This is a genomic window from Actinoplanes regularis, assembly GCF_900188005.1.
Lineage (GTDB): Bacteria > Actinomycetota > Actinomycetes > Mycobacteriales > Micromonosporaceae > Actinoplanes > Actinoplanes regularis.
The window spans coordinates 1-55,316 of the sequence record NZ_FZNR01000011.1; the positions used below are offsets into that span (position 1 = coordinate 1).

A 55,316-nucleotide genomic window follows, 5' to 3' on the forward strand; every position below is an offset into this window, starting at 1 on the left:
GGTTACATTCCGAACCCGGTAGCTAAGCCCTCCAGCGCCGATGGTACTGCACTCGGGAGGGTGTGGGAGAGTAGGACGCCGCCGGACTTAACTTGGAGAAACGCCCACCCCTCGCGGGGTGGGCGTTTCTTTTTTATGCCCGAAAACAAGCCGGATGCCTCTGCAGTAGTTGGCAAAAAAGAACACCCCGCCCCGGGACGAACTCGGGGACGGGGTGTTCTGCGTTTGTGGGCCTTTACGTCGTACGGGGAAAGCGGAATTAGATCTTTGCGAGGTGGAGGCTGCGCCAGTCGATGAACTTGAAGTTGGTGCTGGTGCGGCCGTCGCCAGGGGTGTTCTCGCCGTCGTGGAGGACCAGGAGGCCCTTCGGGTAGCCGGGGAGAGCCACCGAGGTCGCCGCGGCGCCGTCGGAGTGCTGGACGCCGTCGGTCTTGGGGCCGTCGGTGACGGTGAAGAGGGTGATCGGGCGGTTGGTGCGGCGGTCGTAGACGTAGAACCTGCTGTCGCCCTGGCTGGAAACGATCAGGTAGCCGTCCCGTTTGCCGGTCGAGTAGATCGAGGCGCCCTCGACGTCCGCGGCGATGCGGCCGCCGAAGCCCGGGTCCTTCGCGGAGTCCGGGAGGCACTCCTCGGTGTCGGGGTCCCAGGAGGCCGGTACGCCGTACTCCTGAACCTTCTCGACGATCCGCGGGATGCTGCTGAACGTGCCGCCGGCCAGGTTGATCCGCCAGAGGGCGACGTCCTCCTGCGCGGCGTAGAGGACGCCCGCCTCGGCGTCGACGACCATGCCCTCGATCTGCGGGCCCTCGCCCGGCTCCTCGCACGGCGACCAGGTGCCGCCGTTCGGCAGACGGAACGAGCTGGGCAGGTCGAGAGTGTCCGAGGCGCGGTAGGTGACCCTGCCGTGCTTCTCCACCAGCCGGAAGATCCCCAGGCGGGTGGTGTGCCGCCGGCTGACGACCGCGTACCGGTCATACGTCGCCAGGCCGTAGCCGGTGGCCTGTTCCTGGGCCTCGGCCTCGTCCTTGGAGAAGAGCAGCGGGACGTCGGCCGCGGTGATGTCGGTCAGGCCGGCGGGGCTGATCCGGTAGATGCGGAGCTTGTCCAGGCCCCGGTCGGTGACAACGGCCAGGTCGACCCGCTGGCTGCCGAGCTTGAAGCCGGAGATGAGGTCGACATTGTTGAAGCGGCCGCCCTCGGGGGTCGCGATCGACTGCACCTCGCGACCGGTCAGGTCGTACACCCGCAGGCCGCCGTTCTTGGCGGTGCCGATCACCAGGCTGCGGGCCTTGTTCGCCTGGTTGACCCAGATCGCGGGATCGTCGGCGTCGGCGTCACCGCCGGCCTCGTCGTCGTACAGGGCCGGGGTCTCGACCTTCGCGGTTATCTCGCGAGCCGGCCGCTCGGAGGCGTGCGCGGGCACGCCGGCGGCCAGGGTGGTCAGCGCCACGAGCGCGGCGATTCCGGAAGTACGTTGCATGGATCATGAGGATTCCCGATTCAGCTGTCCATCGGATGGACGGAGACTGAACAAGGCACCGATCCGTTATTCAGCCGTTACAAGATCTCGCGAACGGATGCCGTGAACCCGACATCACATGTAATGACAGCGACACGAGGAACAGGAAGCAAGAGACAGGCGATGCGACGATCGGTACGGCTTCTCGGCTCGGCGATCGGACTGGCGATCCTTTCAGGGTGTGGTCCGTCGCCGCGGCATATCGGGGGAGAAGCCGTACCGGTCGGCGCGGTGAGTCCGTCCACTGTGACTCCAGCGCCTCCCAGCTCATCGCCTCCCAGCTCATCGCCCCCCAGCTCATCGCCCGCCGGATCCTCGTCGGACCGGATGGTGCTGGGCCCGGACGGCCTCGGTCCGCTCAAGTTGCGAATGCCCCTGGACGAGGCGCTGGCCACCGGGATGCTGCATCACGAACAGGTCAGGGAGGCGTCCCGGGAATGCAGTGAGTCCCGGAAATACCGGACCTACTGGATGCGCGGCCAGAAAGAGGGATTGGTCTGGCTCACGCCGGAACTCGGCGTCGTGGGGATCTGGGCCTACGGCGATATCGCGACTCCGGAAGGCATTCGGCTCGGCAGCTCGAGGGAGATGGTCGAGCGGGCCTACCCGGACGCCTTCGACCTGGTAGGAGAGATCAACTACGGGCGGTCGAGCGCCAAGGTGCCCGGCAACGGTGATCGGGCCACCTACCGGTTCTCCACCAGGTTCGACGAGGTCAGCGCGCTGTCCATCGAAGTCACCGGGCAGCGCTGCATCTACTGATCAAGCGCTGGGGACACGGAGGGTGCGCAGCACCTCGTCGGTCCGGTCCACCTCGTCGGACTGCCGTAACTGCAGATAGACGCTGGAGGACCCGGCCAGGAGCACCTCGCTGTAGGAGGAGCCGGTGCCGCCGCAGCCCGTCCAGCGTTGCACCCGCCCGCTCAGCCCGCCGACGGCGACTCGCCGACCTGGCTGTGCCACGCAGGTGGGATGGATCGGCAGCGTCGCGCCGGCCGGGGGTGGGATCGACCCGCTGATGCCGGCCAGAACCATCGGCGACGTGTCATCCGGTCCGGTCGAGCCGGTCCCGACCAGGTCGGCGCCCACCTGCAGACCGGGTGAGATTCCGCCGGGCAGGCCGATCGATGCCGGGTTCCAGCCGTCGTTCCGCAGGTCACGGGCCCACGAGGCGGGCACGGCGACGGAGATTGTGCCAGTGGCGTCGCTGACCCGGATCCAACCGGGTGGGGTGCCGTCCGGGACCGTCGCGCCGCCGGTCGTGGCCAGGGCGGCCACGGCGACCGTCGTACCGGCGAAACGGGTCAGTCGGCGCAGCGGCCGATGCCGCCCGGACAGGTCCAGGGCGGCGGCGAAGGCCGCCGCTGATTCCCAGCGCCGCCGCCGATCCCGGTGCAGCGCGCGGAGTACCGCCCGATCGATCTGCCGCGGAATGCCGGGACGCAGCCGCGACGGTGCCACCACCCGGGCCCGGTCGTAGTGCGGGGCCTGCCCGGTCAGCATCTGATAGGTCATCGCGCCGATCGCGTGGACATCGGCGCGCACGTCCAGGCCCCCGCCCGGAAGGCTCTGCTCCGGAGCCATGTAACCGGGCGTGCCGACCACGACGGTGAAGCCGGACGCCTGCGCGATCGCCTTCGCCAGACCCAGATCGGCGACCAGCACCCGCTCGGCGCCACGGACCGTGTCGAACAGCACGTTGGAGGGCTTGAGGTCGCGGTGCAGCACGCCGGACTCGTGCAGCACGGTCACCGCCTCGGTGATGGCGGTGGCGGTCCGCAGCGCGGCACCCATCGGCATCGGGCCGTTCGCCAGCCGGTCGGACAGGGTGCCGCCGCTCGCGTACGTCATCACCTGGTAGGGCCGCCCGTCCGGCAGTTCGCCGTAATCGTGCACCCGGACCAGGCGCTCCGAGTCGGCCCGCCGCAGCACCTGCGCCTCCTGCTCGAAGCGGGCGCGCACATCGGGGTGATGCGCCCAGTTCTCGGCCAGCACCTTGATCGCGACCTGAGACTCCAGGACGTCGTCGGCGGCGAGCCAGACCGTGGCGAACGCGCCCGAACCCAGCCGCCGGATGACGCGGAATCTGCCGATCATTGAAGGTGCGGGCACGGCGGATATTATGTCCTCCGTTTTGCGGAGGAACGGGGCGTACGTGCGTGACGACGAGCACGAGACACTGGCGCTTCGGGCCGCCACCGGTGATCAGGATGCTTTGCACGAGCTGCTCGGCCTGATCCGGCCCGGGGTCCTGCGCCGGTGCGCCCGCTTCCTGCCGTGCTTCCAGGACGCCGAGGAAGCCTGCCAGGACGTGCTGCTCCAGGTCGCCCGGGGCATCACCGGATTCGAGGGCCGGTCCCGGTTCAGCACCTGGCTGCATGTGATCATCGCGAACAGCTCGCGGCAGACGTACCGCGCGCTGAAGCGCCGCGCCGTCGAGCAGGCACACTCCGAGCCTCCGATCGAGGTACCCGACCCCCGGACGACCAGCGTCATCGCCGGCTCGCGGCTGGACCTGCTGGACGCGCTCGAGCGCCTGGAGAGCCGCCGCGCCGAACTGGTCGCGCCGGTCGTGCTGCGCGACATCTGCCAGTTGGAGTACCGGGAGATCGCGGAGCACCTGGGCATTCCCGAGGGCACCGTGAAGTCCCGCATCCACCAGGCTCGAGGTGAGGTCCGGGAGTATCTGGCCGCCGGGCACTGACCGTTTAAATCGAAGGCGGGTCCCCGCACGGCGGGTGCATGATTGCGGAACGGATCCGGGTCGGTACGCTGGCATCCGCGGGCCGCTAGCTCAATGGCAGAGCTGAGGACTTTTAATCCTTAGGTTCAGGGTTCGAGTCCCTGGCGGCCCACCATCACAGCAGGTCAGCACCGGTTTCCCGGCGCTGACCTGATTGCTTTCCGAAGTCGTACAGCAGCAAAGTACAGCAGCGAGCTTTTGGGAGGCGTTGTGACCGAGCCCGTGATCGCTGATCGGCTCATGCTGGCCAGTCGAGTCGACTGCTGCTTTCGCCTCCATGAGCCCACCTTCATTGCCCCCGGAGAGGCGTACTGGATCGACCGCGAGAACGGTGAGTTCTGCGTTGATCGCGGCGCCGGTCGGGTGACCCGGCACGCGGGCAGTAGGCGTTAGCTCTGGTGCTCAAGTGACTCGCCGAGCTTCTTGAGCGCTGCGCGCGTCGCCGCAGAAGAGACGACCGTGTAGATCTCCATCGTGATCGAGAACTGAGCGTGCCGAAGTATCTGCATGGCCACTCGGGGGTGCACGTCGAGATCTGCCAGCAGGGAAGCACAGGTTCGCCGAGCATCGCGGATGGTGATGCGGCGGACGCCGGCCAGGTCGCAGCGACGGTCCCAATAGCGGTTGAAGTTACGGGGCTCGATCGGCGTGCCGAAACGGGTGGTGAACACGAGGTCAGTTCGCTGCCAAGCGGAGCCGGCCTGCTCTTGAGCCGTCTTCTGTGCGGCGCCGCGCTCCTGCAGGGCGACCGTGCAGATCTCCGGCATGGGCAGCGTGTCATCCGAAGTCGGAGTCTTCGTCTCGCGGTGCAGCAGCTGGTTGCCGACTCGTTGGAGCTGCATGTCCACGGTCACCTCGCCCGCGTCCAGGTCGATATTGGGCCAGGTGACGCCAAGCATCTCGCCTTTGCGGAGGCCGAGCACGAGGACCAGGACGTACGCGGCGTAGTAAGGGTCTCGGTCAGCCCGCGCTGATTCGAGGAACTGCCGAGCTTCGTCGCTGCTCCAAGCACGCCGCTTCTTCGCCCGTGCCGGAGGGACTTTGACGTTCTTCGCCGGGTTCGCCGTGATGTGCCCCTCGGTGATCGCTTGAGTCAAGAGGGTTCGCAGCACCCGCCGGATATTGCCGATCGTGCTTGCCGAAGGGAATTCGTGACAGCACTTGCCGAGAGCACAGCATCGTTGCCGGGCGGGCTTCCGACGTTTGTCTTTGCCCTGGGCGCAGCACTGACATTCGCGACGTACGGCGTTGAGCCAGGTTTGTGTATCGCTGATCTGGAGTTTGTCGAGACGGCGTTTTCCCAGACCCGGCACGATGTAGAGCCGCGAGGTCACCTCGTAGGTGACGTAGGTACCCGGCGCGAGGTTCGGCTGGACGATCTCCCGCAGCCAGTACGCCGCGAAGTTGCCGAGCGTCAGTGACTTGGTGACCACCGGGCCGGCCTTGGCCTTCTGGTGCAGCGTGAGCCACTTGTCGTGGGTCTCCTCGCGGGTCTTGCCGTAGACGTACTTGCGGGTGCGCTTGCCGTCTGGCTTGGTGACCCAGACGTACGCGGCGAAGCTGCCGTTGCGGTACGGGAAGATCGAGCCTTCCCCGTTGGCGCGGGAGCGTGTCGCCATCAGGCTGCCTCCTCGCTTCGGGTGACCTGGTCGCGGATGTACTCGTCGACCCACTCCGGCAGGATGCGGCGGTACTTGCCGTCCTTGATCGAGCGGAGTTCGCCCGTGGCGATCTTCATCTTGACCTTGGAGAGTCCGTAGCCGAGCAGGATGGCGACCTCGGCGGGGGAGTACCAGCGCGGCTTGAGCATCGTGTCTCGGGCGGTCATCAGGCGGCGAGGCTCCTCACTGATTCGGCGGGATTGGTCGGTTGCCGAGACATCTCGGGTGGATCACTGCTGTTGACGGCCCGTTGCCGAGCTGCGGAGAGCTGGGCACGGCGTTGGATCCGCTGGCTGACGGCGCGGAGTAGCCGGTGCTCGAGTGGGAGAAGGTCGGGATCGTCGTAGCGGGCCATCTCCCAGGCGACCGCTGGCCTCTCCTCGGTCTCCTCGCCGTCGGTGGTGACGCCGAGCAGGGCTTTGACCCAGGCGTGAGCGTCGGCGCGATGGTCGGCCAGGGTCTTGCCGGACCAGTCACGGGAGACCAGCACCCGGCGCCCACCGATCCCGAGGGTCGTCTTCTGATGAACCCGGCCCTTGCAATGGCCAGGCCGCAGCCGACCGTGCGCCTTCTTCGGCTGGACGCCGTAGAGCAGCCAGTTCGAGCACCGTTCCGAGCACGGGGTGACGCGTAGCTCGTGCCAGAGCCGGTCGAGGTGGTCGCGTTGGGGGTCGCTGGTGACCTGGTGGCAGTCGGCGGCGGACTTGGTCACGTACTTGGTGATGTAACCGATCGTCCGCTCGACATCGCCCGAGCCGGGGTCGACACCCTTGGCCTTGACCTGGGCGCCGAAGCGGACCAGGTGCACCGGCTCAGCGTCCGGGTCGTCGTCGATGAGGTCCAGGGCTTCGACCCAGGTGGGCAGTGGACGGCTGGTGTCCGGGTCCACCCACGTCTCGGCCTTGGCGTCCCAGGTCGGCGGCCGGTTGATCGGGTACCGGAGTTGATCGGCGGGTGGCCACCACACCTGGTGGTAGGTGGCCTTGGCGACCAGTTCCAGCGTCGTGCGGGGGATGGTGCCCCGGATGGCGAAGTGTGCGTGCGGCGCCAGACGGCGCTGTGGCTCGACGCATCCCGCGTACTGCACGTTCCAGCCGACGGCGCGGCGCAGGTTCTGCCAGTACCGGTCGAGCAGCCGGGGGAAGTGCACGGCGTCCCAGGCCGCGCGTCGGTAGTCGTACCGGGCCGGGTCGACCGGTGTGCCGAGTAGCGGGTCATCGGTGGTGTGCCAGCGTCGGCAGGAGCACGGGCGGCCCTGGTGGATCGAGTGGACCGGCCCGTAGCTGTCCAGGGTCAGGGTCAGCCACATCGACGGCCGGTGCTCGACCCCGTCCGACCCGGTGTAGGTCCGGCCGACCGTGCGCGGGTCGACCTTCTGTCGGGGCAGGTCCGGCACATCCTGACGCCGCTTGGTCGACCGCACCCGCCGGGGCTGGTCATCGTCCGCCGGGCCGTCGAGTCCGCGACCGGGCACGATGCTGCCCCGCAGCCCCTCCGCCGCGATCTCCTGCTCTACCGCGTCGATCGCGACGGCGATCCGTTCGAGTTCGACCGCACGGTCGGCCAGGTCCATCGGGGTCAGTTCGAGGGCGGCCCGGTCGAATTCGAGGTGCGCCCGTGCGGTGATCAGGTCCCGTTGCCGAGGAGTCGCCGGTTGCGGGCCGGGGTGCGGTTCGTCGGCCCGGTGCCAGCCCTCGCGGATCTGGACCTGCCGCAGGCGGCGGGCTTTCTTGGCGCAGGGCGGGCACCTGGCTTCGAGGGTGGCGCCGCACGGGAGGTCGACGAGTTCGGTCTTGCCGGTGGTCAGGTCGGTCCGCCGGAGTGCGATCGGGCGGATGCAGACGCCGTGGTCGATGGCGAGGTCTTTGAGCGCGTCGACGGCCCGGGGCTGGGCGAGGCGGGCGGCCCGGGAGCCCGGCCGAGGCGCGATCGTCTCGGCCGGGGCGGTCAGGGTGGGAGTGGTCATCGGGTCACCTGCCCGATGACCGGCACCCCGTTCGACCGCGTGATCGGCCGGACCGGGACCGCACCCATCTCCGGCGTTGGAGCCGGAGCCGGGATCGGGGCTTCCGGTTCCGCCGACACCGCCACGGTGGCCGGCGATGTACCGGTGAAGACGAGCTTGACCAGAGCCATGAACGCCAGCGCGGGCACGGCGGACAGCAGCCATCCCGACGGGCTGGGCTGGGCGACGGCGAGCTGGGCCGAGAGCGACAGCGTGCCGGCGGCGATGAGTAGGAACAGCGGGTAGCCGATCGACGTGCCCGCTTGCCGACGTCGCTTGATGGTCAGCAGGGCTGCGACGGGGACGAGTTCGGAGATGACGGCGTTGACCCAGCCGAACGCGTCCGGGGTGCCGGTCGGGGTGTGGCGCATGGTCCAGTCGTGGACGTGGGTGAAGGACGCCCACCCGGCCGCCACCGCCACGACGGTGAGGATGCCGGCCAGGGCGAGAGATTCGATCCGGTCTTTCACGCGGCGACTCCGTAGTCGTCGGCCATGTCGCGGACGGTGTCGTCGTCGCAGTAGGTCAGGCGGACCCGCATCGGGGTCGGGTCGCCTTCCAGGACGACGTAGCCGATGCCGGGCTGGGTTTGCGGGATGCGGTCGCAGAGGGCGCCGCGGTCGCGCATCCCGTCGCCGAGGACCATGTCGACTTCGGCGGGTTCGGACAGCCGCAGCCCGATCCGGGTGGGGAATAGGCCGCGTGCTGGGAGGACTTCCTTGCGGGGGTCCTGGATCGCGGCGATGACGTGGACGCCGACGGCGCGGCCCTGGGTGAGCACGATGCCGAGCGCGGCCTTGATCCGGTCTTTGAGCTGGCGTTCGGTCAGGTAGGCGGTGAGGTTGGCCAGTTCGTCGATGACCAGCACGATCAGCGGCTCATCGGGGGTCGGCTGGTGCTGGCGGGTCTGGCCCGCGAGGCGGGCGGCGCGTTGCTGGGCGACCTTGGCCGCCTGCTCGATCATGTCGGCCATCTCGGCGAAGTCCCGCGAGGCGAAGCGGGCGAACAACGCCCGGCCGATGCCCAGTTCCATGCCACCTTTGGGGTCCAGGCCCCACAGTTCCACCAGCCCGGCACCCACACCGCCGGTTAGGGCGCGGACGATGGACCAGATGACCGAGCCTTTGCCGGAGCCGGTAGCGCCGACGATCAGGACCTGGGTGCCGAACAGTCGCAGCCGGTAGAGGTCGCCGTCTTCCTGGACGCCGATCGGCAGGGCGGTGAAGTCCGGCGCGTACGGCACCGGCAGCGGCTCGATGGTGTCTTGCAGAGTGTCGCCGCGCATGAGGACCAGGAGGACGGTGGCGTAGGTCGGGCCAGGCATGGCCTTGACCTGCCGGACCCCGAACGTGTGCGCCAGCCGCTCCGAAGCCTTGGCGAAGTCGTCCGGGATCTGGCCGGTCACCATCCGGACCAGGACTTCATCGCGACCAGCCCGGCATCGGACGCGGCGGATCTGGGGAATGATCGTGCGCTTGTCATAGAAGATCGACAGGTTCGCGGTGACCATCGCGGCCATCCACCGCCGCCGGTAGACCAACCTGCGGATCCGGGCCAGGATCGGCCACCAGCCGAACCGCAACCACGACAGCCGGTGCGCGAACGCCCAGCCAGTCGCCGCAGCTGCGGTTCCGCCGACCAGCCCGGCGAGGGCCTGCCAGCCGTGAGCGAGGGAGAGCCAGGTCAGGCCGGTGATCGGGAGGGTGGCGTACCAGTGCCGGACGTAGATGGTGACCAGCCAAGCGAGAGCCTTGACCGCTTCCCAGACGACGACCAGCCAGATCGGGAGCTTGATGAATGGGGTGCGGACGTTGAGCGGGGCGACGGGGATGGTTTCGCCCCGGATGATGTTGATCAGGGGCACGGCTACTTTGCCCCCTCGTCTTTGCGCAGGGGGTTGCGGGTCTTGAGCAGCTGCCGGATGTGGTCGAGCCGTTCGGCGTCGCTGACACAGGGGATCTGCACGGCCCACGCGTCGATCCGGCCGACCAGGGCGGCGTACCGGTAGGCGATGTCCCAACCGGCTTCGCCCGGGGTCCGGGGCCGCGAGCTGTCGCAGACGCCGCAGCGGTCGACGTCGTCGGGCAGCGGCTTGAGCAGCGAACAGCCGGTGCAGGTACGCCATACGGTGTTGTCTCGTGTGGTGACGCGGGCAGCGTCGACTACCTTGGGCATCGCAGCCCTCTCCTTTGCAGGTGGGTGGTTGAGCGCCCGGGGCGGGGAGAACTTCTTGGCGGTTGTTGGCCCCGCTCCCGGACGCGACTACAAGTTGGTCAGGCAGCCTTCGCACGGCTTGCCTGCGGGGCGGTCATCGCGCCCGCGCGCACCGACCAGGCCAGCCGCGAACGGCACTTGGTGGCGGCGCCCTTGCACTTCTGCGAGTCCACGTACGGCGTCAGCGTGACGTCGCTGAACTCCACCATCGGCGGGTAGCCCGGCACCGCCGATGCCGGCGGAACCGGCTGGTGCGGCGCGACGACCTTGACCTTGAACTCCTTCGACCCGCCGAACTTCCCGGCCTCCGGGTCCAGGTCCAGAACCCGGACCAGCCAGATCCGCTCCCCGGTCTCTTTGTCGCGCAGCTGGTCATCGCCTTGGCCGCGCTTGTCGAAGTCGGTCGCCGGCTCCACGCCGAGGCAGAGCACACCGTGCGGAGCGACGTAGTCCCACGGCACCGGGACCTTGATCGAGTTCGGAACCACTTGAACCTCCGTCAGAGTGTCAAGTCGACAACTTGACTTGTCATGTCGGGTCGAGTTTAGCTCGACCGTGCCCATCGTCAAGGGTGTCGATGGAAAAAATTGATGACCTTGAAGTCGCCGTGCTAGTAACCCAACGCATCGGCGGGAACGCTGTCCCACAGACTATTGGCGCGCTCTCGTTGGACGGCAAACACCGGCTCGGTGAGCCAGGTATCGCCATCTAGCTGAGTGCTAACGATGATCTCGTCGGGACCTGCGGCCCCCGACGGGTAGTACCTCACGATGCGACCACGCGGAATCAGGTAGTCGATCATCTCGGTTTCCAGGTCTGGAAGCGTTCGCCCTACGAGTCGAATGCCATCCATTGTGACCTGTGGCCCACACAGTGCATCGACGACGATGCACTGCAAACCCGCAGGGCCGGCGAAGTAGGCCCTTACAGGGACGTTGTCATGTGGGCGGCTCGGCAGGCGAAAGTCCCCGCGTCGGGTGTCACCGAAGACGCACCGCACATCCTGAAAACTCGCGGAATATCCGACCATCGCCGTAGCGGCCTCGTCCGGGCTCATGCCGAATCGCAGCGGCCCGACGTGGGTGGGCCGAACGTCGCCCCAACGCTGGCGCTCCTCGTCGGCCAAAGCCCTTCCGATGCCAGCCATCAGCCCTTCCGGTCGTGTTGATGTCGACATGCATTTTGGGAGCGTTTAAGAAACCTAGGGCTGCCGCAGTGGCCGCCGGGTACTCCCGGATTCAAGCAACAAGGATTCGCCGCGGGCTAGGGGAGCGGGAACGAGCTTTCGATCTCGTGCCGGTTCGCCGGGACCACCGCGTCTACGGCGAACTGTGGGGCGCCGGTCCGGTCGAAGACCGTGACCAGCAGGGTCAGCACCGCATCTCGGTCGGTGATCTTCAGAAGATCGGCTTCCTCAGCGGTTGGCAGCCGTGCTGAAATCCGTTCGGCGGCATGATCGAAGATGATCTTCTTGCGTTCGGCCAGGTGGCGCAGCACTCCATCCGGCAGCGCGACTTTCCGCCCGATGTCAGTGCCGGCGGACAGCTCTACCGGCACGTAGACCTCACTGAGCTCGACCGGACCGATGTCGGAGTCCACGAGGCGCCGGCGCAGGATCACCGGAGTATCCGAATCCAGATCCAGCGCGGCCGCAGCCCGGTTCGGAACCATGACCGCGCCCACCCGCAGCAAGGTCACATCGGCGTTCTCACCCCGGTCGAGTAGCTCCAGGGCGCGATCGGCGGACTGATGCGCGGAAGGGGAAGGCCGGCCTTTGACGTAGCGGCCCTTGCCCTGCTGCGACTCGATCCACCCGTCCTGCTGCAAGATGCCCAGCGCACGGACCACGGTCGGCCGCGACGTGTCGAACTCCGCCGTCAACTGCGTCTCGCTGGGGATCGCGGTTCCGGGCGCGTAGGTCCCGTCCTCAATGCGCTGCTGTACAGCGTTGACGACAACCGCGTACTTCGGCGGCGGCACGTTGATAGCCATCCGAACACTCCGCCCGATCAATGAGACGACAACCCGACTTGTCAACACGATAAAGCAAGGACGTCGCGCAGGGAACAGCAGCGGCCGACGTCTACCCGACCAGGGCAGCCTTGTGTGGAAAGCAGGCCGAGCAGAGATAGGTCATTACGTGGGCCCGCGTCGACTCAAGATTGCCATCATGGTCACGGCTTGATCCGGCGCAGGTCCGAGCGCGCGACCCAGCTCTGGACCGCTTGGATCTGCTGCTGGCGTTGCTCGACGAGACCGGCGAGCTGGTGGAGGTCGGTAGCCACCAGCGGAGGCTCACCCAGCCGATCGTGGACGGCGTAGAAACAGCCCTCCGGCACCTCGGCGTAACGCACCCATCGCTTGCGAGGCGTGTGCAGGATCTGCCAGCCCGGGAAGCGGCCCTCCACGGCCAGCTGTGCCAGCAGTTGTTCGCGTAGCTCGTGTCCGTCCGGCCACGGTTCATCGGTCATCGTGTCCACTGCGGCGAACCTCAGCGGTCGCCCAGGAAATCGGCGGACGTTGAGCTCTGACCGTCACACCGACCGCTCGCGGCGAGAATCTGGCCGATGGCCTCAACACGGGTGAACTCACCCAGCGGCGTTCCCAGGGTCAGCGGCCCTGTCCGCAGGTAGGCCCGCCAGGTGTCGTTCCTGCCGTGGATCCAACCCAGAAACGTGCCCTCGTACGACACGGCAACCCCACCGAGCGACGTCCGCGACAGAGCGACACCGGAAGGAATCTCCGCAGAAGCCGGGATCTCATCGCGCCGTGACTGCTTCACGCCACCCACCGCCCCGTCTGGACAGACCCACCACCAGCCCGATACTCCTGCGCCGGCGTAAGGTTCCCGGCCCGGCCAACCTGCGGCACCGCCCGAGTCGCCGCCGCCCAGCCGGGCACTTCCGGCCGCGGCCGGTTACGGATCGCGACCAGGGCCAACTCCAGACACGGCCACGGCAGACCGCACATGCAACGGGTACGACGGAACAACTTCCGCTTCGCTTTCCTGTGCTGCATCTCGACTCCAAGCCGAACGGTGAACAGGGCGGCCACCACGCGGTCAGCGGGAAAGACACCAGCGACCTGCAGTGGCAGGAGAACGATTCGTCGAAGAGCGGCATGGCCGGCCGCGCGGCACATCGCGGCGAGCAGCCGGACCACGCCAAGGCTCTCGATCAGGCGGTCCGGCGCGACCGTCGTCTCGGCGAGCAGTCAGGGCAGGCCCGCCGCACCAACCGCACAACGCTCTCGCTGACCCGCACCAATCGACGCTGCGACGCCAGCCGCCAGCCGCGTCCTTCGCAGGACCGGCACACCCCCGAGGAATTTGCCATGTGCTGATCGTGGTCGCACGCCGACGCCCAACCCATCACACGCGGTAGTCCATCAAGGAGTAACTTTTATCCGGCAACCGGATACCGGGCCGCAGGCCGCTATCCGGAATGCGGATACGCCGGGAGCGACCACGGGAGGCGCCCTTGAGCATGCGCGCAGCGACGACGTTCTCTGTACCGGAGCACCTGTGGGACACCGACGGGATGCTCGACGCCCTGGCCGCGCGCGACATCGCTCAGGTGTTTCGCCTGGTCCAGCGCGAGACCCGGGTCAGCCAAACCCACCTGGGCGTCGCTACCGGCCTGAGCCAGGCCCAGGTCAGCGAGATCATCGGCGGAGGCCGCCGGGTCAGCAGCATCGATGTCCTGACCAGGATCTCCACCGGTCTTTGCATGCCCAGCGAGGCCCGCGTGGTGCTCCTGCTCGGCGACCGCAGCCACGGCATCGCACCGACTACGACCCCATCCGGCGACGTGATAGCCGCCCAAACCGCGCCGTACGCCCAAGCCCTAGCCGAAGAAGCCCTGGTCGAGCGGTATGCCGACGTGGAGGCGGTCTATCCCAGCCGCTCGGAGTTCACCTCCAAGATGCCGCCGCACGCCCTGTTCGACTGCGCCACCGACATCCGCGCCGTCGGACTATCCCTCAACCTGATATGCCAGCAGTACGCCGACAGCCAACTCGCCCAGCTCGTCGAGAACGGTGCCCGCCTCCGCCTGCTCTTCCTCGACCCCGCCGGCGCCGCGATGCGCCAACGCGAGATCGAGGAGGACATGACCGCGGGCACCCTCGGCGCCCTGACCACGCTCAACCTGCAAGGCGTGCTCCGCGTCCGCGACCGGCTCCCCGCCGACATCCGAGACCGCATCGAGGTAGCCACCTACGACCAGACCATCCGTGTCAACATCACCCTGATCAACAACTCGCTCTGCATCGCGCAGCAGTACCTACCCCACGCCCGAGGCGTCGAGTCCCCGACCATGGTGATCAAGAAGCGGCGGCCGGCCACCGGGCTGTACCACGTCTTCGAACGCACCTTCGACGAACTTTGGAGCGGTGGCCACCCCCGATGACCGACTACACCGACCTACTCCCCATCGCCCACCAGGCCGTCGACCTCGCCCAAGGCATCATGCGCACCATGCAACCCGGTGTCCTGACCGCCAAGGGCGACCGCGACATGGCCTCCGAAGTCGACTACGCCATCGAAGAACAGGTTCGGGCGTTTCTTGCTGAGCAGACCCCGGCCATTGGCCTTCTCGGCGAGGAGAACGGCACCACCGGCGCCGACTACGGCCTAACCTGGGCGCTCGATCCTGTCGACGGCACCGTCAACTTCGTTCACGGCTCACCACTCTGCGCAATCTCTCTCGGCCTCATCACCGAAAATCGGTCCGTACTCGGCGTCATCGACCTGCCCTTCCTCGGAACCCGCTACAGCGCGGCCGAGGGTAACGGCGCTCACGCCAACGGCCAGGCCATCAGCGTCAGTGCGACAAACCGAATCGGCGAAGCCGTCGTAGCCATCGGCGACTACGCGGTAGGCGAGGGCTCTGAGGAAAAGAACCGGGACAGATTCGACCTGACCCAGCGACTCGCCACCAGCATGCAGCGCATTCGCATGCACGGCTCAGCCGCTATCGACCTCGTGTGGCTCGCCGATGGAAGAATCGACGCAGTAGTCATGCTTGCCAACAAACCGTGGGACACCGCAGCTGGCGTGATCATCGCCCGTGAAGCCGGCGCGGTGGTCACCGACCGAGACGGATCACCCCATACCGTCGAATCGAGCGCAACCATCGCGGCCAACGCCAATCTGCTCCCGGGATTCTTTGACCTCATCAGCGACCCATCCACCGGGAAGTCGCTCTCGGGGACCCGCGCTTCAACGCTCTGACCGAGACGGCGGTCGAAGGCCGGGATGGCGGAGTGGCGGTCCGGGAGTCCTTGCCCTCAGAGATCTGGTTCGTCGAGGTCTTCGATCGGAAGCCCGAGATACTGGAATAGGCGCGCCTGGATTTCTTCCAAACGGTCACCAGGAAGAACGCCGAGCCGGTCCTCTAGATCCGACTTCAAGAGAGGTTGGACAGCTAGCACCCGCACCCAACACTTCTTCGGAAGTCCGCCCTCTCCTGCCGAGATCTTGACGCAGTAACCTGTCTTCAGAGAAGTCGAGGACGAAACCGGCGCGACCAAAACCGTACGCCACCCGGCGAAACTATTCGTATTCGGACCGCTCAGAACAACAACCGGACGCCTTTCGTCGTGCACCTGTCGCTCGTCGTTCGGGGGTAACGTGATGGCAGAATCCTTCACGAGGTATACCCCGCCGTGAATGACCGGGTTACTGATCATCTCGTAGAAGCGCTCCCGTTGCCCTGCGACGGGCTTCAGCTAGTTCGTCCATCTCCCGCTCGATCTCCACGAATACGCCAGGGTCGGTTTCCTGCTCCGGCAGACGCCGCAGAACCGCGGACATCCTGGTAACGAGTCCACCTAGCTTCGGGCGGGGACGGGCTAATGACAAGTCTAGTACGACGCCTTGACCACGCTCTTGCGCATCAATCATAGGCGGTGTCTGATAGCTTAAATCCTTGAGGCTAGTGGCGGCGAGGCTGCCGAACTCCGCCACTACGCGTTCAAGAATAGCCATTTCGGGGGCTGGCATATCGAGCCCAGATACATCCCCGACAAGGCGGATCTGGTATCCAATGAAGTAGGGGTCCTTCCGGACAACACGCTTCTCAGTAAGCTCATTCTCCAAGTACTGAAGAGTGTTGTTGAAAGGCCCGTGGTTGAGCCACCGCCATTCGATACCAGAGACTGGGTCGTCTCCGGCTCGCACCGCCGCGAGGTCGGCCAGATAAAGCAGCTTAGCGATCTTCAGCCGAGTGATGATGTAACCGCGTTCGCGGGCAAGCCTAAGCACCGCCAAGTACGCGGCCGCCGTGCGGTCGCGGGCGGACGAAAAAGCCTGCGAGTCTACCATCTCTGCGAACTCTACCTTCCCTGCAGCTGCAGGTGCAGCTGACACTCATGATAGAACACATGTTCGACTGCTGCGCGCCTGTTGTGTGCCCGCTTGAGGGCAACGACGGTCTGCAACGGTGGCGCACGGAGCTCGCAAAGGTCATCCAGCCTTCAGTGGTCACGCTCACCTGTGCAGATCAGTCGGATTCCCAAGCTGACCGTCGTAGGCGACGTGCCACCGTGAGGCGGCTACGGTGTGTTATTCGGCCGAGACCGTCTCCGGGAAAAGGGCTCTGGAGGGTCAGGGTGGATATCTAGCCAGCTCGCACGCTTGCGCTCCCGTCGCCGATATGCCAGAGCGGAGAGTCGACTAGTTGGCGGGGGCTTCACCACGGCGGCGATTGGGGCAAAGGTGCGCTGGATCTTGTAAAGGTCCAGCTTCAGACTCGTCCATGCTGCTTCAAATTCGGCGCCGTTGAACTCATTTCTCGAGAGCGCCGTCTCTGCGACCGCGCCACTAGCGCTGGATAAGTCAGCGACATCGAGCGTGAGTTGCCGCCAGACTGGCGAGCTACGGTTGACCAGCTCCACTCGACGGACAAGCAGCCAAAGCCGCACGTCCAGCGCGAGAAGCGCTTCCATCGCGGTTTCCGCCTCTTTGGCAGCATCCTCTACGTCAGCCCTATGGTTACCGGGCTCCTTCGTCGTGTCCATGAGCGCGTCCTGAAGTTCCTGAGCCGCTCCCTGTGCTTTGAACGTAGCTTCGTCGAACTCCTGTTCTAGTAGCGTTTGGAGCTCCACCACATCACGCTCCCATCGCTCGCGCCTGCGACCGCGCTGCTGCGCCCAGGGAATGATCAAAATTTGCACGACTGCGGTCACGGCTAGCGTGATCAACCCGCCTAAGAGGAGCTGCACCCCCTCAGGCTAGGGGCGCCGCTCCATACGGCTACCTTTCGCTCGGCGTGCAGGAGAGATCCTGACTGGACACGATCTGTGACCTGACAACTGATGTGTGGTACTGCTGAGTTGTCCTTTTCTGGATCAAGGCGCCGCGCAAGCGCGGCGCAGGCCGGACGCGCTCGGGCTGCTGGCGGCCTGCGGCCGGCATCGCCCGGCGCGCCGGCCAATGCGGTGTTCAAGGCCGTGACGATCGCTGAGCGGGGCTGATCTCCGATGTTGCTTCCGGCGATCGCTGCCGCACCGCTTCGCGGCTTGCCACCGGATTCGGGCCTGGCGAGCGCGCTGGTCACCGGGGCGCGCTGGGGCTGCTGGTCCGCTCTATCGTGGCGGGATGCACGACGGTGAACAGACGCAGGCCAGGTGCTCCGGTAACCATGAGGTGTTCAGGGAGCGACCGTTCCCGTTCCCCGGGGATCGCTTCCCTGACGATCTGGGCGCAGTCATCCAGCTAACCGTTTCGAATGGCGTGGAGCCAGCCCGGGAGGTGATCCACACCAGTGACAACAGTTGGATGGTCGGTGACTGCGTGAACGATCCGAACGAGCCGGGAGCCGTCCAGGTGGCATGCATGGGTCACCTCGTCGATCTCGACGCCTCGGTGGATCAGGTGGCAAGCCTGCCGCTGGGTCATGTGGCGTTTCGCGAGGACGCGCAGAGCCCGTGGAAGGTCGAACCGTTCGCGGGCTTCGAGGAGTAACAGTTACGCGACTCCGTCACCCGATGCGAGCGCCCGCTGCTGTACAGCAGTGAAGTACAGCAACGCCAGCAGCCGGACCGGGCTGAGCGGATCTTTATCAGGCCGTCTGGCCTCGTATGACGCTTGATCCAACCGCGTCGCAGGTAATCCTTAGGTTCAGGGTTCGAGTCCCTGGCGGCCCACCATCACAGCAGGTCAGCACCGGTTTCCCGGCGCTGACCTGTTTGCATTCCGGTCGTACGGCAGCGGTCAGTGATCTAGACGTGCGCCGAGTTTCTTGAGTGCGGCGCGGGTGGCCGCCGGGGAGACGTTCGGCGAGAGCGCTCGGGCTTCTGTGACCCGCGCCGCCATGCTGGCGGCGGCTCTGCCCGGCTTCTAATGAACCCCCTGCATCCGGGCAGCGCATAGGAGAAGGTGTATATTCATCGGCGCCGTATAGGCCGAGGGCCTCATTCTGGCAACTAATCAATCGGGGGAGTCACGGGGTATGAAAACGCGTAAGTCTGTTATTGCCGCTATGGCGCTCGTTGGCGCGGTGGCGGGGATGACCGTGCCGTCGCCTGCTTTTGCTGCCGATAGTGGTCCGTGGGAGATTCGTCCTCTCAGCGCTACCGGCAAGTGCATGGAAGTTCAGGGTGGGTCGAAGGCGAACAGCGCGCAGATCCAGATTTATGGGTGCCCTTCGTCGGCCGGGGACATCACCCCGCTCCACCAGCGGTGGATCTGGCGCAGCCTCGGCCACGGCTACTTCCGGCTGGTCAACGGCAAGAGCGGCAAGTGCGCCAATGTGCAGGGTAATTCGAACGCGAACAGCGCCAAGATCATTCTGTATCCCTGTGGCGACGAGTTCACGCTGAACGACCAGTGGGTGCAGAGGGATACCGGAGCTTCCTACCTCGGCCACGACTACTACGAGATCGTGAGCAGGAAGAACTCTGACATGTGCCTTAACGTGCAGGGTAACGGCACGGCCAACGGAACGGACTTGATTCAGTACCGCTGCTCCGGCGGTGGGGCGAATGCGGCCTTCACCTGGACTCCTGCGAAGCAGGCTTAGCCCGGAACTGGAAAGCCGGCTGTCGGGCTTTCCATGCGATAGCTCTCCCTTTCTTGCGAAGGCCAAGGGGTCAGGCTCGGGTATCCGGGCCTGACCCCTTGTTTGGGGCCCGCTGTCGCCGAGTCGGCCCAGGCGCAGACGCGAGTGGAGCGAGAGTCGAGCCAGGCAGTTGCGTAGACGTGCTGCCACGGGAGCGCCGGGAATTTCCTAGCATTGGGGAGTGAGCCGAGAGGTCGAGGAGCTGAATCGGCGCTTGCTGCGGGCTCGCGACGCGATCGACCGGGCGTACGCGGAGCCGCTCGATGTTCGTGCGATCGCGGCGGTGGCTCACCTCTCGCCGGCACACTTCAGCCGCTGTTTTAGTGCGGTGTTCGGCGAGACGCCGCACCGATATCTGCAACGCCGGCGGATCGAGCGCTCGATGTTCCTGCTGCGGGAGAGCGGCCGCAGCATCACGGACATCTGCTGCGATGTCGGCTTCAACAGCCTCGGAACCTTCAGCCGGACCTTCCGGGAGATCGTCGGGGAGACACCGTCGGGTTACCGCCGCGGGCACCGGCCGGTCGTCGTGCCCGGCTGCGTCCAGAAGGCGAACACCCGGCCGCGGATCGCCTCGCCGGCGGCGCCACGATCGAGCAGTTTTGGAGAAGCCGCAGGCGGGGCGCCTTCTCTAGCCTGATGACGTTCCCCATCGCAGAGAGAGCGCGAAATGATCACCAAGTTGAACGTCACGTCCATCTACGTCCTCGACAAGGACGAAGCGCTGGAGTTCTACGTCGACAAGCTCGGGCTCGAGAAGGGCAACGACGTCCAGCAGGGCTCCTACCGCTGGCTGACCGTCCGAATCCCGGGCGAGAACGGCACGGAGATCTCCCTGGAGCAGCCGGGGCCGCCGCTGCACGACGAGGCGACGGCGGAGCAGCTCCGCGAGCTGGTCGCGAAGGGTGCTCTGAACGGCATCGTCCTCAACACGGACGATGTCCGGGGACTGTACGAGACTCTCAAGGCCCGTGGGGTCACCGACTTCACGCAGGAGCCCACCGACCACTTCTACGGCACTGACATGGGTCTGCGGGATCCGTCCGGCAACGCGATCCGGATCCTTCAGCAGGGTTGAGCCGCTCGCGTCACGACCGTTCGATCGCGGCGATGTTCTCCGCCTCGTCCGGGTCCGGCTCCGGAGTCTCCAGGAACGCGTGCAGCACCTCGACCGCCACGTCCGGCGCGAGTCGTTTGAGGCTCATCGCCAGAACGTTCGCGTCGTTCCAGAGCCGGGCGCCCTTGGCGATCCAGGGGTCCCAGGCGAGTGCCGCCCGGACACCGGGCACCTTGTTTGCCGCGATCGCCGTCCCGGTGCCGGTCCAGCACATCACCACGCCGTAGTCGGCACGGCCGTCAACGACGGCCTGCCCGACGAATCGGCCGAGGTCAGGCCAGCTCTCCGGGGTGTCCGGCCGGATGATCTCGTGTCCGGCGCCGGTCAGGGCCTCGACGACGGCTCGAGTGGTCTCGTTCTCGTCGTCGCTGGCGAACGCTACCCGCATGCCCGCAGCCTATGCCGTCCGCCGTGGAAGCCGGTTGGCCCCGCAGGCCGTGCCGGGGGATCAGACTCGCGGTCTCCACACCGCGACCGGGACGGAATCGGGCACCCGGTCGGGGTAACCGGGTTGTTCCGTATCCGGCCGTCTAACCGGCGAATAGTGCCCACTTGGGTGTGTGTTCGCTGGTCAGGGCGGATTTGCCGTGCCAGTGTCGGTGCGGCGTGGACGGGCGGGACTGGGCTCGCCGGGCACGCCCGGGAACGGGGTATGGCATGACGGGATGGGACGAGGAGCAGCTGGCGGCCGGGTTTCGGTCGATGATGTTGCTCGCGGCGCTGGTGGAGCGGGGCGGCCGACCGGCCGCGGTGTCGCCGACCGTGCGGCTGCGGGTTGCGGAGAAGCAGTACGGGTGGTTTCCCGCGGACGTGGTCGGGGACGGGCGTCGCGTTGTGGTGATCACCGATCAGCGGATCGTCGTGGGCGACCGGGAGTGGCCGTTGCGGGCGTTGGCCAGGGTCGATACCGATCCGGGCGACTGGACGGTCACATTGTGGATGTGTGGGCGGCGGGCGCCGCTGAGGCTCAGCGGTCCGTGGATGCCCTGGCTGGGTGTCGTGCTCTGTGCGGAGCTCTATGACGCGGCGTTCGAGCCGGCCGAACCGGACGCGCCTCTCCGGACGGTGGGTGGCGAGCCGGCCGCGCTGCCCGGGCCGCGGCGGCCGTCGGCGTCAGTAGACCCAGACCTTGGTCTTGAGCGGGAGCGCGTCGCTGTTCCACAGCCAGTTCATCGCGGCGATCGAGACCCGAGCGCAGCCGTGTGAGGCGGGGTAGGGCGGGACGCTGTTCGCTCCGTGCACCGCGATCCCACCGTTGAAGTACTTCGGCCGCCAGAGCAGACCGAGCGGCGCGTTGCGCCAGCCGTCGATCTGCCGGCTCACGGTGAACCTGCCGCGTGGGGTGTCAGCCAGGTAGGTCTCGCCCTTCTGCTGGTAATACTCGTTCGAGCCGGTCGAGGTGTTGAGGATCTGCGAGATCTCGCCGTTGTCGACCAGCATCAGCAGCTGCTTCTTCAGATCGATCTCGACCGTACGCCCGGTCGTCGATCTCGGCTTCGGGCGGACACCCCGGTCCAGGGCCCGAAGGGTCTTCGGGCCGACCGTGCCGTCCCGGCCGATGCCGGCGGCCTTCTGCAACGCATACACCGCCTGCTGGGTGGTGCCGCCGAACTTGCCGTCGGCCTTGCCGTTCCAGTAGCCCAGCTCGGTCAGGCGCTGCTGCAGGGCGAGCACGTCGGGGCCCTCGGCGCCGACCTTGAGCTTTCGGGGTGGTGCCGGCGGGATGACCGGAGCCGGGGCCGAGGAGGAGGGCGCGGCGGAGGAGGAGGGCGCGGCCGATGGCGTTTCCGGTACGGCGGAGGGGGTGTTCTCGGCCGCTGGGTCGCCGGAGTCGCAGCCGCTGGCCAGGGTGAGTGCCGTCACCGCGGCGACCGTGATCGCCAGGATCTTCCGCACGGGGCCTCCCTCGCAGCTCTGCCGGGTCACTGTAGGAGACCCATTTACCACCGTCCAGCGATGATGCCCGATCGTCCACTCGCGCGAGTGGGTGATCCCGGAGCTTGTGGACGGCGGGTGTGAAAAAGAGTCAAGTAGTCTTCGGCTATGTCTTGGAAGGCGAGTGCCCGACACGGAGTGCGGGAGGCGCCCGGAGGCTTCGCTCTCGTCCAGGAGTTGCTGAACACCCGCTCGGCGATGTCGTACGGTCCGGACCTGCTCGGCACCGTCGAGGACGCCCAGTGGTGGGTGACCGACGCGCTGGCCACCTGGTCCCGGACCTCCGGGCTGCCCGCCCCGACGCTGCTGCTCTCCGCCACCGACCTGCGCTCGATGCGCCGGCTGCGGTCCGCGTTCGAGCAGGTGGTGCTGGCCGTGGCGAACCAGGAGCCGCCCGGCGCGCTGCCCCCGGCCGACGTGCCGGTCAACCTGGCGCCGGACGCGGCCGGTTGGGTGCGGGTGGTGCCGACCGGCCGGGGCACCCGGTGGCTGGCCTCCGCGCTCTGGGCCGAGGCGCTGCTCGCCCAGCAGGCCGGGCTCTGGCCACGGCTCAAGCTCTGCCACAACACGGTCTGCCGGGCCGCGTTCTTCGACACCTCACGGAACAACAGCGGGGTCTGGCACGACGTCAGCACCTGTGGGAACACCGCCAACCTGCGCGCCTTCCGGGAGCGGCGGCGACTGCTCGGCCACAGCGAGGAGCTGGAGATCGGCCGGGGGCCGGAAGTGCACTGACTCGGGCCGGGAGAACCATTGCCGGACCGGCCGGGAACCATCGGCGGGCTTCGCGCGACTATGGGGACATGGCGTGTGAGCGGTGGCGCGAGATGCTGTCGGCGCAGCTGGACGGTGAGGACGACCCGGCCCTGCGGCCGCTGGTCGACGAGCACCTGGCCGGCTGCGCAGGGTGCCGGGCGTGGCTGGACGCGGCCGCGGCGGTGAACCGGCTGACGCGTACCGCGAAAGTGCCGGACGTGCCGGATCTCAGCGCGGCGATCCTGGCCGCCCTGCCTCCGGCGGCGAAGTCGATGAGATCGGCGGGGCCGGCTGAGCCGAGGTGGCGTCGTCTCCCGGTCGAGGGCCTGCTGTGGGTGGCGCTCGCGCTGGTCGGCGCGGTGCAGATCATCCTGGGGCTGGCGCAGATCGGTGGGGCGTCCGGTGCCGGGCACGTGCACCTCGGGGGGTCCGTGGCGGGGCACGTCTGGAACGAGTCGGCCGCGTGGAACGTCGCCGTGGGCGCCGGGTACCTCTTCATCGCGCTGCGGCGGACCCGGCCGGTCGGGCTGGTGCCGATGCTCACCGCGTTCGTCGGGATGCTGCTGCTGCTCTCCGTCAACGACCTGACCGGCGGCCGGGTGGACGTCGCCCGGCTGGTCGGCCACGGCTTCGTGATTGCCGGATATCTGCTGGTGGTGGCCCTGTCCAGGGGTGTCGGCGGGTCGATGCGACCGCCCGGATCGCGGGTCGGCACCGGCTGGCGCTTCGACGGCGGGGCCGGGGACGAGGAGTCCGAGGCGCAGGTGGCGCGGCGGCCGGGCCTGCGGCTGGTCCCGCCGTCCGGCCCGTTGACCGCGCGTCTCAGCGAGTCCGAGCGGCGCGGCGAGGTGCGCTATCGGAAGCCCGAACGCGAAGTGGTTGTCCGCAAAACGCATCGGGCTGCCTGAGCCTCAGCGGGACGGCGGGCGGACGGACAGCTCGCGCCACTCGTCGGGCCCGTTCAGCAGGGCCCGGACCATGTCGAGAGCGGCGTCCTCGCTGTCGAACTCGAAGAAGTGGGACGTGCCGTCGGAGCCGCCGGCGCGCTGCTCGACATACCACTGGTCACCGTTGGTGCGGAGGTAGACGTCTTTCCGCGCGAGGCGTCCCCATTTGCCGTTCCACCAGTGCTTACGCTGCTCCATCCCGGCACTGTATCGAACATTTGTTCGAACCGTGCCGGGAGGGCGGATCTTTTTCAGCGGGTCAGCGCGGAGGCTCCTGGCGGCGCTGCAGGACGTCGTCCACGGCGCTGCCGTACACGTGGCCCTGCGCCTGGGTGCCGTGGCCGGAGGCCTGCGCCTGGGCGACGAGCGCGTCGCGGATCTCGGTGAGCAGCTTGATCTCCTCGCTCGGCGCCTTCGGCGGCGGCTCCTCGCCGCGACGGCGACGCTCAGCAAGCATGTTGAGCGGGTAGACGACCAGGAAGTAGAGCACCGCGGCCGTCAGCAGGAAGGTGATCACCGCGTTGATGAACGAGGCATAGTCGAACGGCACTTTGCGGATGTAGAACGTGCCGGCCGCGCCGCCCGAGCCACCGCCAATCAGCTGGATCAGCGGCTTGAGGAAGCCATTGGTCAAGGTGGTGACCACGGTACTGAAGGCGGCGCCGATGACCACACCGACGGCGAGGTCGACGACGTTGCCGCGCATGATGAAGTCTTTGAAGCCTTGGAACATTTTGCCCACGAGCACACTCCTGGAAGCCGGGAACCTAATCCGGCAACGGATGCCCATTGCCGGTCGGCGACAAACTACGCCGACCGGTACGTATCTCGAACGTCAGGCGGATCAGTCGAGAGCGGGCGCCTGTGCGCTGACCGCCTCGTCGACCGTCTGGTAGGTGTGCAACACCTCGACCAGACCACTCACCTCGAGGATGCGCAGCACGCCCCGCTGCGGCGCGGCCAGCCGAACCATGCCGCCGGCGTCGTCGGTGCTGTTCTTCGCCCGGACAAAAACGGACAGCCCGGTGGAGTCGCAGAACGACACCTCGGCCAGGTCGAAGACCAGCCTGGTCCGGCCCTTCTCCAGCAGGTCGCTGATCTGGTCCTGCAGTTGCGGGGCGGTGGCCATGTCGAGCTCACCGGCCACCGACACGACGACCATGTCACCGCGCTGTTCGGTCTGCACCGTCAAGGACATTCGGGACCTCCTGTTATTGCTGAACGGTACTCCACGTGCCGGGGGATGCGCGGGGTGGGACGGCGGCCTTGACCACGTCCGTTATTTGGTCTACAGCAATTAACGGACATCCTGATGGTAAAGTCCGGCCGTCGCGCACGGATGGTGTGGTCTGGAGGCAACAGTGGCGCTGAGTCCAGAGGAATCAGGCCGCTTGGCGGACCTGCTCAAGGAGCATGCCGACGGGTTGGTCGGCCGATGGGCCGAGCTGGTCGGCGTCACTCTGCAGGGCCGGATGACCCGACCGGAACTGGAGCGGCAGACCAGGGAACTGCAGCGGGGCTTCCAGCAGGCGTTCGCCGCGGGCGCCCGGGACCTGGCCGATGAGGAGGCCGCCGAGCTGCGTGCCCAGCTGGGCGAGCTGTCCGCCACCCGGGCGCGGCAGGGCTTCTCCGCCAACGAGACCGCTGTCAGCGTGTTCGCGTTCAAGCAGGTCCTGTTGGGGATCCTCGGTGACGCGGCCGACGTCCAGACCCTGCGCGACTACGTGGCCTTCACCGCCTTTGTGGACCAGGCCGCGCTGCTCACCTTCGACACTTTCGTGCGGGTCCGCGAGGCTCTGATCGCCGACCAGGCCGAGCAGTTGCTCGAGCTCTCCACACCGGTGGTGAAGTTGTGGGAGGGCGTGGTGGCCGTCCCGCTGGTCGGCACGCTCGACTCGGCCCGCGCCCAGGTGGTGATGGAGCGGCTGCTGCAGACCCTGGTCGACACCGGCTCGCCGTACGCGATCATCGATATCACCGGTGTCCCGGCGGTGGACACCCAGGTGGCCCAGCACATCCTGAAGACCGTGGTGGCCGCCCGCCTGATGGGCGCCGACTGCGTCATCTCCGGGATCCGGCCGCAGATCGCGCAGACCATCGTCGCGCTCGGCATCGAGTTCGGCGACATAGCCACCAAGGCCTCGCTGGCCGACGCCCTGCGCTACGTGCTCGGAAAGAACAGCTACAAGGTGGTCGTGGCCAAGCGGACGGAGCGCTGACGTGGAACGCGTCCCGGTCCTGAAGATCGGTGACATCCTCCTGGTCTCGATCCAGATCGACATGGAGGACCAGACCGCCCTCCAGCTTCAGGAAGACCTCGCCGAGAAGATCGTGGCCACCGGCTGTCACGGCGTGATCATCGACATCAGCGCACTCGACATCGTCGACTCGTTCGTCGGCCGGACCCTGGCCACCATCGCGGCGGTCTCCCGGGTGCTGGACGCCGAGACCGTGGTGGTCGGCATGCGCCCGGCGGTGGCGATCACCCCGGTCGAGCTGGGGCTGTCGCTGCCCGGGATCCGGACCGCGCTCAACGTCGACCTGGGCATCGAGATGCTGGCGTTCAGCCGGGACGGGGCTTGGGCCGAGGACGCCGAAGACGACGAGAATGAGGCCGACCCGGCAGCGGTACCCACGCCGTGAAAGAGGAGCCCCGACGGATCCCGGTCGCCACCGACCAGGACGTGGTCCGTGTCCGGCAGCTGGTGCGCACCGTCGCGGTCGAGGCCAAACTCTCCCTGGTGGACCAGACCAAGCTGGTCACCGCGGCCAGTGAGCTGGCTCGTAACACCCTGGTCTACGGCGGTGGTGGCATCGTCGAGGTGTACGGGGTGCGCAACGACTTCAGGGCCGGCATCCGGATCGTCTTCGCCGACGAGGGGCCGGGCATCGCCGACCTCGAACTGGCCCTCACCGACGGCTACACCACCGGTGGTGGGCTGGGGCTGGGGCTGAGCGGCGCTCGCCGGCTGGTCGACGAGTTCACCATCGAGACGGCGGTTGGCCAGGGCACGACGATCACCGTGACCAAGTGGTGCCGATGAATGGAGAAACGGTGGCGTCCGTACCCGACGGGCTCCTCGGCGAGGGGGTCTGGTTCCGGGTGGAAGCCGCCGGGACCGCAGCGGCCGTACGTCGTGCCGCGGAGCGCCTCGCTACCGAGCTCGCCATGCCGGACCGCCGCATCGCGGACCTCGCGATCGTCGCCGCGGAAGCAGCGGGAAACCTGGTCAAGCATGCCCAGCAGGGCGTCATGCTGGTCCGCGCGGTCCGCACCCCGGAGCATGCCGGCGTCGAGTTGATCGCGATCGACAGCGGGCCGGGCATGGCCGATGTGCGGCACGCGTTCGGCGACGGGCACTCCACCGCCGGAACGCTGGGCATCGGGCTCGGCGCGATCCAGCGCCAGGCCAGCCGTTGGGATCTGCACTCGGTGCCCGGCAAGGGGACGGTCCTGGCCGTGCAGGTCTGGCCGTCCGGCCCACCGGAGCCGGCCTGGGCGGCCGGGCTGACCCGGCCGATCACGGGTGAGACGGTGAGCGGAGACGTGGTCGTGGCGCGCGAGGCCGGCGGCCGCCGGCAGCTGCTGGTCAGTGACGGGCTGGGACACGGCGGGCTGGCCGCGGCCGCCTCCCGCGAGGCGGCCCGGATCTTCCGGCAGGCCGAGGCGGCCGGGCCGGCGGTGGTGGTCGAGGCGCTGCATCGTGCACTCGGCCACACCCGTGGCGCCGCGCTGGCCGTGGCCGAGCTCGATCCGGAGGCCGGCCTGGTCCGGTACGCGGGTCTGGGCAACATCTCCGGCACGGTGTTCGGCCCGGACGGCACCCGGCGCGGCATGATCTCGATGCCCGGCATCGCCGGGCATCAGCGCCGCCAGGTCCGGCAGTACGACTATCCGCTGCTCCCGGGCGCCGTCGTGATCATGCACAGCGACGGGGTGGTGGACCGCTGGAACCCGGCGGAATATCCGGGCCTGCTGACCCGCTCGCCCGAGGTGATCGCCGGTACCGTGCTGCGTGACGCCGGGACGCGCCGGGACGACGCCGGTTTGCTCGTGGCCCGGCTGCCGTGACCATGATCGAGCCGCTGATGCGCATGCGCCTGCGGGTCGAGCAGGACGTCTTCACGCTCCGGCAGCTCGGCCGGGAGGTAGCCCGCGCGGTCGGGCTGGAGTCGCAGGACCAGACCCGGCTGGCGACCGCGCTGAGCGAGGTGGGCCGGGTGCTGCTCGGTGAGGGCTCGCATGCGGAAGTGACGTTCACGCTGGAGCCGTACGGGGTACCGAGCCTCCGGGTGACAATGGCTCATTCGGTCGAGGGTGGAGCGTCCCGGCTGGCTGAGCAGTTGCAGCAGGTCGGCCGCCTGGTCGACACGATGGAGGTCGATGATGGCGGTTCCGGCACGACGATCCGGATGGCGCGGCGCCTGCCGCCCGGCGCACCGGCCCTGACCGCCGCTCGGATGGACGAGATCCGCGCCGGGCTGGGCCGGCATGTGCCGGGCAGCCCGCTGGACGAGTTGGCTGTGCAGAACCAGCAGCTCATCGCCGCCCTGGACGAGGTGCGCGCGCAGCGTGACGAGCTGGCCCGGCTGAACGCGGAGCTGGAGGAGACCAACCGCGGCGTGATGGCGCTCTACCACCAGCTCTCCGAGGAGCTGGAGGAGACCAACCGCGGCGTGGTCGCGCTCTACGCCGAGCTGGACGAGAAGTCGGTGCAGTTGCGGGCGGCCAGCGAGGCGAAGAGCCGGTTCCTGGCCAATGTCAGCCATGAGCTGCGCGCCCCGGTCACCGCGATCATCGGGCTCGGCCGGCTGCTCACCGATTCCTTCTCGGACCCGCTCACCGAGGAACAGGACCGTCAGGTGGGTCTGATCCGGACCTCGGCGAGCGACCTGCTGACCCTGGTCAACGGCCTGCTCGACCTGGCCAAGGCGGAGGCCGGCCGGATCGAGCCGAACTGGTCCGAGGTCGATCTGAAGGTCGTGTTCGGGCAGCTCCGCGGCACCCTGCGCCCGCTCGCCACCCGGCCCGAGGTGGATTTCGTGGTGGACGAGCCGGCCGTGCCGAGCGTGCGTTCGGACGAGGTGCTGCTCGCCCAGGTGCTGCGCAACCTGCTGACCAACGCGCTCAAGTTCACCGAGGCCGGCTCGGTGCGGTTGAGCGTGCGGCGGGCCGGGGCCGCCGTCGAGTTCACGGTCGCGGACACCGGCACAGGCATCGCCCCGGAGCTGCAGGAACGTATCTTCGAGGAGTTCTACCAGGTGCCGGGCAGCAAGCCGGTCAGTGGCCGGGGCACCGGCCTGGGCCTTCCTTACGCCCGTCGGCTCGCCGGGATCCTGGGCGGCGGCCTACGGGTCGATTCGACTCCCGGCACGGGTAGTACGTTCACGCTCCAGCTGCCGGTCGAGCCATGACCCCGGCCACCATCCTGGTCGTCGACGACAGCGCCACCAAGCGGTACCTGCTGGTCAGCTGGTTGACCCGGGCCGGGTTCACCGTGGTCGAGGCGGAGACCGGCGGTGAGGCGCTACGCAAGCTGGCCGCCGAGGACGTCGAGGCCGACCTGGTCGTGCTGGACGTGAAGCTGCCGGACATGAGCGGTTTCGAGGTCTGCGAAAGGATCAAGACCGATCCGGGGTACGGCGTGCTCCCGGTGATCCACGTGTCCGCCCACGCGGTCGACGTGAACGACCGTACCCAGGGGCTGAACCGGGGCGCGGACGCGTACCTGGTGGAGCCGATCGAGCCGGACGAGCTGATCGCGACCGCGCAGGCGGTGCTGCGTTACTACCGGGCGCGCCAACGGGCCGAGCTGCTCGCCGCCCGGATGGTCCGGCTGGCCGAGACCACACTGGCGATCAACTCGGCGTCCACACTGCCGGCCCTGCTGGAGGCGGCCGCGCTGGGTGCGGCGGACATCTTCGGTGCACCGGTCGTGGTGGTCGCGGAGACGTCCGAGGGGGAGAGCCTGGCGGCGACGGGGCCGCCCCCGGTCGTACGCAGATGGGCGGTTCCGCGGCACCGCGTAGCGGTGGGTTCGCTGGTCCGCACGGACGAAGCGGCCGACTGGGACGTGGTGGACTGGCCGGAGGGTGAGACCGTCGCGGTGGCCGCCGCCCGGCTGCGGGCCGACCGGCCGCCGGTCTACGTCGCGGTCTCGGGCAGCTCGCAGACGCCCGGCTTCCCGGTGTTGCGGCAGCTCTCCCAGGCGGTCGCGGCCGCGGTGGAGGCGCAACGGTCGTTCGACGAGGAGCACCGGATCGCGGTCACCCTGCAGCGCAGCCTGCTGCAGTCGAGACTGCCCGAGGTGCCCGGCGTCGAACTGGCCGTGCGGTACGAGCCGGCCGGCGCGCAGACCGAGGTGGGCGGCGACTTCTACGAGCTGACCGTGCTGGACGGGAAGCTGCTGGTGGCGATCGGGGACGTGGCCGGGCACTCGCTGCACGCGGCCACGGTGATGGCCGAGCTGCGGCACGCGGTCCGGGCGTACGCGGTGGAGGGTCACCCGCCGGCCGCCGTGCTGGAGCTGGCGAACAGGTTCATGCGGACCGTGCTGCCGGCCGACTCGGCGACGCTCTGCCTGTTCACGCTCGACCCGGCGAACGGCCGGATCCGGATGGCCTCGGCCGGTCACCTGCCACCGCTGCTGCATGTCGACGGTGAAGTGCGGTTCCTGTCGCCGCGTGGCGCGCTGCTCGGTCTGGACGCGCCGCCGCGGGCCGAGCTGGAGTTGGAGCTGCCGCCCGGCGGCACGCTGGTGCTCTACACCGACGGCTTGATCGAGCAGCGGGACGCGGACATCGACGAGGGGATGCGTGCGCTGGCCGCCTGCGCGGCCGAGGTCGAGCCGGATCTCGACGACTTCTGCAGCCGCCTCCTGACCCGCCTGGGCGGGTCAGGAGAACAGGCTGACGACATCGCGGTGGTCGTGCTGCGGCGCGACGTCTCCGCTTAGAACCTCAGAAGATTCTGGTAACCGCTGCCGATCCGCCCGGCAAGACGGGACCGTATCGTCCCTCCGTTCCGGTCCTTCCATGACATCGCTCCTCAGAGCACCTGGAAAGGGACACCGATTCTCCCGGTACGGACGTTGTCCGCACCGGGAGAGATCAAACGGTGCGTCAGGCGCCCGCCGCGCCGACCGTGTCCAGGATCCAGGCCAGAACGAAGGCCTCTTCCTTCCACGAGTCGTAACGGCCGCTCGGGCCGGCGTGCCCGGCCCCCATCTCGGTCTTGAGCAGGAACTGCCCGTCCGGGACGACCGCGCGCAGCCGGGCGACCCACTTGGCCGGCTCGTGATAGAGCACCCGGGTGTCGTTGAGGCTCGTCACCGCCAAGATCTTGGAGTACGGCAGCTTGGTGACGTTCTCATATGGACTGTACGACTTCATGTACGCATAGACCTCGGCCGACTCGAGCGGGTTGCCCCACTCCTCCCACTCGGTCACGGTGAGCGGCAGGGACGGGTCGAGGATCGAGGTCAGCGGGTCGACGAACGGCACCTCGGCGACGATCCCGGCGAACGCCTCGGGGGCCAGATTGGCGACCGCGCCCATCAGCAGGCCACCGGCCGAGCCGCCGCGGGCGACCAGCCGGTCGGCGGCGGTCCACCGGTTGCGGGCCAGCGCCTCGGCGCAGGCCACAAAGTCGGTGAAGGTGTTCTTCTTGGTCAGCAGCTTGCCGTCCTCGTACCACCGGCGGCCCATCTCGCCGCCGCCGCGGATGTGCGCGATCGCGAAGACCACGCCCCGGTCGAGCAGGGAGAGGCGGGCGATCGAGAAGTACGGGTCGATGCTGTGCTCGTAGGAGCCGTAGCCGTAGATCACGGCCGGGGCGGAGCCGTCGCGGACCATGCCCTTGCGCGCCACGATCGAGATCGGGATCCGGGTGCCGTCCGAAGCCGTCGCCCAGTCGCGGAACTGCTCGTAGTCGGCCGGGTCGTAGCCGCCCAGCACCGGCTTTCGCTTGCGCAGCGTCATCACGCGGGTGACCAGGTCGACGTCGTAGACCGAGTCGGGGACGACCAGCGAGGTGTAGGTGATCCGGACCGAGGCGGTGTCGTACTCCGGGTTGCCGGAGAGGCCGACGTTGTAGAGCGGCTCCGGGAAGGTCATGTCGTACGAGTCCGTGCTGCCGTCGCACATCACCCGCAAGCCGGTCAGGCCGTCCTTGCGCAGCGTGATCACGATGTGCCGGGCGAACGCGTCGACCGACTCCAGCCGTGTGCCGGACTGGTGCGCGACCAGTTCGACCCACTCGCCCGGGGCGTCGACCGAGGTGTAGGCCAGTGCGAAGTCCTCGGCGTCCCGGTTGTGCAGGATCAGGAACCGGTGGCCGTGGTGCTCGATCTGGTACTCCACACCCTGCTGCCGCTCGGCGATCAGCGTCGGCTCGGCGCTCGGGGTGTTGGCGGGGATGACGCGTACCTCAGAAGTGATCTTGCTTTGGGCGTCGATCACAATGAACTTCTCGCTGCGGGTCAGCTCGACGCCGACCCAGAAACGCTCGTCCCGCTCGTGGTAGACGACCAGGTCGTCCCGGTGGGACTCGCCGATCATGTGCCGGTGCACCCGGTCGGGGCGCCAGGCCTCGTCGACCGTGATGTAGAAGAGCGCACTGCCGTCGGCCGACCAGGCGCTGCCGTAGAACGTGTCCGGGATCTCGTCGGCCAGCACCTCGCCGGTGCGCAGGTCCTTCACCCGGAGCGTGAATCGCTCGTCGCCGTCGAAGTCGGTGGAGTAGGCCAGCCAGTTGCCGTCGGGGCTGACATCGAACGTGCCGAGCGCGAAGAACTCCTTCCCCTCGGCGAGCACGTTGCCGTCGAGCAGCACCTCCTCGCCCGGGCGGTCGTCGTCCATCGGCGGGGTGGTCTCGCCCGGGCGGACCGGGACGCGACACTGGATGCCGTACTGCTTGCCCTCCTCGGTGCGGGTGTAGTACCAGTACCCACCCTTGTGGCTGGGGACCGACAGGTCGGTCTCCTTGGTCCGGTCCTTGATCTCCTGGAATAGCCTTTCGCGCAGGTCGGCGAGGTGCGCCGTGGCCGCTTCGGTCCAGGCGTTCTCCGCTTCCAGGTGGGCGATCGTCGCGGGGTCCTCCTTGTTCATCAGCCAGGCGTACTCATCGGTGACCGTGTCACCGTGATGGGTGCGCTCGGAGGGGGCCAGGCGGGCCGTCGGTGGGCCGGCGGGCGATTCGATCGTCACCCGAACCACGTTACCGGCGGATCGGTCCGGGGTGAGTTTGTTACACACCCGGACCTCGCCTATTAGAACATGTGTACGATGTGCCAGAGTGGACGATCTTCAGGGATCCCGCTTGTCAGTGACTCAGCTCTGCGCTCCGGTCTGGTGGGGAGGCTTCGGACGTGACGGATTCCCTTCTCGACGCGCTCGTGGACATCTGCGGCCCCGACTTCGCGCGACCCGCGCGGTCGGTGGATCAGGTGGGTGGGCGGCGCGCCGGCTACGTCGCGGTGCCGGCCACCGGGCGCGCCGCCGCGGCGACGCTGCGGCTCGCCGCGGAGCGCGGGCTCAGCGTCCGGGCGCGCGGTTCCGGCAGCAAGATCGATTGGGGTACGCCCCCGGCCGGGCTGGACATCATCGTCGACACCGGCCGGCTCAACGGGATGTGGAATCACCACGGTCCGACCGCCGTCGTCGCGGCCGGGACACCGGTCTCGGCGGTGCAGGCGGCGCTGGCGCTGCAGGGCCGGCGGCTGGCGGTCGATCCGCCGTCGCCCACCGCCACGATCGGCGGGATGCTCGCGGTCAACGAGGCGGGCCCGCTCGCGCACCGGTTCGGCAGCCCGGCCGACCAGACCCAGGCGGTCACCTATGCGGAGGCGTCCGGCGCCGAGTGGGAGTCGGACGGGGAGGACGGACGCCCCGGGATCGCCGAGATCGAGGGCGTGATCACCTCGGCGGTGCTCCGGGTCCACCCGTTGCCCTCGGCACGCCGCTGGGTCGGCCGGGCGGTGACCACTCCGGCCGGCGTGGCCGAGCTGGTCGAGCAGGCGGTGGCACAGGATCTCGAGCCGAGCGCGATCGAGGTCGACCTGCCCGGCGTGGCCGAGGGCACGGTGGCCGTGCTGCTGGAGGGCGACGCGGAGTCGGTGACCGGCCGCTCGGCGAAACTGGCCCAGGTGTGGGGCGCCGAGGCGGTCCTGGCCGAGCAGGGCCCGCCCTGGTGGGGGCGGTATCCGTTCGGGTCGGGTGACGTCGCGGTGCGGATCTCGGTGCGGCCGGAGGGGCTGCGGCCGGTGACGTACGCGTTGCGTGACCTCTGCGGTGCACCGGTGCCGCTGCGGGGATCGGCGGGGCTGGGGGTCGTGCACGCGGTGCTTCCGTCGGGCCTGCCGGCGTGGCGGGTGACCGAGATCGTCGGCGGGGTGGAGCAGGTGCTGCTGGCTCGCGGCGGCAAGATCGTGCTGGTCTCCGCGCCGGAAGGGCTTGCCGCTCAGCTGGAGATGGCCGAGCCCCGCGACCTGTTCTGACCGCGCCGGATCGGCTGGGGACGGCCGCGCTGGATCGGCTGGGAACGGCGCCGGATCGGCTGGGGACGGCGGCGCCGGATCAGCCGGGGGTGGCTGGGCCGGATCAGCCGGGGGTGGGCAGCAGCGCCGCGGTCCTGGCGGCCAGATGGCGGCCCAGGCGGGCGACGTCGCCGACCGCGTAGGTCAGGTAGGCGAACTGGCCGACTTCGCGCACCCCGGTCAGGACCAGCTCGTCCACCCGGATCTTGTGCCGCAGCATCGGGGTGCCACTGCCCAGCACGGCCGGCGCGATGCCCAGGATGATCTCGTCGAGCAGGCCCTCGGCGGCGAACTGGGCGACCAGGTTGCCGCCGCCGGCCAGCCACACGTTCTTGCCCTGCGCGGCGACCAGCATCGCCTCGTGCACCCGGCGGACGTCACCGCTGATCATGAAGACATTGGAGTCCGGGACCGGCGGCAGGTCGCGGTGGGTGAAGACCCAGCAGGGCACGTCACCGTACATGTCGTGCCAGTTCTGCGGCTCCTCCAGGAGATTGTCGTTCTCCAGCACCCACTCGTAGGTGGTCGCACCCATGGCGAACGCGCCGACGTCGGCGAAGAACTCGCCGAACGGGTTCTCCGTGCCCTCGTCCACCTCGAAGAGCCAGTCCAGCGAGTTGGTCTCGTCGGCGATGTAGCCGTCGATGCTGGTGGCGGTGTAGTACTGCGTCTTCGCCATGTCCACACGATGCCACGCCGGAGGTGACGAAAAGGGCAGATCTCTCAGGCTGGTGGACCGACCCGGTAGGTCAGGTTGGCGAACTGACCGAGGCGGCTCACCGAGGTCAGGGTGAGGCGTTTCGAGGTGAGGCGACGTGGCAGCAGAGGGGCGCCCGAGCCGAGCGTCGCCGGTGCCACCCCGAGGAACAGCTCGTCGAGCAGGCCCGCGTCGGCGAACGACCCGACCAGCTCGCCGCCGCCGACCAGCCACACGTTCTTCCCCGCGGCGGCCGCGACCATCTCGCGGTGGACCGGGGCGACCTCACCCCGTACAAAAGTCAGTTTTGCGCCTGGAATACGCGGCAGCTCGCGGTGCGTGAAGATCCATGCCGGGGTGTCGCCGTAAGGCGACAGCCACTTCTCCGGCTCCTCCAGGGCGTTCTCGTGGGCGAGCACCCACTCGTAGGTCGTCGCGCCCATCGCGAACGCGCCGACTCCGGCGAAGAACTCGCCGAACGGGTGCTCGTCGCCGCCCTCGACCTCGAAGAGCCAGTCCAGCGAGTTGGTCTCGTCGGCGATGTAGCCGTCGATCGTGGTCGCGGTGTAGTACTGCGTCTTCATGGATCCGACCCTGCCACCGCGGTACGACAATTTCAGGCGTCGTTGCGCAGCACCAGGATGGCGATGTCGTCCCGGGGCTCCTCCACCGAGAAGTTGATCGTGGTGGAGCGCAGCCGCGCGGCCATCGCGTCGGCCGGATAACCGCCCAGCGGCGCGGCGGCCTCCCGGAGCCGGGCCGAGCCGAACAGCTCCCGCCCGCGGCGCCGCTCGGTCACCCCGTCGGTGTAGAAGATCAGCGAGTCGCCCGGACCGAGCGTGACTTCGACGTTCGGAGAGGTGATCGTCTCCAGCAGACCGAGTGCCGTGCCCCCCTCGCCGACGAACGAGGTCCTGCCGTCCGCCCGCACCAGCACCGCCCGGTCGTGGCCGGCCAGGTGCAGACAGACGCTGAGCCGGCTGTCCGGCTGCCGGGTCACCGACGCCATCGCGAGCGTGCAGTACCGCCCGCCGCCGCGCTGCACCAGCGTGCGGTTGACCCGGTGGAGGATCTCGCTCAGCGACTTGCCGTCGTCGACCAGGATCCGGATCACGTCGCGGACCAGCCCGGTCACCGTGGCCGCCTGGACGCCCTTGCCGGAGACGTCGCCGACCACGACCAGCCACCGGTCGTCGCCGAACGGCATCACGTCGTAGAAGTCGCCGCCCACCTCGGAGCCGGTCGGAACATACTCAGCGGCGAAGCCGATGCCTTCGACGTGCGGCAACGCCGGCGGCAGGAGCGAGGCCTGCAGGGTGCGCGCGACCGTCCGCCGCTCGTCGTGGATCCGCGCGTTGTCGATGGCCAGCGCCGCCCGGCGGGCCACGTCCTCGAGCACGGCCACCTCGTCGGCGTCGTGCCGGTGCTTGGCGTGCCGCCCGACCGCCAGCGTGCCGAGCCGGGCGCCCCGGGCGACCAGCGGCACGGCGAAGCCCTCCAGCGGTGCCCCGAACATCACCTGGGTGCCCAGCCGGGACGCCTCCTCCAGCCGGGCCAGGAGCGACTCCGGGCCGGACTCGGCGAGCGTGGCGTGCAGCTGGGCCAGCGCGGACTCCTCCGCATGGGTGGCCGCGGCCAGTTGTAGCCGGCCCCAGGCGTCGGTGGTGTGCACCGCGCACCACTGGCCGAGCCGGGGCACCACGAGCTGCGGGATCAGCGCCATCGTGAGGTTGACGTCGAGGGATTGGGCGAGCAGCTCGCTGGCCTCGGAGAGGAACGTTATCCAGGTCTGCCGGCGCACGTCGGTGCGGCGCAACCGGTCGTTCTCCAGGTGCAGCGAGAAGCGCTCGGCGACCATGACGGCGAGGGACTGGGCGTACCCGACCGGGGCGGCGTCCAGCTCCAGCTCGCCCGAGTACGGGCGGTGCACGGTCAAGGGGATCCGGATGGTGTCCGCGTTGTCGCGCGGGGCGCGGCCGTACCGGGCGAGCAACTGCCGGCCCATCCCGTCGCCGCGGTCGACCCGCAGCACGCCGCCGGCCGCGCCGGTCAGCCGGGCCAGCCGGGAGAGCAGGTCGGCGGCCATCTCGGTGAGGTCGGTGAGCCCCTCCTCGGTCTGCCGGTCCGAACCGCCGCGCAGCAGGCCGGTCAGCGCGCCCAGGCTGGGCGCGTCGGCCGGGGCCGGGACCCGGGTCGCGTCCCCGCCCGGAACGTGGTGGTCCAGGTGGAACCAGACGCCCTTGCCGTCGCCCTCGTGCACGGTGCCCCACCGGCTGGCGAAGTGGTCGACCAGCAGCAGGCCGCGCCCGCGTTCGGCGACCTCGCCGATGTCCGGACTCTCGTTCTTCGGGCCGACGGCGAGCTGCTCGACCGGGCCGGGAGCGAAGTCGGTGACGGTCACGGTCAGGCCGGTCGGGTCGGCGGTGACCTCGATGTCCAGGTCGGTGTTGGCGTGCACGACCGCGTTCGTGGAGAGCTCCGTGGTCAGCAGCAGAGCCTCGTTGAGCAGGGTGTCCAGCCCGCTCTCCTCCAGCACCGAACGGACCAGCGCGCGCGCCGCCGCCGGGGTCCGCCGATCGTTGGGCAGACGGGCCCGGCGCACGAGGGTGCCGGACGACGCTCCCGACGGGACATTCGTCCTGGTTCCTACCTCGGCTGACACAGCATGCATCCTCTCGCGTGAGCCGGTGTCTGCACAAAGTCGTCTCTCGCATTGACCGGGTCGAGCGAGGGAGGATAGGTAACCCCGGCGGTTGGACAGCGAGTGAGGACAGCATGACTGCGGCCAAGGAAGCCAGCGTCGGCGGGCCCGACGAGACCGTTCTGCTCGGTGAGCTCGCCGACGCGCTGCGGCGTGTCCAGCGCGGCGATCTCAAGGTCCGGCTGCCCCGCCGAAGCGGGCCGGCCGGCGCGGTGGCGGAGGCCTTCAACGAGGTCGTCTCGCTGCAGGAACGGCAGAATCTCGACCTCCGCCGGATCAGCCGGATCGTCGGGCTCGACGGCCGGCTCACCGAGCGTCTGGACGAGGAGGGCCTGGACGGCTCCTGGGCGGACAGCGTCCGCTCGATCAACTCGTTGATCGACGACCTGGGCCGCCCCACCACGGAGATCTCCCGGGTGGTCGGCGCGGTGGCCGAGGGCGATCTGTCCCAGCACATGGCACTGGAGATGGACGGTCGACCACTTCGAGGTGAATTCCTGCGGATCGGCCGGACCGTGAACACCATGGTCGACCAGCTCTCGTCGTTCGCCGACGAGGTCACCCGGGTGGCCCGCGAGGTGGGCACCGAAGGCGAGCTGGGCGGTCAGGCGGACGTCCGCGGGGTGGCCGGCACCTGGAAGGACCTCACCGACTCGGTGAACACCATGGCCTCCAACCTGACCCACCAGGTGCGGTCGATCTCCCAGGTGGCGACCGCGATGGCCCGCGGTGACCTGTCGCAGAAGATCACCGTTTCGGCCCGCGGCGAGGTCGCCGAGCTCTCCGCCACCATGAACGGGCTCACCGACACCCTGCGGCTCTTCGCCGAGCAGGTCACCCGGGTGGCCCGCGAGGTGGGCACCGAGGGCAAGCTCGGCGGTCAGGCCGAGGTGCCGAACGTGGCCGGGACCTGGAAGGACCTCACCGACTCGGTGAACTCGATGGCGTCGAACCTGACCAGTCAGGTGCGGAACATCGCGCAGGTCTCCACCGCGGTCGCGAAGGGCGACCTGTCGCAGAAGATCACGGTGGCCGCGCAGGGCGAGATCCTCGAGCTCAAGGACACCGTGAACACCATGGTCGACCAGCTCTCGTCGTTCGCCGACGAGGTCACGCGCGTGGCGCGCGAGGTCGGCACCGAGGGCCGGCTGGGCGGTCAGGCCCAGGTCCGCGGCGTCTCCGGTACGTGGCGGGACCTCACCGAGAACGTCAACCAGCTCGCCGCGAACCTGACCGCGCAGGTGCGGAACATCTCGCAGGTGTCCACCGCCGTGGCGAAGGGTGATCTGTCGCAGAAGATCACGGTCGACGCGCGTGGCGAGATCCTGGAGCTGAAGAACACCGTCAACACGATGGTGGACCAGCTGTCGTCGTTCGCCGACGAGGTGACCCGGGTGGCCCGTGAGGTCGGTTCGGAGGGCAAGCTCGGCGGTCAGGCCCAGGTCAAGGGCGTCTCCGGTACGTGGCGCGACCTGACCGACAACGTCAACTACATGGCGTCGAACCTGACCAGTCAGGTGCGGAACATCGCCTCGGTCACGACGGCCGTGGCGAAGGGTGATCTGTCGCAGAAGATCACGGTCGACGCGCGTGGCGAGATCCTGGAGCTCAAGTCCACTGTCAACACGATGGTGGACCAGCTGTCGTCGTTCGCCGACGAGGTGACCCGGGTGGCCCGCGAGGTGGGCACCGAGGGCAAGCTCGGCGGTCAGGCGCAGGTCCGTGGGGTCGCCGGCACGTGGCGCGACCTGACCGACAACGTCAACTCGATGGCGTCGAACCTGACCAGTCAGGTGCGGAACATCGCGCAGGTCTCCACAGCCGTGGCGAAGGGTGATCTGTCGCAGAAGATCACGGTCGACGCGCAGGGCGAGATCCTGGAGCTGAAGAGCACCGTGAACACGATGGTGGACCAGCTGTCGTCGTTCGCCGACGAGGTGACCCGGGTGGCCCGTGAGGTCGGTTCGGAGGGCAAGCTCGGCGGTCAGGCCCAGGTGCGCGGGGTCGCCGGCACGTGGCGCGACCTGACCGACAACGTCAACTACATGGCGTCGAACCTGACCAGTCAGGTGCGGAACATCGCCTCGGTCACCACGGCCGTGGCCAAGGGTGATCTGTCGCAGAAGATCACGGTCGACGCGCGTGGCGAGATCCTGGAGCTCAAGAACACCGTCAACACCATGGTCGACCAGCTCTCGTCGTTCGCCGACGAGGTCACGCGGGTGGCCCGTGAGGTCGGTTCGGAGGGCAAGCTCGGCGGTCAGGCCCAGGTCAAGGGCGTCTCCGGTACGTGGCGCGACCTGACCGACAACGTCAACCAGCTGGCCTCCACGCTCACCATCCAGCTGCGCGCCATCGCCGAGGTGTCCACCGCCGTGACCCGGGGTGACCTGACCCAGAGCGTGGCGGTCGAGGCCCAGGGCGAGGTCGCCGAGCTCAAGGACAACATCAACCAGGTGATCGTGACGCTCCGCGACACCACCAAGACCAACGCGGAGCAGGGCTGGCTCGACTCGAACCTGGCCCGGATCGGTGGCCTGCTGCAGGGCCAGCGGGACGTCGGCGAGGTCTGCCGCATGATCATGACCGAGGTGACCCCGCTGGTGGACGCGCAGCTCGGCGCGTTCTTCCTGGTCGACAACGAGGAAGCGGTGACGCGCCTGCGGTTGGCCGCGGCGTACGGCTACGTGGCCCGCGACCACGAGGTGACGTTCGGGCCCGGTGAGGGGCTGGTCGGCCAGGCCGCGGTCTCCCGCCGCACCATCCGGGTCCGGGCGACCCACGACGGCATCCTGACCATGCGGTCCGGGCTGCTCGCGATGCCGCCGAGCGACCTGGTGGTGCTGCCGGTGCTGTTCGAGGGCGAGATGCTCGGCGTGATCGAGTTCGCGTCGGTGGCCGCCTTCTCCGGCCTGCACCTGACGTTCCTGGAGCGGTTGGTGGCGACGATCGGGGTCGCGCTCAACACGATCCAGGCGAACCGCCGTACCGAGGAGTTGCTGGCCCAGTCGCAGCGGTTGGCCCGGGAGATGCAGGACCAGTCGGCCGAGTTGCAGCGCACCAACGCCGAGCTGGAGGACAAGGCCAAGCTGCTGAGTGAGCAGAAGGCCAACATCGAGCTGAAGAACCGGGAGATCGAGCTGGCCCGCCTCGGCCTCGAGGAGAAGGCACAGCAGCTGTCCCGGGCCAACACCTACAAGTCCGAGTTCCTCGCCAACATGAGCCACGAGCTGCGGACCCCGTTGAACTCGTTGCTGCTGCTGGCCCGGTTGCTGGCGGACAACTCCGACCAGAACCTGACCGGCAAGCAGATCGAGTTCGCCCGGACCATCCACAGCGCCGGCACCGACCTGCTCTCCCTGATCGACGACATCCTGGACCTGTCGAAGATCGAGGCCGGCCGGATGGACGTCGAGCCGGACGTGGTCGATTTCGACGGCATCCGCAGCTACGTGGAGCAGGCGTTCGTACCGCAGGCCGAGGAGAAGGGCCTGCGCCTCGAGGTGGAGCTCGCCCCGGACCTGCCGGATTCGATCGTCACCGACCCGCAGCGGCTCCAGCAGATCCTGCGCAACCTGCTCTCCAACGCGGTCAAGTTCACCGACAACGGCGCGGTGACGCTGAGCATCTTCGCCGCGTCCCGGGAGACGGACCTGGACGTGCCGTCGCTGGTCTCGTCGCGGCAGGTGGTCGCGTTCGCGGTGCGGGACACCGGGATCGGCATCTCGGACGAGAAGCTGGCGATCATCTTCGAGCCGTTCCAGCAGGCCGACGGCACCACCACCCGTAAGTACGGCGGTACCGGCCTGGGCCTGTCGATCAGCCGGGAGTTCGCCGCGCTGCTCGGCGGCACCATCGCGGTCCGCTCGGTACCGGGCGAGGGCTCCACCTTCACGCTCTACATGCCGGAGGCGCTGACCCTGGACACGATCCCGATGCCGGCCCTGCCCGCGGTGCCGGCCAAGGCGGTCTCGGTCCGGCCGATCGCCTCGCCGCTGGACATGCCGCTGATGGAGATGCCGTCGCTGGTCCAGCCGCACCGGGAGGAACCGGCGGCGCCGCACCCGGCCGGCCGGCAGCTGGACGGCGCCACCGTGCTGATCGTCGACGACGACGTCCGCAACGTATTCGCCCTGACCAGCGCCCTGGAGATGCACGGCCTGCACGTCCTCTACTCCGACAACGGGGTGGACGGCGTGCGCATCCTGAACGAGCATCCGGAGGTGGACATCGTGCTGATGGACGCGATGATGCCGGATCAGGACGGCTACGAGACCACCCGGGGAATCCGACGCAATCAGCGTTTCCGGGACCTACCGGTAGTGTTTCTCACGGCGAAGGCGATGCCCGGTGACCGGGAGTCGGCTCTCGCCGCCGGAGCGAGTGACTACATCACCAAGCCAGTCGACCTGGACGAGCTCATCGAGCTGATGGCGCGCTGGGTGAACGCCGAGGAGACCACCGAGCCCGATCGGGGCTGAGCGGTGGCGAGGAACGGGGTGAGCACGCGTGGGTGAGCGCGCCAAGGCACTGTTGGTCGACGACCGGCGGGACAACCTGCTGGCTCTGGAGGCGATCCTTCAGGGCCTGCCGGTGACCCCGGTCGCCGTGGAGAGCGGGGAGGCGGCGCTCAAACAGCTGCTCACCGACGACTTCGCGGTGATCCTGCTGGACGCGCACATGCCCAACATGGACGGCTTCGAGACGGCCAGTCATATCAAGCGGCGGGAGCGGACCCGGCACGTGCCGATCCTGTTCCTGACCGCGGCCGACCGGGACGCCCAGCTCGCTCTCCGGGGTTACGCCGTCGGGGCGGTGGATTACCTGACGAAGCCGTTCGACCCGTGGGTGCTGCGCGCCAAGGTTTCCATCTTCGTCGAGCTCTGGACGAAGAATCAGCAGCTCAAGGCGCAGTCCGAGATGACCCGGGAGCGGGATGCCCAGTGGCACCGGCTGACCGAGACGGTCGACGAGGCGGCCCGGGTGCTGCGGGCCGGTGGGGACGACGCCGCCGCCGAGGCGCTGGCGCTCCTGGAGAAGGCGCGCTGGGGTAACTGATCGCTCCAAATGTGACCTGGGTCACGTGAGGCAACGAAGTTTGATCGCCGTGCCACAAGCGGTCGAAGCCTCTTCCCCCAGGAGCTAGGAGCGACATGCGGCACGCACACGCACACCCCGACGACGCCATGGCCGCGAGCCGGCGTCGCCGCCGGATGATCACGGGACTGGGTGCGGCCGGCGTCGCCGGTGCGGTCACCGTGTTCGTGGCGGTCCTCGTCCCCACCGCCTCGGCCAGCACGATGTTCGGCGACGACTTCGAGAACGGCGCGACCGGCTGGTCCAAGTCCGGCGGTACCTGGACGGTGGTGACCGACGGCTCGAAGGTGTTCCAGCAGTCCAAGGCGGAGAGCGCGCTCTCCCGGGTCTTCGCCGGCGAGACGACGTGGAGCGACTACTCGGTGCAGGCCCGGGTCAAGGGTGTGAACCTCGGCAGCAGCGGCCTGGCCGGTGTCGCGGCCCGCGCCAGCAGCTCGTCGACCATGTACCGGCTGGCCCTGCTCGGCTCCGGTAAGGCCGAGATGCAGGCGGTCAAGGGCAGTGTCGTTTCGGTGCTCGGTTCGGCCTCGATCAGCAGCGCCACCGCCTGGCACACGCTGCGGATCGACGCGTCGGGCAGCACGATCAAGGGGTTCCTGGACGGGACCGCGATCGGTAGCGCGACCGGGACGCTTGCCGCTCAGGGCCGGATCGCCCTGGTCACGAGTAGGGCCTCGGCGGAGTTCGACGACGTCACGGTGAACCCGGTGAGCGGTTCGACAGCCACAGTTACAGCCACAGTTACCGCGACCGCTACTGCCGGCGCGTCTGCTTCGGCTTCCGCCACGCCGACCAAGACCGCGACCGCGTCGGCCACCTGGCCGACCGCGACCGGGTCGAAGGCGGTCACCGAGACCATCGAGGTCTCCGGCAGCCTCGACGGCGGCAACGTCCGCTACTTCGGCAGCGGCGACCTCGGCACCTCCTCGCAGGACGAGGACCAGGGCCCGCTCTTCGAACTGGCCGACGGCGCCAGCCTGTCGAACGTCATCCTGGGCGACCCGGCCGCCGACGGCGTGCACTGCCTCGGCTCCTGCACCCTGACCAACGTCTGGTGGGAGAACGTCGGCGAGGACGCCGCGACCTTCAAGGGCGGCACCTCGGCCGCTTACACCGTGAACGGCGGCGGGGCCAAGGGCGCCGACGACAAGGTCTTCCAGCACAACGGCGGCGGCACCCTGACCATCAAGAACTTCCAGGTCAGCGACTACGGCAAGCTGTACCGCTCGTGCGGCAACTGCAAGACCCAGTTCAAGCGCACGGTCGTGCTGCAGAACGTGACCGCCACCGGCAAGGCCAAGGCCCTGGTCGGCATCAACACCAACTTCGGTGACACCGCGACGCTCTCCGGCATCACCGTGGTCGGCGCCGACAGCCTGAAGATCTGCGTCAAGTTCAAGGGCAACAACACCGGCGCGGAGCCGACCGAGATCGGTTCCGGCGCGGACGGCGTCAACTGCAAGTTCTCGGATTCCGACATCACCTTCAAGTGATGTCCGGTGGCCGCCGGGTGCGAGCCCGGCGGCCATACCCCGATCTGAAGGGGCTTCCATGCGCGACGCCGCCTATCACGCGTACTTCGAGCGGCACCATGACTCGTTGTCACGGCTTGCGTACCTGATGATCGGGGACGCGTCGGCCGCCGACGACCTGGCGGCCGACGCGATGACCGAGGTGTGGCGGCACTGGGACCGGGTGCGGGCGGCGGACGACCCGGCGGCGTACGGGCACGGGATCTTGATGAATCTCGCCCGTAACTGGATCCGCAAACGTAGCCGGGAGCGCCTGTTCTCCCTGGAGGTCCTGAAACGGGCCCCGGAGCCGGACGTCCCGGCGGTCCTCGACGTGCGCCGCGCGCTGGCCGAGCTGCCCCATCGGCGGCGGGCCTGCGTGGTGCTGCGGTACGCGTTCGACCTGTCCGAGCGCGAGGTCGCCACCACCCTCGGGATCTCCGAGGGCGCGGTGAAGAGCGCCACCTCGCGCGGAGCGAAGCAACTGGCCGAGCTGCTCGGCGACGGTCTGGCCCGGATCAACGGATGGGAGGCGGCGGCCTGATGCTCACCGACGACGAGCTGCGCGCGGTACTGCGCGCCGAGGCGGCGGCACATCGGCCCGACCGCGCCGCGATCCTCGAGCGGGCCACCCGGACGACGATGCGGAACGAGGCCGCGCGAAGGCGCGGTCCGCGGGTCCGGATCGCAGGCGCGGCGGCCGCGGTGGCCGCTGTGATCGGGGGCGGTGGCGTCGCCCAATGGGCCTTGGCCGGTGGAACGGGATCCGACCGGCCCACGCCACCGCCCCCACCCGTCACCGTCTCGGCATCCCCGGCGGTCGCCCCTTCGGCGTCGCCCAGCAGGTCGTCGCCGAGCCGGCGGCCCGGTAAGCCCACCGCGCCCTCCGTGGCCAGCGCCGAGCCTGCGGCGGACACCACCGCGATGGGGCCGCTCCGGTCCGGCGGGTCGGTCGAGGTGGGCGGGAAGACGCGGGCCAACAGCGTGGTGACGATCAGGACCGGCGAGGCGCTGACCGCGCTCGAGGTGACCATCCGACTGGCCGGAACCGCCGGACTGGTCCCCAGGAGCGGCAGCCAGCAGGTGCCCGGCGCGAGCGTGGACAGCAGTGTCACCGAGGAGGCGGGCGCGCTGGTCTACCACTTCACGCTCTCCTCCGGGGACACCCTGGACCCGGGGACGTACACGTTCTATGCGCGGTACACGTACGCGCCGGGCGGCCGTGACCCCGGCGCAGACAGGTACGCGGTGACCGCGACCAGTGGCTCCGGTGCGGCGCTGACGGTCGGCGGCGGCTTCGGCTGAGACCTCTGTCCACAGGCGACGCGATGGCCGCCCGGACGGTTCCGCAGGTGTGACAGCATCGCGGTATGCCTGAGCTGACGGTACGGCCGATGTTCGTCGAGGAGTTCGACGAGTGGCACGAGGGCGTTCTGCGTTCCTTCGCCGAGGAGCAGGCCGCGGCTGGTTCCGGGACGTTGGAGGAGAACCTCCGGCGCGCCAGGGAGGGCCAGGCGACCTTGCTGCCGCGCGGCCCGGAGACCCCGGGGATGCTGTTCTTCCGGGGGGTACGCCCTGACGGCACCGTGGTCGGCTCGATGTGGATCGGCCTGGAGCATCCACGGGGCATCCAGGGCTGCGCGTTCCTCTACGAGATCGCCATCGACGAGTCGTTCCAGGGCTCGGGGTACGGGCGCGCCCTGCTCACCGCCGGCGAACGGATCGTCCGCGAGCGCGGGCTGACCGCGCTCGAGCTGAACGTCTTCGGCTCCAACGCCCGGGCGATCGGCCTCTACGCCACGAACGGCTATCGGGTGGTCACCCAGCAGATGCGCAAGGACCTGGGGTCAGGAGGTGCTGATCATGAGGGCTGAGCGGAGCCCGGTGATGTCCAGCACCCGCATCAGGAAATCGCCCACGTTCGCCAGCGCCAGCACCGACTGGTTGTGCTGCGCCTTGCGGCTGAGCACGACCAGCGTGCCCAGGCCCTGGGAGTCACAGAAGGTGACACCCGCCATGTCCAGCACGATGCGCCGCGGGGGCGGATCAGCGGCGAGGACTTCGTTGACGAGTGCGGACAATTCGGTGACCGTGAGCACGTCGATCTCCCCGGCGAGCCGCACGACAACCTCGTCCGGGGCCCCCTGAACCGTGATGGACAGCTCGGCTCGCTCCACGCCGGTCAGCCTATCCTTTTCGGGGCGGATCGGCCCGTTGGGCGGGGCTGAACCGGGCCGTACCGGACATCATCCGGTGACGTGAACAACCCTCTCAACATTGGCGCCCGTGCTCGCTGACAGAATGGGAACCGCTGTGACCACGACATATCCCACCGCGGGTCTTCCGTACCCGGAGGACGCCCCGGTCTCCCAGGCCCTGTTCGACCGCGCCCAGACCATCGTTCCCGGCGGGGTCAATTCACCTGTGCGTGCGTTCCGAGCGGTCGGCGGCACGCCCCGATTCATGGCCCAGGGCAGCGGTCCGTGGCTGACCGACGTCGACGGCCGGCGCTACGTCGACCTGGTCTGCTCCTGGGGCCCGCTGATCCACGGCCACGCCCACCCGGAGATCGTCGCGGCGGTGCAGACCGCTGCCGCGCTCGGCACCAGCTTCGGCACGCCCACCGCGGGCGAGGTCGACCTGGCCGAGGAGATCGTCCGGCGGACGGCCATCGACGAGGTGCGGCTGGTCAACTCCGGCACCGAGGCGACCATGACGGCGATCCGGCTGGCCCGCGGGTACACCGGCCGGTCGAAGGTGGTGAAGTTCGCCGGCTGCTACCACGGTCACGTGGACGCGCTGCTGGCCGCGGCCGGGTCGGGTGTGGCGACGCTCGGTCTGCCCGACTCGCCCGGCGTCACCGGCGCCGCCGCTTCGGAGACGATCGTGCTGCCGTACAACGACGTCGCCGCCGTCGAGGCCGCCTTCGCGGCCGAGGGCGACCAGATCGCCGCGATCATCACGGAGGCCGCCCCGGGCAACATGGGCGTGATCACTCCGCGTGAGGGCTACAACCAGAAGCTCGCCGAGATCGCGCACGCGCACGGCGCGCTGCTGATCGTGGATGAGGTGATGACCGGCTTCCGGGTCTCCGCCGGTGGCTGGGCCGGGCTGCACCCGGTCGACGCCGACCTGTTCACCTTCGGCAAGGTGATGGGCGGTGGCCTGCCCGCGGCGGCGTTCGGCGGCCGCCGGGAGATCATGTCCCGGCTCGCTCCGGCCGGCCCGGTCTATCAGGCCGGCACGCTCTCCGGAAACCCGCTGGCGTGCGCGGCCGGCCTGGCCTCGCTGCGACTCGCGGACGCGGACGTTTACAAGCGCCTCGACGAGCTGGCCACCACGATCGGTGGCCTGGCCTCGGCGGCGCTCGCCGGGGCGGGCGTGCCGCACCGGTTGTCGTACGCGGGCAACATGTTCTCGATCTTCTTCACCGAGAACGAGGTCGTCGACTACGACTCGGCGAAGACTCAGGACGCCGGTGCGTTCAAGGCGTTCTTCCACAACATGCTGGCGCGCGGGGTCTACCTGCCGCCGAGCGCCTTCGAATCGTGGTTCGTCTCGACCGCGATCGACGATGAGGCACTGGAGCAGATCGCGGCCGCGCTGTCACACGCCGCGCGGGCCGCAGCCGCAGCGGGGAGCCAGGCGTGAGCGACCGAAGGGAGCTCACCATTGGGCTCGGTGTCAACGCTCAGGACGGTACGGAGCGAAGCGGAGTAGCGGCATGAGCCAGTCGACCAAGACCACCGTGCATGTCTTCCGGCACGGGGAGGTCTACAACCCCACCAAGATCCTGTACGGCCGGCTGCCCGACTTCCACCTCTCCGAGCTGGGTCATCAGATGGCCAAGGCAGCCGCTCAGGCGCTGTCCGGGCGGGACGTGACGCACGTGGTGGCCAGCCCGCTGGAGCGCGCGCAGGAGACCGCCGCACCGATCGCGGCCGAGTTCAAGCTGGACATCGCGAGCGACATCCGGTTGATCGAGAGCTCGAACTACTTCGAGGGCAAGCGGGTCTCGGTCGGCGACGGCGCGTTCAGCAACCCGCGGCACTGGTGGGTGCTGCGCGACCCGATCACCCCGTCCTGGGGCGAGGCGTACCTGGTGATCGCCCAGCGGATGTTCGAGGCGTTGCAGGCGGCCCGGGTCGCCGCCGAGGGCCACGAGGCGGTCTGCGTCTCCCACCAGCTGCCGATCTGGACGCTCCGGCGGTACGTCGAGGGCAAGCGCCTCTGGCACGATCCGCGCAAGCGGGAGTGCGGCCTGGCCAGCCTGACCTCGTTCCGCTTCGAGGGGTCCAAGGTGGTCGGCATCGACTACACCGAGCCGGCCGCGCATCTGGTCGCGCTCTCCGCCACCGCCAAGACCGCCAAGGGAGCCTGACCGTGCGCCGTCTCCTCGGCCTCGCCCTCGCCGCGGCCACCACCGCCGGTGTCCTGGCCGGCTGCGGCGGCGGGGAGGACTGGGTGAAGGACTGCACGACCACCAACGGCGTGGTGGAGTGCGACGCGGCGAACCGGCACCAGGTCGGCGCCGTGACCGGCGAACTGCTGGACGGCGGGACCTACGACGTCGCGAACGACCGCGGCAAGGTGGTCGTGGTCAACTTCTGGGGCTCCTGGTGCGCGCCGTGCCGCGCCGAGGCGGCCGATCTGGAGCAGACCTACCAGGCCACCAAGTCCAAGGACGTGACGTTCCTCGGGATCAACTCGCGCGACGACCGGGACGCGGCGAAGGCGTTCGAGAAGGGCCGGGTCACCTACCCGAGCATCTACGACTTCGACGGCGACGTGGCGCTCCAGTTCGACGTGACCCAGACGAGCACGCCGGCCACCCTCATCCTGGACCGTCAGGGCCGGATCGCGGTCGCGCTGCGGCGCTCCACCACCGCCAGTGAGCTGCAACCCCTGGTGGAACGGGTGGCGGCGGAGAGGAACGGCTGATGGGTGACGCGTTCAAGGAGATGGCGACCAGCGGGCCCCTGGCGCTGGCCATCGGCGCGGCGCTGATCGCCGGCCTGGTCAGCATCCTGTCGCCGTGTGTGCTGCCGTTGGTGCCCGGCTACCTCTCGTACGTGACCGGCCTGGCCGGCTCGGACCTGGAAGCGGCCATCGGTACCACTCGCCCGGCCTCGACCGGCGAGGGCGGCGGGGTGGCCACGGCCACCAAGAGTCGCACCGTCGCGCTGAAGAGCCGGGTGCTGGCCGGCAGCCTGCTGTTCGTGCTCGGTTTCTCGGTGGTCTTCACCCTGATGATCACGCTGGTGACCGGTTTCGTCTCCACCCTGATGATCAACCGGGACACGCTCAACCTGGTCCTCGGCGTGCTGATCATCCTGCTCGGCCTGGTCTACCTCGGTTGGATCCCGGGGCTGCAGCGGGAAGCCCGGATCAGCAAGCTGCCGTCGGCCGGCCTGCTCGGCGCCCCGGTGTTCGGCGCGATCTTCGCGCTCTCCTGGATCCCGTGCACCGGCCCGACGCTGGGAGCGGTGATCGGCCTGGCCACCACGACCGGCAGCACCGACCGCGCGGTGATCCTGGCGCTGGCCTTCAGCCTCGGGCTGGGTGTGCCGTTCATCCTGTTCGGGCTCTTCTTCCGCAAGCTCATCGGGGTCTTCAAGACGATCCGTCGCAACAGCCGTTGGGTCACCCGGATCGGTGGCCTGCTGCTGCTCGCGGTCGGCATCACGTTGGTCAGCGGCCAGTGGCTCTACTTCCTGGCCTGGCTGCAGAGCACCCTCGATCTCGGTGGGGAGCCGCTGTTGTGACCATCGTGGAGGAACGTCCGGCGACCGCCGAGGTGCCACCGCCGCGTCGCCCGAACCCGCTCTGGACGCTGCTGCGTAACTCCTGGCGCCAGCTGACCAGCATGCGTACCGCGCTGGTGCTGCTCTTCCTGCTGGCCGTCGCGGCGATCCCCGGCTCCTACTTCCCGCAGTACGCGGTGAACCGGGAACGGGTGTCGCAGTACTACACCGCGCATCCCCAGCTGGCGCCGTGGGTGGAGCGGCTGGGCGGCTTCGACGTCTTCGCGTCCCCCTGGTTCGCGGCGATCTACCTGCTGCTGTTCACCTCGCTGATCGGCTGCGTGCTGCCCCGGCTGCGAGACCACGTGCGGGCGCTCCGGACCGTACCGCCGGATGCTCCCAAGCGGATGGACCGTCTGCCGCAGCATGCCCCGGCGACCGCGCGGCCGGAGGATCCGGCCGCGGCGGCCGAGAGCCTGGCCCGGATGCTGCGCCGCAAGATGTTCCGGACCCGGGTGGTGGAACTGCCGGACGGCGGGTTCTCGGTCGCGGCCGAGAAGGGCTACCTCAAGGAGACCGGCAACCTGCTCTTCCACTTCGCGCTGCTGGCGGTGCTGATCGGCGTCGGATTCGGGCACTGGTACGGCTGGCACGGCAACCGGCTCCTGGTGGCCGGTGCGGACCAGGGCTTCTGCAACTCGATCACGCAGTACGACGATTCCGCGCTGGGCCCCCGGGTGACCGCCGCCGATCTGCCGAAGTTCTGCCTGCGGATGACCGACTTCGAGGCCACCTACCAGAGCACCGGCCAGGCGAAGTCGTTCCTGGCCACGGTCGAGGTCAAGGAGGGCTCCGGGGCGTACCGGAAGGCGAGCTTCACGGTCAACGACCCGCTCCGGCTGCACCACGCCAACGTGCATCTGATCGGCCAGGGCTACGCGCCGGTGCTGCGCTACACCGACCGGTACGGCGTGAGCCAGGAGAAGGTCGTCGCGTTCCTGCCCGTCGACGGCATGCAGACCAGCGAGGGCGTCGCCCAGTTCCCGGACGTCAACATCGACCCGGCGACGAACAAGCGCGACGATCAACTCCAGGTCGGGTTCGAGGGCGTCTACCTGCCGACCGGCGGCACCGATGGCAGCGCCACCTCGAAGTTTCCCGCCGAGAACAACCCGGTGCTCTACCTCGCGGCGTACCGGGGGAACCTGGGACTCGACGTCGGCAAGACCGGTTCGGTGTACGCCCTGGACCGCGGCCAGATCAACAGCGGTGCGCTGAAGAAGGTCAGCGGCGAGCGGCCGTACGTGCTGCGCCCCGGCGAGACCCTGACCCTGGACGACGGCACGAAGCTGGAGTTCGTCGGCACCCGGCAGTTCGCCACGCTCTCCATCCGGTATGACCCGACGCAGTCGTTGCTGCTGGTCGGTGCGGTGCTCGGGCTGATCGGGCTGATGCTCTCGCTCTTCGGGCACCGGCGCCGCGTCTGGTTCCGGGTGCTTCCAGCGAACGGTCAGGAAACCGGCGGTAGCGTGATCGAAGCCGGTGGCCTGCCCCGAACCGACTATCCGGGCTTCGCGGCCGAGTTCGCCGCGCTGACCAGGCCCGCCGCCGAGGACGGGCACGCCGAGGAGGGAACGCCCTGATGGGTGAGTTGTCCAACCAGCTCATGGCGCTGACCGTGCTGGCCTACCTGACCGCGATGGTCTGCTACGCGGGTGAGTACGCGTTCGGCCGGCGCAGCTTGATCGGCAAGGCGGCGACCAGGCCGGCCCGACAGCTGGTCGGCGCCGGAGCCGCGGTCGACGAGGTCGTCGAGCCGGTCGTCAAGGCGCCGGCGAAGGTGGATCGTGGCGAGTGGTCCGGCCGGATCGCCGCCGCGGTCAACGTCCTCGCCCTGGCGCTGCACGCCGGCACCCTGGTCACCCGGGGTATCGCGGCCGAGCGCATGCCGTGGGGCAACATGTACGAGTACATCCTCTCGGCGACCTTCGTCGGGTCGGCGGTCTGGGTGGGTGTGCTGCTGCGCCGCCCGGCTCTGCGGCATCTCGGCCTCTTCGCCTCGCTGGCGCTGGTCGTGCTGCTCGGTGCGGCCGATCTGCTCGCCTACACGGCGCCCGCGCCGCTGGTTCCGGCCCTGCACTCGTACTGGTTCTTCGTGCACGTCTCGACGATCATCATCTCCTCCGGCATCTTCCTGATCGGTGCGGTGCCGGCCGCGATGTTCCTCGTCAAGAGCGGCTACGACCGGGGCAAGCGGAGCTTCCCGTACACGCTGGGCAAGCGGGTGCCGGCGTCGGCGGCGACCCTGGAGCGGCTGACGTTCCGGCTGCACGCGTTCGCGTTCCCGCTGTTCACCTTCGGTGCGCTGATCGCCGGGCCACTGTGGGCGGAGGCGTCCTGGGGCCGGTACTGGGGGTGGGACCCCAAGGAGGTCTGGGCGTTCATCTCCTGGGTCGTCTATGCGGCCTACCTGCACGCTCGGGCCACCCCGAGCGTCAAGCGGAGTGTGGCGACCTGGATCGCGCTGTTCGGCTTCGTGACGATGCTGATGAACCTGTTCGGCGTCAACCTGTTCTTCGAGGGCCTGCACTCGTACGCGAACGCGGGCTGACCGCTTTCAGTCCGGGCAATCGCCCGCGCTCCACGTGTCGTAACGAGTCGTCCAGTCCAGGCAGTAGCCGCCTTTGCGCTGCTGCTGTCCTGGACTGACCCCGGTCAGCGTGCTTACGTCCGAACGCCAGAAGCGCTGCGGACCGCCGTCGGCCGGGCGCAGTTGCACGTTGTCGGCCTTCACCGGCGGCACGTCGATCCGGCCCGGCTTGCCGCCGTCCGCGTGCACCTCGACGTACTGCTCGACCATCGCGCTCTCCCCGATCGGGAGCTTCGGCGCGGTGAGCAGGTTCCACCGGTCGTTCCACCACAGCCACGCCTGCCAGACCCCATCCGTGTCGGTGTGCAGGTCCAGCCAGACCGTGTCGCCCGCCTTGATCGGGTACTGGTCGTAGAACTGCCAGCCCTTGGTGTTCGTGTTGTACGTGTAGATGCGCGGCTGCCCCGGCGACCGCCACCCGGTCTCCGCCCAGCCCGCCTCCAGCCAGGCGATGTTCCCCTTGCCCAGGTCGCGTTTCACCATGAATCGGCTGGCGATGAAGTCGTAGGTGCCGGCCCGGATCGAGCTGTCCACCACGGAGTAGCGCCCGGACACCCCGCCCCACTCGCCACTCGTGCCGGCGCCCAGGTGGTGGTATCCGCTCGGGGTGAAGCCGGGGGCTTTCCTCGTACGTACGGCGGACTCCAGCGCGATGACCCGGCACGCACCCGGCGCCGACGCCGAAGCCGGCCCGGTCGGTGGCCTGCCGGAGGCCGGTCCCGGAGCACCGCAGACCGGGAGCCGATCCGCCCGCGCGGAGACCGCCGGGGCCGCGGCCGCGAGCCCGGCCAGGAGTCCGACCAGGGCGCACCACCGGGCAACGTTCCGCCGCTTCACGAATCCTCAACGCGAGGCGCGGATCAAGAGTGACGGACCTGGCCGGGAGCGAGGCTCGCGACGGTGCCAGACTGTTGCGCATGGCGTCTCGTGGGTTTCCCTATGCCGATCTGCAGAGCTTCCTCGCCGCCCTGGAGCAGGCCGGTGAGCTGCGCCGGGTCACCGTTCCGGTGGACCCGACGCTGGAGATCAGCGAGGTGGTGACCCGGACCGTCCGGGCGGAGGGGCCGGCGCTGCTCTTCGAGAACCCGACGCGCGGCGAGATGCCGGTCGCGATCAACCTGTTCGGCACCGAGAAGCGGATGGCGATGGCGCTCGGCGTCGACTCGCTGGACGAGGTCGGTGACCGGATCGGCGCGCTGGCCAAGCCGGAGTTGCCGGTCGGCTGGTCCGGGATCCGGGAGGGCATCGCCAAGGTGCTGCAGCTCAAGTCGGTGCCGCCGAAGAAGGTGAAGAGCGCGCCCTGCCAGGAGGTCGTGCTCAAGGGCGATGAGGTGGACCTGAACCGGCTGCCCGGCCTGCAGGTGTGGCCCGGCGACGGCGGGATCTTCCACAACTTCGGGCTGACCCACACCAAGCACCCGGAGACCGCCAAGCGCAACCTGGGGTTGTACCGGCTGCAGCAGCACTCGAAGAACACCCTCGGCATGCACTGGCAGATCCACAAGGACTCGACCGCGCATCACGCGGTCGCCGAGCGGCTCGGGCAGCGCCTGCCGGTGGCGATCGCGATCGGCGCCGACCCGGTGGTCTGTTACGCGGCCAGCGCCCCGCTGCCCGGCGACATCGACGAGTACCTGTTCGCCGGTTTCCTGCGCGGCGAGCGGGTGGAGATGGTCGACTGCCTGACCGTGCCGCTGCAGGTGCCGGCGAACGCGCAGGTGATCCTCGAGGGTTATCTGGAGCCCGGGGAGCGGTTGCCCGAGGGCCCGTTCGGCGACCACACCGGTTACTACACCCCGGTCGAGCCGTTCCCGGTGCTGCACATCGAGTGCATGACCATGCGCAAAGACCCGGTCTACCACTCGATCGTCACGTCCCAGCCGCCCCAGGAGGACCACGGCCTGGGCAAGGCGACCGAGCGGATCTTCCTGCCGCTGGCCAAGATCTTGATTCCGGACATCGTCGACTACGACATGCCGGCCGCCGGGGTCTTCCACAACTGCCTGATCGTGTCGATCCGTAAGCGCTACCCGAAGCACGCGCAGAAGGTGATGAACGCGATCTGGGGCGCCCATCTGATGTCGCTGACCAAGCTGATCGTGGTGGTGGACGAGGACTGCGACGTCCATGACTACAACGAGGTGGCGTTCCGCGCGTTCGGCAACGTCGACTACGCCCGTGACCTGCTGCTCACCGAGGGGCCCGTGGACCACCTGGACCACTCGTCCTACCAGCAGTTCTGGGGCGGCAAGGCGGGTGTCGACGCCACCCGTAAGCTGCCTGCCGAGGGCTACACCCGGGGCTGGCCGGAGGAGATGGTGATGTCGCCGGAGGTCGTCTCGCTGGTCGACAAGCGGTGGAAGGAATACGGGCTGTGACAGCGACCGCTTCGGAGCAGCCGGGGAAGGTCAAGTCCTTCCTG

The 55,316-nt window shown here is 68.8% G+C and carries 59 protein-coding genes, 1 tRNA gene and 1 rRNA gene (1 of these 61 running past the window's edge); 34 read left to right on the forward strand and 27 right to left on the reverse strand.

Annotated elements, in window-relative coordinates:
• Positions 1-87 (forward strand): 5S ribosomal RNA (rrf, locus tag CHC09_RS26170); the annotation flags it as partial.
• Positions 88-259: 172 nt separating this feature from the next.
• Here rrf and CHC09_RS26175 read toward each other — a convergent pair.
• On the reverse strand, positions 260-1,480 hold the full coding sequence (locus CHC09_RS26175; protein ID WP_089295862.1) for a phytase: 1,221 nt from the start codon (positions 1,478-1,480) through the stop codon (positions 260-262).
• Between the two features lie 366 nt (positions 1,481-1,846).
• Here CHC09_RS26175 and CHC09_RS26180 point away from each other — a divergent pair, with 366 nt between their 5' ends.
• Entirely contained in the window at positions 1,847-2,281 is a 435-nt protein-coding gene (locus CHC09_RS26180) for a hypothetical protein (RefSeq protein WP_089295863.1), read from the forward strand.
• On the opposite strand, the gene CHC09_RS26185 is transcribed toward CHC09_RS26180, so the two are convergent.
• Positions 2,282-3,631, reverse strand: a complete 1,350-nt coding sequence (locus CHC09_RS26185) for a serine/threonine-protein kinase (protein ID WP_203833453.1) — start codon at positions 3,629-3,631, stop codon at positions 2,282-2,284.
• Positions 3,632-3,674: 43 nt separating this feature from the next.
• On the opposite strand from CHC09_RS26185, the gene CHC09_RS26190 reads away from it, so the two are divergent.
• Together CHC09_RS26190 and CHC09_RS26195 are read left to right on the forward strand one after the other, a co-directional pair.
• Entirely contained in the window at positions 3,675-4,223 is a 549-nt protein-coding gene (locus tag CHC09_RS26190) for an RNA polymerase sigma factor (protein ID WP_203833452.1), read from the forward strand.
• Positions 4,224-4,302: 79 nt separating this feature from the next.
• Positions 4,303-4,377, forward strand: a tRNA-Lys gene (locus CHC09_RS26195).
• A 274-nt stretch (positions 4,378-4,651) separates the two neighbouring features.
• On the opposite strand, the gene CHC09_RS26200 is transcribed toward CHC09_RS26195, so the two are convergent.
• The 11 genes from CHC09_RS26200 to CHC09_RS26250 all read right to left on the reverse strand — a co-directional run bounded on the left by CHC09_RS26200 (position 4,652) and on the right by CHC09_RS26250 (position 12,924).
• Complete coding sequence (locus CHC09_RS26200) at positions 4,652-5,881, reverse strand: site-specific integrase (RefSeq protein ID WP_089295866.1); 1,230 nt, start codon at positions 5,879-5,881, stop codon at positions 4,652-4,654.
• Positions 5,881-6,090 (reverse strand): excisionase family DNA-binding protein, encoded by a 210-nt coding sequence (locus CHC09_RS26205; RefSeq protein ID WP_179277293.1) that lies wholly within the window; start codon positions 6,088-6,090, stop codon positions 5,881-5,883. Before CHC09_RS26205 ends, CHC09_RS26200 begins: the two co-directional genes overlap by 1 nt.
• Entirely contained in the window at positions 6,090-7,889 is a 1,800-nt protein-coding gene (locus tag CHC09_RS26210) for a replication initiator (RefSeq protein WP_089295867.1), read from the reverse strand. The genes CHC09_RS26205 and CHC09_RS26210 overlap by 1 nt, the downstream gene beginning before the upstream one ends.
• Positions 7,886-8,398 (reverse strand): hypothetical protein, encoded by a 513-nt coding sequence (locus CHC09_RS26215; RefSeq protein WP_239138917.1) that lies wholly within the window; start codon positions 8,396-8,398, stop codon positions 7,886-7,888. Before CHC09_RS26215 ends, CHC09_RS26210 begins: the two co-directional genes overlap by 4 nt.
• On the reverse strand, positions 8,395-9,792 hold the full coding sequence (locus CHC09_RS26220; RefSeq protein WP_089295868.1) for an FtsK/SpoIIIE domain-containing protein: 1,398 nt from the start codon (positions 9,790-9,792) through the stop codon (positions 8,395-8,397). The genes CHC09_RS26215 and CHC09_RS26220 overlap by 4 nt, the downstream gene beginning before the upstream one ends.
• Positions 9,793-9,794: 2 nt before the next feature.
• The gene (locus tag CHC09_RS26225) at positions 9,795-10,103 is read right to left on the reverse strand and encodes a hypothetical protein (RefSeq protein WP_089295869.1); all 309 of its coding nucleotides are present in this window, start codon (positions 10,101-10,103) and stop codon (positions 9,795-9,797) included.
• Positions 10,104-10,201: 98 nt separating this feature from the next.
• Positions 10,202-10,630, reverse strand: a complete 429-nt coding sequence (locus CHC09_RS26230; protein WP_089295870.1) for a hypothetical protein — start codon at positions 10,628-10,630, stop codon at positions 10,202-10,204.
• A 122-nt stretch (positions 10,631-10,752) separates the two neighbouring features.
• Positions 10,753-11,289 (reverse strand): hypothetical protein, encoded by a 537-nt coding sequence (locus CHC09_RS26235; RefSeq protein WP_089295871.1) that lies wholly within the window; start codon positions 11,287-11,289, stop codon positions 10,753-10,755.
• Positions 11,290-11,405: 116 nt separating this feature from the next.
• Positions 11,406-12,134, reverse strand: a complete 729-nt coding sequence (locus tag CHC09_RS26240; protein ID WP_089295872.1) for a GntR family transcriptional regulator — start codon at positions 12,132-12,134, stop codon at positions 11,406-11,408.
• Between the two features lie 182 nt (positions 12,135-12,316).
• A complete protein-coding gene (locus tag CHC09_RS26245) occupies positions 12,317-12,613 on the reverse strand; it encodes a hypothetical protein (protein ID WP_143232556.1) in 297 nt (98 codons plus the stop codon).
• Between the two features lie 20 nt (positions 12,614-12,633).
• A complete protein-coding gene (locus tag CHC09_RS26250; protein WP_143232557.1) occupies positions 12,634-12,924 on the reverse strand; it encodes a hypothetical protein in 291 nt (96 codons plus the stop codon).
• Positions 12,925-13,151: 227 nt separating this feature from the next.
• Between CHC09_RS26250 and CHC09_RS26255 the strand changes: the two genes are divergently transcribed.
• From CHC09_RS26255 to CHC09_RS26265, 3 genes are all read left to right on the forward strand, one after another.
• The gene (locus tag CHC09_RS26255) at positions 13,152-13,484 is read left to right on the forward strand and encodes a hypothetical protein (RefSeq protein ID WP_089295875.1); all 333 of its coding nucleotides are present in this window, start codon (positions 13,152-13,154) and stop codon (positions 13,482-13,484) included.
• Positions 13,485-13,627: 143 nt separating this feature from the next.
• On the forward strand, positions 13,628-14,551 hold the full coding sequence (locus CHC09_RS26260) for a DUF5919 domain-containing protein (RefSeq protein WP_089295876.1): 924 nt from the start codon (positions 13,628-13,630) through the stop codon (positions 14,549-14,551).
• Positions 14,548-15,375, forward strand: a complete 828-nt coding sequence (locus tag CHC09_RS26265) for an inositol monophosphatase family protein (RefSeq protein WP_089295877.1) — start codon at positions 14,548-14,550, stop codon at positions 15,373-15,375. The genes CHC09_RS26260 and CHC09_RS26265 overlap by 4 nt, the downstream gene beginning before the upstream one ends.
• A gap of 56 nt (positions 15,376-15,431) precedes the next feature.
• Here the strand turns inward: CHC09_RS26265 and CHC09_RS26270 are convergent, their stop codons facing one another.
• The 3 genes from CHC09_RS26270 to CHC09_RS45430 all read right to left on the reverse strand — a co-directional run bounded on the left by CHC09_RS26270 (position 15,432) and on the right by CHC09_RS45430 (position 17,330).
• Complete coding sequence (locus tag CHC09_RS26270) at positions 15,432-15,833, reverse strand: type II toxin-antitoxin system PemK/MazF family toxin (protein WP_089295878.1); 402 nt, start codon at positions 15,831-15,833, stop codon at positions 15,432-15,434.
• Positions 15,823-16,512: a Panacea domain-containing protein gene (locus tag CHC09_RS26275; RefSeq protein ID WP_143232559.1), complete on the reverse strand. Its 690-nt coding sequence runs from the start codon at positions 16,510-16,512 to the stop codon at positions 15,823-15,825. Before CHC09_RS26275 ends, CHC09_RS26270 begins: the two co-directional genes overlap by 11 nt.
• Before the next feature lie 185 nt (positions 16,513-16,697).
• A complete protein-coding gene (locus CHC09_RS45430; protein WP_143232561.1) occupies positions 16,698-17,330 on the reverse strand; it encodes a hypothetical protein in 633 nt (210 codons plus the stop codon).
• Positions 17,331-17,742: 412 nt separating this feature from the next.
• Between CHC09_RS45430 and CHC09_RS45435 the strand changes: the two genes are divergently transcribed.
• From CHC09_RS45435 to CHC09_RS26300, 4 genes are all read left to right on the forward strand, one after another.
• Positions 17,743-18,108, forward strand: a complete 366-nt coding sequence (locus CHC09_RS45435; RefSeq protein ID WP_143232563.1) for a hypothetical protein — start codon at positions 17,743-17,745, stop codon at positions 18,106-18,108.
• A gap of 487 nt (positions 18,109-18,595) precedes the next feature.
• A complete protein-coding gene (locus CHC09_RS26290) occupies positions 18,596-19,165 on the forward strand; it encodes an RICIN domain-containing protein (protein WP_089295882.1) in 570 nt (189 codons plus the stop codon).
• Positions 19,166-19,385: 220 nt separating this feature from the next.
• Complete coding sequence (locus CHC09_RS26295; RefSeq protein ID WP_089295883.1) at positions 19,386-19,844, forward strand: helix-turn-helix domain-containing protein; 459 nt, start codon at positions 19,386-19,388, stop codon at positions 19,842-19,844.
• Positions 19,845-19,874: 30 nt separating this feature from the next.
• Entirely contained in the window at positions 19,875-20,282 is a 408-nt protein-coding gene (locus CHC09_RS26300) for a VOC family protein (protein WP_089295884.1), read from the forward strand.
• 10 nt (positions 20,283-20,292) lie between these two features.
• On the opposite strand, the gene CHC09_RS26305 is transcribed toward CHC09_RS26300, so the two are convergent.
• Together CHC09_RS26305 and CHC09_RS26315 are read right to left on the reverse strand one after the other, a co-directional pair.
• Positions 20,293-20,709: an RpiB/LacA/LacB family sugar-phosphate isomerase gene (locus CHC09_RS26305; protein WP_089295885.1), complete on the reverse strand. Its 417-nt coding sequence runs from the start codon at positions 20,707-20,709 to the stop codon at positions 20,293-20,295.
• A 725-nt stretch (positions 20,710-21,434) separates the two neighbouring features.
• Positions 21,435-22,217, reverse strand: coding sequence for a L,D-transpeptidase family protein (locus CHC09_RS26315; protein WP_089295887.1), 783 nt, complete (start codon positions 22,215-22,217; stop codon positions 21,435-21,437).
• Between the two features lie 147 nt (positions 22,218-22,364).
• On the opposite strand from CHC09_RS26315, the gene CHC09_RS26320 reads away from it, so the two are divergent.
• Both CHC09_RS26320 and CHC09_RS26325 read left to right on the forward strand, forming a co-directional pair.
• Complete coding sequence (locus tag CHC09_RS26320; RefSeq protein ID WP_089295888.1) at positions 22,365-22,991, forward strand: CGNR zinc finger domain-containing protein; 627 nt, start codon at positions 22,365-22,367, stop codon at positions 22,989-22,991.
• 68 nt (positions 22,992-23,059) lie between these two features.
• Positions 23,060-23,920: a zf-HC2 domain-containing protein gene (locus CHC09_RS26325; RefSeq protein ID WP_089295889.1), complete on the forward strand. Its 861-nt coding sequence runs from the start codon at positions 23,060-23,062 to the stop codon at positions 23,918-23,920.
• A gap of 3 nt (positions 23,921-23,923) precedes the next feature.
• On the opposite strand, the gene CHC09_RS26330 is transcribed toward CHC09_RS26325, so the two are convergent.
• The 3 genes from CHC09_RS26330 to CHC09_RS26340 form a co-directional block, all read right to left on the reverse strand.
• On the reverse strand, positions 23,924-24,157 hold the full coding sequence (locus CHC09_RS26330) for a hypothetical protein (RefSeq protein ID WP_089295890.1): 234 nt from the start codon (positions 24,155-24,157) through the stop codon (positions 23,924-23,926).
• Between the two features lie 61 nt (positions 24,158-24,218).
• On the reverse strand, positions 24,219-24,692 hold the full coding sequence (mscL, locus tag CHC09_RS26335; protein WP_089295891.1) for a large conductance mechanosensitive channel protein MscL: 474 nt from the start codon (positions 24,690-24,692) through the stop codon (positions 24,219-24,221).
• A 111-nt stretch (positions 24,693-24,803) separates the two neighbouring features.
• Positions 24,804-25,157, reverse strand: a complete 354-nt coding sequence (locus tag CHC09_RS26340; protein ID WP_089295892.1) for an STAS domain-containing protein — start codon at positions 25,155-25,157, stop codon at positions 24,804-24,806.
• 163 nt (positions 25,158-25,320) lie between these two features.
• Here CHC09_RS26340 and CHC09_RS26345 point away from each other — a divergent pair, with 163 nt between their 5' ends.
• Genes CHC09_RS26345 through CHC09_RS26370 form a run of 6 tightly spaced genes read left to right on the forward strand, consistent with a single transcriptional unit; the run spans position 25,321 to position 30,915 of the window.
• Positions 25,321-26,178 (forward strand): STAS domain-containing protein, encoded by an 858-nt coding sequence (locus CHC09_RS26345; RefSeq protein ID WP_089295893.1) that lies wholly within the window; start codon positions 25,321-25,323, stop codon positions 26,176-26,178.
• A 1-nt stretch (position 26,179) separates the two neighbouring features.
• Entirely contained in the window at positions 26,180-26,602 is a 423-nt protein-coding gene (locus CHC09_RS26350; RefSeq protein WP_089295894.1) for an STAS domain-containing protein, read from the forward strand.
• Positions 26,599-27,003 carry an ATP-binding protein gene (locus tag CHC09_RS26355; protein ID WP_089295895.1) on the forward strand — a complete coding sequence of 135 codons (405 nt, stop codon included), beginning with the start codon at positions 26,599-26,601 and terminating at the stop codon, positions 27,001-27,003. Before CHC09_RS26350 ends, CHC09_RS26355 begins: the two co-directional genes overlap by 4 nt.
• Positions 27,000-28,031, forward strand: a complete 1,032-nt coding sequence (locus CHC09_RS26360; protein WP_089296089.1) for a SpoIIE family protein phosphatase — start codon at positions 27,000-27,002, stop codon at positions 28,029-28,031. Before CHC09_RS26355 ends, CHC09_RS26360 begins: the two co-directional genes overlap by 4 nt.
• 2 nt (positions 28,032-28,033) lie before the next feature.
• Positions 28,034-29,374: a sensor histidine kinase gene (locus CHC09_RS26365; RefSeq protein WP_089295896.1), complete on the forward strand. Its 1,341-nt coding sequence runs from the start codon at positions 28,034-28,036 to the stop codon at positions 29,372-29,374.
• Positions 29,371-30,915: a fused response regulator/phosphatase gene (locus tag CHC09_RS26370; RefSeq protein WP_089295897.1), complete on the forward strand. Its 1,545-nt coding sequence runs from the start codon at positions 29,371-29,373 to the stop codon at positions 30,913-30,915. The genes CHC09_RS26365 and CHC09_RS26370 overlap by 4 nt, the downstream gene beginning before the upstream one ends.
• A 166-nt stretch (positions 30,916-31,081) precedes the next feature.
• On the opposite strand, the gene CHC09_RS26375 is transcribed toward CHC09_RS26370, so the two are convergent.
• Positions 31,082-33,166 carry a S9 family peptidase gene (locus tag CHC09_RS26375; RefSeq protein ID WP_089296090.1) on the reverse strand — a complete coding sequence of 695 codons (2,085 nt, stop codon included), beginning with the start codon at positions 33,164-33,166 and terminating at the stop codon, positions 31,082-31,084.
• A gap of 161 nt (positions 33,167-33,327) precedes the next feature.
• On the opposite strand from CHC09_RS26375, the gene CHC09_RS26380 reads away from it, so the two are divergent.
• A complete protein-coding gene (locus CHC09_RS26380; protein ID WP_089295898.1) occupies positions 33,328-34,455 on the forward strand; it encodes an FAD-binding oxidoreductase in 1,128 nt (375 codons plus the stop codon).
• A 103-nt stretch (positions 34,456-34,558) separates the two neighbouring features.
• On the opposite strand, the gene CHC09_RS26385 is transcribed toward CHC09_RS26380, so the two are convergent.
• From CHC09_RS26385 to CHC09_RS26395, 3 genes are read right to left on the reverse strand one after another with little or no spacing between them, the layout of a single operon-like run.
• Positions 34,559-35,173, reverse strand: coding sequence for a dihydrofolate reductase family protein (locus tag CHC09_RS26385; RefSeq protein ID WP_089295899.1), 615 nt, complete (start codon positions 35,171-35,173; stop codon positions 34,559-34,561).
• 44 nt (positions 35,174-35,217) lie between these two features.
• Positions 35,218-35,775, reverse strand: coding sequence for a dihydrofolate reductase family protein (locus CHC09_RS26390; protein ID WP_089295900.1), 558 nt, complete (start codon positions 35,773-35,775; stop codon positions 35,218-35,220).
• Between the two features lie 32 nt (positions 35,776-35,807).
• Positions 35,808-37,853, reverse strand: a complete 2,046-nt coding sequence (locus CHC09_RS26395; protein ID WP_089295901.1) for a SpoIIE family protein phosphatase — start codon at positions 37,851-37,853, stop codon at positions 35,808-35,810.
• A 113-nt stretch (positions 37,854-37,966) separates the two neighbouring features.
• Here CHC09_RS26395 and CHC09_RS26400 point away from each other — a divergent pair, with 113 nt between their 5' ends.
• From CHC09_RS26400 to CHC09_RS26425, 6 genes are all read left to right on the forward strand, one after another.
• The gene (locus CHC09_RS26400) at positions 37,967-42,373 is read left to right on the forward strand and encodes a HAMP domain-containing protein (RefSeq protein ID WP_089295902.1); all 4,407 of its coding nucleotides are present in this window, start codon (positions 37,967-37,969) and stop codon (positions 42,371-42,373) included.
• A 28-nt stretch (positions 42,374-42,401) separates the two neighbouring features.
• On the forward strand, positions 42,402-42,950 hold the full coding sequence (locus tag CHC09_RS26405; protein ID WP_089295903.1) for a response regulator: 549 nt from the start codon (positions 42,402-42,404) through the stop codon (positions 42,948-42,950).
• 95 nt (positions 42,951-43,045) lie between these two features.
• Positions 43,046-44,482: a pectate lyase gene (locus CHC09_RS26410; protein WP_089295904.1), complete on the forward strand. Its 1,437-nt coding sequence runs from the start codon at positions 43,046-43,048 to the stop codon at positions 44,480-44,482.
• A gap of 58 nt (positions 44,483-44,540) precedes the next feature.
• On the forward strand, positions 44,541-45,044 hold the full coding sequence (locus CHC09_RS26415) for a SigE family RNA polymerase sigma factor (protein WP_089295905.1): 504 nt from the start codon (positions 44,541-44,543) through the stop codon (positions 45,042-45,044).
• Entirely contained in the window at positions 45,044-45,805 is a 762-nt protein-coding gene (locus CHC09_RS26420) for a hypothetical protein (RefSeq protein ID WP_143232565.1), read from the forward strand. The genes CHC09_RS26415 and CHC09_RS26420 overlap by 1 nt, the downstream gene beginning before the upstream one ends.
• Positions 45,806-45,870: 65 nt before the next feature.
• Positions 45,871-46,374, forward strand: coding sequence for a GNAT family N-acetyltransferase (locus CHC09_RS26425; RefSeq protein ID WP_089295907.1), 504 nt, complete (start codon positions 45,871-45,873; stop codon positions 46,372-46,374).
• Here the strand turns inward: CHC09_RS26425 and CHC09_RS26430 are convergent.
• Positions 46,348-46,677, reverse strand: a complete 330-nt coding sequence (locus CHC09_RS26430) for an STAS domain-containing protein (protein ID WP_089295908.1) — start codon at positions 46,675-46,677, stop codon at positions 46,348-46,350. The genes CHC09_RS26425 and CHC09_RS26430 overlap by 27 nt on opposite strands.
• A gap of 124 nt (positions 46,678-46,801) precedes the next feature.
• Between CHC09_RS26430 and hemL the strand changes: the two genes are divergently transcribed.
• The 6 genes from hemL to ccsB all read left to right on the forward strand — a co-directional run bounded on the left by hemL (position 46,802) and on the right by ccsB (position 52,855).
• Complete coding sequence (gene hemL, locus CHC09_RS26435) at positions 46,802-48,151, forward strand: glutamate-1-semialdehyde 2,1-aminomutase (RefSeq protein WP_089295909.1); 1,350 nt, start codon at positions 46,802-46,804, stop codon at positions 48,149-48,151.
• 73 nt (positions 48,152-48,224) lie between these two features.
• Complete coding sequence (locus tag CHC09_RS26440; protein ID WP_089295910.1) at positions 48,225-48,881, forward strand: histidine phosphatase family protein; 657 nt, start codon at positions 48,225-48,227, stop codon at positions 48,879-48,881.
• A 2-nt stretch (positions 48,882-48,883) separates the two neighbouring features.
• Entirely contained in the window at positions 48,884-49,441 is a 558-nt protein-coding gene (locus tag CHC09_RS26445) for a TlpA family protein disulfide reductase (protein ID WP_089295911.1), read from the forward strand.
• A complete protein-coding gene (locus CHC09_RS26450; protein ID WP_089295912.1) occupies positions 49,441-50,265 on the forward strand; it encodes a cytochrome c biogenesis CcdA family protein in 825 nt (274 codons plus the stop codon). The genes CHC09_RS26445 and CHC09_RS26450 overlap by 1 nt, the downstream gene beginning before the upstream one ends.
• Positions 50,262-51,887, forward strand: a complete 1,626-nt coding sequence (gene resB, locus CHC09_RS26455; RefSeq protein ID WP_089295913.1) for a cytochrome c biogenesis protein ResB — start codon at positions 50,262-50,264, stop codon at positions 51,885-51,887. Before CHC09_RS26450 ends, resB begins: the two co-directional genes overlap by 4 nt.
• Entirely contained in the window at positions 51,887-52,855 is a 969-nt protein-coding gene (ccsB, locus tag CHC09_RS26460; RefSeq protein ID WP_089295914.1) for a c-type cytochrome biogenesis protein CcsB, read from the forward strand. Before resB ends, ccsB begins: the two co-directional genes overlap by 1 nt.
• 6 nt (positions 52,856-52,861) lie before the next feature.
• Here ccsB and CHC09_RS26465 read toward each other — a convergent pair whose 3' ends face one another.
• Complete coding sequence (locus CHC09_RS26465) at positions 52,862-53,731, reverse strand: hypothetical protein (RefSeq protein ID WP_239138625.1); 870 nt, start codon at positions 53,729-53,731, stop codon at positions 52,862-52,864.
• Positions 53,732-53,811: 80 nt separating this feature from the next.
• Between CHC09_RS26465 and CHC09_RS26470 the strand changes: the two genes are divergently transcribed.
• Together CHC09_RS26470 and mqnP are read left to right on the forward strand one after the other, a co-directional pair.
• On the forward strand, positions 53,812-55,272 hold the full coding sequence (locus CHC09_RS26470; protein WP_089296091.1) for a menaquinone biosynthesis decarboxylase: 1,461 nt from the start codon (positions 53,812-53,814) through the stop codon (positions 55,270-55,272).
• Positions 55,269-55,316 carry the 5' end (the start) of a menaquinone biosynthesis prenyltransferase MqnP gene (gene mqnP / locus CHC09_RS26475; RefSeq protein ID WP_089295915.1) on the forward strand. It continues 843 nt past the right edge of the window, so only the first 48 of its 891 coding nucleotides appear in the window; it begins with the start codon at positions 55,269-55,271; its stop codon lies off the right edge, out of view. Before CHC09_RS26470 ends, mqnP begins: the two co-directional genes overlap by 4 nt.

Excerpts from the sequence above, each read along its gene's own strand:
- CHC09_RS45435 (WP_143232563.1), top strand. The coding sequence starts at position 17,743 with ATGCACGACGGTGAACAGACGCAGGCCAGGTGCTCCGGTAACCATGAG.
- CHC09_RS26240 (WP_089295872.1), bottom strand. The coding sequence starts at position 12,134 with ATGGCTATCAACGTGCCGCCGCCGAAGTACGCGGTTGTCGTCAACGCT.
- CHC09_RS26440 (WP_089295910.1), top strand. The coding sequence starts at position 48,225 with ATGAGCCAGTCGACCAAGACCACCGTGCATGTCTTCCGGCACGGGGAG.
- CHC09_RS26300 (WP_089295884.1), top strand. The coding sequence starts at position 19,875 with ATGATCACCAAGTTGAACGTCACGTCCATCTACGTCCTCGACAAGGAC.
- CHC09_RS26180 (WP_089295863.1), top strand. The coding sequence starts at position 1,847 with ATGGTGCTGGGCCCGGACGGCCTCGGTCCGCTCAAGTTGCGAATGCCC.
- CHC09_RS26330 (WP_089295890.1), bottom strand. The coding sequence starts at position 24,157 with ATGGAGCAGCGTAAGCACTGGTGGAACGGCAAATGGGGACGCCTCGCG.
- CHC09_RS26360 (WP_089296089.1), top strand. The coding sequence starts at position 27,000 with ATGAATGGAGAAACGGTGGCGTCCGTACCCGACGGGCTCCTCGGCGAG.
- CHC09_RS26385 (WP_089295899.1), bottom strand. The coding sequence starts at position 35,173 with ATGGCGAAGACGCAGTACTACACCGCCACCAGCATCGACGGCTACATC.
- CHC09_RS26225 (WP_089295869.1), bottom strand. The coding sequence starts at position 10,103 with ATGCCCAAGGTAGTCGACGCTGCCCGCGTCACCACACGAGACAACACC.
- CHC09_RS26245 (WP_143232556.1), bottom strand. The coding sequence starts at position 12,613 with ATGACCGATGAACCGTGGCCGGACGGACACGAGCTACGCGAACAACTG.
- CHC09_RS26400 (WP_089295902.1), top strand. The coding sequence starts at position 37,967 with ATGACTGCGGCCAAGGAAGCCAGCGTCGGCGGGCCCGACGAGACCGTT.
- CHC09_RS26420 (WP_143232565.1), top strand. The coding sequence starts at position 45,044 with ATGCTCACCGACGACGAGCTGCGCGCGGTACTGCGCGCCGAGGCGGCG.
- CHC09_RS26410 (WP_089295904.1), top strand. The coding sequence starts at position 43,046 with ATGCGGCACGCACACGCACACCCCGACGACGCCATGGCCGCGAGCCGG.
- CHC09_RS26290 (WP_089295882.1), top strand. The coding sequence starts at position 18,596 with ATGAAAACGCGTAAGTCTGTTATTGCCGCTATGGCGCTCGTTGGCGCG.
- ccsB (WP_089295914.1), top strand. The coding sequence starts at position 51,887 with ATGGGTGAGTTGTCCAACCAGCTCATGGCGCTGACCGTGCTGGCCTAC.
- CHC09_RS26365 (WP_089295896.1), top strand. The coding sequence starts at position 28,034 with ATGATCGAGCCGCTGATGCGCATGCGCCTGCGGGTCGAGCAGGACGTC.
- CHC09_RS26305 (WP_089295885.1), bottom strand. The coding sequence starts at position 20,709 with ATGCGGGTAGCGTTCGCCAGCGACGACGAGAACGAGACCACTCGAGCC.
- CHC09_RS26270 (WP_089295878.1), bottom strand. The coding sequence starts at position 15,833 with ATGATCAGTAACCCGGTCATTCACGGCGGGGTATACCTCGTGAAGGAT.
- CHC09_RS26450 (WP_089295912.1), top strand. The coding sequence starts at position 49,441 with ATGGGTGACGCGTTCAAGGAGATGGCGACCAGCGGGCCCCTGGCGCTG.
- CHC09_RS26320 (WP_089295888.1), top strand. The coding sequence starts at position 22,365 with ATGTCTTGGAAGGCGAGTGCCCGACACGGAGTGCGGGAGGCGCCCGGA.
- CHC09_RS26265 (WP_089295877.1), top strand. The coding sequence starts at position 14,548 with ATGACCGACTACACCGACCTACTCCCCATCGCCCACCAGGCCGTCGAC.
- CHC09_RS26175 (WP_089295862.1), bottom strand. The coding sequence starts at position 1,480 with ATGCAACGTACTTCCGGAATCGCCGCGCTCGTGGCGCTGACCACCCTG.
- CHC09_RS26470 (WP_089296091.1), top strand. The coding sequence starts at position 53,812 with ATGGCGTCTCGTGGGTTTCCCTATGCCGATCTGCAGAGCTTCCTCGCC.
- CHC09_RS26390 (WP_089295900.1), bottom strand. The coding sequence starts at position 35,775 with ATGAAGACGCAGTACTACACCGCGACCACGATCGACGGCTACATCGCC.
- CHC09_RS26210 (WP_089295867.1), bottom strand. The coding sequence starts at position 7,889 with ATGACCACTCCCACCCTGACCGCCCCGGCCGAGACGATCGCGCCTCGG.
- CHC09_RS26325 (WP_089295889.1), top strand. The coding sequence starts at position 23,060 with ATGGCGTGTGAGCGGTGGCGCGAGATGCTGTCGGCGCAGCTGGACGGT.
- hemL (WP_089295909.1), top strand. The coding sequence starts at position 46,802 with ATGGGAACCGCTGTGACCACGACATATCCCACCGCGGGTCTTCCGTAC.
- CHC09_RS26415 (WP_089295905.1), top strand. The coding sequence starts at position 44,541 with ATGCGCGACGCCGCCTATCACGCGTACTTCGAGCGGCACCATGACTCG.
- CHC09_RS26205 (WP_179277293.1), bottom strand. The coding sequence starts at position 6,090 with ATGACCGCCCGAGACACGATGCTCAAGCCGCGCTGGTACTCCCCCGCC.
- CHC09_RS26235 (WP_089295871.1), bottom strand. The coding sequence starts at position 11,289 with ATGGCTGGCATCGGAAGGGCTTTGGCCGACGAGGAGCGCCAGCGTTGG.
- CHC09_RS26370 (WP_089295897.1), top strand. The coding sequence starts at position 29,371 with ATGACCCCGGCCACCATCCTGGTCGTCGACGACAGCGCCACCAAGCGG.
- CHC09_RS26425 (WP_089295907.1), top strand. The coding sequence starts at position 45,871 with ATGCCTGAGCTGACGGTACGGCCGATGTTCGTCGAGGAGTTCGACGAG.
- CHC09_RS26260 (WP_089295876.1), top strand. The coding sequence starts at position 13,628 with ATGCGCGCAGCGACGACGTTCTCTGTACCGGAGCACCTGTGGGACACC.
- mscL (WP_089295891.1), bottom strand. The coding sequence starts at position 24,692 with ATGTTCCAAGGCTTCAAAGACTTCATCATGCGCGGCAACGTCGTCGAC.
- CHC09_RS26340 (WP_089295892.1), bottom strand. The coding sequence starts at position 25,157 with ATGTCCTTGACGGTGCAGACCGAACAGCGCGGTGACATGGTCGTCGTG.
- CHC09_RS26200 (WP_089295866.1), bottom strand. The coding sequence starts at position 5,881 with ATGGCGACACGCTCCCGCGCCAACGGGGAAGGCTCGATCTTCCCGTAC.